Source organism: Gemmatimonadetes bacterium SCN 70-22 (assembly GCA_001724275.1).
Classification (GTDB): domain Bacteria; phylum Gemmatimonadota; class Gemmatimonadetes; order Gemmatimonadales; family Gemmatimonadaceae; genus SCN-70-22.
Genome location: MEDZ01000027.1, coordinates 1 through 56474, shown reverse-complemented (window position 1 = coordinate 56474; position 56474 = coordinate 1). Strand labels below are relative to the sequence as shown.

Genomic DNA, 56474 nt, shown 5'->3' with positions numbered 1-56474 from the left:
TCACATATGCGGCGGTCGGGGATGCAGGTATCGCAATCGTCGATAACGCCAGTCGCCAACTCTACGGCTACACCACCGGCGGGAGGCTGCGCTGGCGTGTACCATTCGGCGGCGGTATCGAGGGACGGGTGCGGCAGCCGAATGCGCTCTCGTGGTTTGGTGACACGCTCATTGTCGCTGAAGTCGACGGGAACGAGGGCATCTGGAGTATCGATGAGCGAGGCATTGCGCGGAAGGTTGCCCGCCTGGAGATCGAGACGCCGGTTACGAGCGTTCAGAGGGTCTCGGATGGCTATGTGGTTGCCACTACCGAGGCGGATTCGATGTTCGAGGTGGATTCTGCACTGGTTGTGCGGTACTTCGATCTGCAAGGACAGGAGCAACGGAGGGGGTGTCGAGCAGACCCGCGGTATGGCGCAAGCGTGAGGGCGCGCGGAATGACCGCGATCTTCCGCTCATTTGCGGCGGTCGTGAGCGCGGACGAAGTCTTCTGCAAGCAACCGTTGTCGGGGGAAGTGATCGTCATGGCGCCCTCACTGGAAGAGCGACGGCGTGTGCCCCTACCTGGGTGGCGGATGAGAGAAGACGCGCGCATGTCGATGGATCTGTTAAGCATCAATCACTTTCGCGCCAAGACTGTTGAGTGGACCGGGCTGTGGCGGTCGGGGTCGACCCTGACGCTCGCAGGAGCGACGTATGATGCAGCGTTGGGTCGCGATCGCTTTGCGGTGTTAAGGTGTCGAGACGATGGACGAGCGGTATGTGCGACGGCCGCCGGCGAGGAGCGTGTTCTCGGAGTGCTCGGAGATTCTGTCGTCACGGTCGTCGCCAGACAGGCGCTCGGCGCGCCTATCGTGCTTCGGGTGTCCACCATTGTCGACGGCGTCTTGTGAAGTCTGGGGGCGTGTGGCTCATAGCCCTGTTGTTCGGCGCTTGCGGAGGGCACGAGCGCTCACCCGGGAAGCACCTCACCGTTGGGCAGCAGTGGAGCGTGGGCGGCGACTGCGCTGCGGCGCGGCATGGCGACGGGATGACGCCCCCAGCAGAGCTCTTCACGGTGGTCTCCGCCGCGGACTGCTACTACTGCCGGGACCATCTTGCCGCGTTCGACGTGCATGGCGAGGTCGCAGACGAACTGCGGCATCGGGTCGGCCTGTACGCGCCGAGAGGGAGAGCAGTGGAGGCCTTGGCGGCACTGATGCGCCAGACACAGCGGCCTGTCTGCATGGATACCTCGGGCGCGCTACTGCAGGAGGCGGTCTCAGGCGGCACACCGGTAACAGTGCTCGTCGTGAAGGGCACCATCACCGGCGTGTGGCGAGGAGGGCTTCACCAATCCAGTGTGCGCAAACGTTTCTGGCAGCAAGTCGAATCCTTGACGACAACGCCATTCTGAGATGAAGGCATCTCGCCGTGCGAAGGCGTCAGCATGGTGGCAACTGGCCGTTGGCGTGGCGGCCACGGTGGGCTGCCAGCGCGAGACGACGCACGTGGAGCCACGGGGAGCGGAACCGTGGCGGGCCGTGGCAGTTCTCGCGACCGACGACAATGCGTCGTTCGTGCTCGAAGGCATCGAGGAAGGATACGCCGGCGTGCGGTGGGCCGACGGAGCGTTCGCGTTCCTCGACTATCGCGCCAAACGTATCGTCGTGCTCGACACGACGGGTCGGGAAGTCAGGACGATCGCACGCGGAGGGGGAGCGCCGGGGGAACTACAGTTCCCGCAGATGCTGGTCCGGAGCCGTCAGGGCATTGGGGTCGTCGATGGCCAGAAACGGGCGCTGGTGACCTTCGACACTACGGGGCGTGCGCTCGGAGACCTTCCGCTCGACACCCTGCTCGGCGTCCCCCCGAGCCTGCTGACTGGACTGCGCCAGCTGACGAGCGGCGAGTGGGTCTACTCGGTCATCGAGCACTCCCCTGGACACCGAGCGGAAGCCCTGTACATCCGGCGTGGACGTGAGGCACAGCTCCTCGCGCGCACGCCGGTCGCAACGACACGCCCGATCATGATGCCCTGCCGCGTGGAGTTGCCTCCAGAGCCCCCGGTATTCTGGCCGACTATCCGATGGAACGCGAGCGGGACGAGGGTGGCCTTCGTCACCGGGGCGGATTATCACGTGGTGTCATGGGATGCGGAGGGTGGTGATAGTGTGGTCTACTCACTCCCGCTGGCGCGACTGCAGGCGTCGGATTCCGCTGCGCTTCAATTGCCGATCGGCTACAGTGTGCGCACCCCGATGGCCGAGTGCACGCTATCGGCGCGAGATGCGCTACGGCAGCGCGGCATGGCGCCCGAACGACCACTCGTCGCCGCGGTGGCGGTCTCCCCTTCCGGCCAAGTCTGGACACGACTCTCTGTCGGGTCATCCGGTGCAATCACGGGGTATCGCCACGCAGGGGATCGCACGGACTCGCTGCCGACTCGTGGCTTTCCCGCGATCTTCGAATCCGACTCGAGATACTTGTCGGTCGAGCGTGACCGAGAGGGGGGAGCACGCTTGGTACTCTGGCAGAGGCAGGGCGCGAGTGATGGTGTGCCGCGATAAGTGCCACAGGGGATCGGGGACGGGTGGTCATGCGTTGCCGGCGGGACGCGGCCGCCTGTGGCAGAAGCGCGAACGGACTACCAGCCGCTGTCCACACGCAGCACCCAGGGGACGAAAGTGACGGAGGCGTTGGCGAGGGGCTCAGGGCGAAGGGGCGCATCGTGAGGCATCGAATAGGCGCCGCTCCAACACCACGCGCGTCTCCTGATGCGGATCCAACCAGGCGATGAATAGGGTGTCGCCGCGAAACGCGAAGCGACGCCGCGGGAAGGACGGGCCCTCGATTGGCACGTCCGCGCAGGCCGTGCCGCCGCGGGGGCGCGCGCTCGAGATGTATGCCTGGCTTCCCCACGCTCCTGCCTCGAGCTCGAGGTCTTCGAAGACCACGCGAAGCGAGCCCGCTTCGCCGAATGCGAGCACGGCCGGTGACGATGCGCCAATGCGTGAAAGCGCGGGACCAGCAGCGTCCAACCGCGCGATGGTCGCTGCAACGTCCCTGGGCGCTCCGTCCCGCAGACGTATAACGAAGGTCACTGAGTCGCGCACGCGCAGATTCCGACTGAGCAGGACGGCGACGTCTGCAACGTCCGAGATCACCGCGAGACCCGAGTCACCCGCAGCGATAAGTCCGCGACCAAAGAGATTCGCAGCTCGCGGTGCGGTCCTGAAGCGTTCGGCGAACAGGGCTGGCGATGGGCTGTCGGGGCCGAGGGCAGCAGTGGACACTACGATGCCGCTATCGCGCGCCGCATGAGTCACGACATGACCTCCACGCCACGGCGCCAGCGACGAGGCTCGTGGGACCGAGCGGGAGACGGAAAGCTGCGAGAGGCGCGGAAGTGAGTACGCCGCAATATCGCCCAGTGGATAGAAGAGTACGGACGCGAGTGTGTCGTCCGTCACCGCGACGCCGATCGGGCGCTCGTGGTCGACGCTGTCGGGCAGTAGCAGCGGTATGGCACGAGTGGTATCCGAAGTCAATAGCACGAGGTAGTCAGGATCGCGGACGACCAGCACCGCCGATCCCGCTGGGAGGGACGCGATGGCGGCGAGCTGGCTTCGTGGACCGGCTACCGAGACGAAATGCGCACGGCAATCGAGGCGCGTGAGCAGCCCGCCAGAGATCTCACCAGCCGGCGAGGTACAGGGTGCCGTGTAGTCATTGCCGCATGCGGCCAGCGCGCCAAGGAGCGGCAGGAGGCCGAGGCGCAGGGGTGAACCTGTCATGGTCGTGGCGTCGGAGTCGGCCTCATGATGTCGAGTGGCGAGTCGATGGCAATCTGCGACGGTGAGAGGGGATCGCAATGGACGAGCAGGTCATCACACCACGAGTGCGAGGCGGCTGGTATGCCGATGAGAGCCTGTAGCGCGGCTGAGCGTAGGCGCAAGTCGAAGTGGGTACTGGTCGGTGCACTGGCGCTGCTCACGGCGTGTGCCCCTGGCGAGGACGCCATCGGAGAGGCGCGGCGTCCAACTCTCCGCGGGGCGACGCTCACGGTGATCGACAGCCTGGACCTTCAGGAAACCGACAGCGTCTTCGCCTCCAAAGTGAACGCGATCGTCCTGCAAAAGCGCGGGCAACTCCTCGTGGCGGATGCTGGAGTCGGGCGTGTCCTCGAGTACAGCCGCGATGGCCGGCTCCTACGCACGTTCGGGAGACGAGGGAAGGGACCAGGCGAATTCTCGTCGCCCAGCTGGATGGTGGTGCTCGGTGACAGTCTGTTGCTGGTGAAGAATGGACCGGCGTTTCGGATTGAAGCGTTCGACCTGCGAAGCGGCGCGTGGTTATGGGGGCGGCGATTCGATGCGAAGACGACGACGGGGCTGGCCGCGGTCGGTGACACGGTGGTCATGGGATTGCTGGACGCGGGCAGGGGCAGCTCCTTTGTCTCCTTCAGCGACTCCGGGTCCGCCCTGCAGCCCCATGGTCGATTGCCGAGCGATGCACACGGCGACCCGCTCCTGACCGATGCGTTCCGGCTCACGCAGCTCGCGGCGCGTGGCGACACGATCGCGCAGGCGTACGAGGTCTCGAACTGGCTATTCGTCCTCACGATGGATGGCTCCCTCGTCGATAGCGTGCACATCCCCGTTGCACGTCGAAAAGGCGCACCGGTCAAGCTCCTGCCGCTCTTGCGAGCCAATCAGGAACTCGGCATTAAGGCAGTGAATCACGTGTCGCAACCCCAGGTGCTCCAGTGGATCGGTGAGGGGATTATCGGACTCGTGACTGTCGACCCGGATCGCACGGGCGCGCGGTTCCGAGGACCGGCGTTCCTCTCCGTGATCGACTTGCGCAATAGGCGGGCGTGTGTCGATGCGCCACTACCTGTGCCTGAGGACCCACCGCCAGCGACAGCGTGGAGTGGCGACACGCTGCTGATGCTATATCAAGACGTCAGCCGTGACGGGAGGCCGGTCGCACGCGTAAAGCGCGCAAGAGTCGATCTGGCCACATGCGAGTGGTCGGGAGAGCCGTGACCGTCTTCCGGAAGTGATATCGTGTCGGGCGTCATCAATAGGCGGCGATCACTCCTGGTCGTCGCACCGGCGAGCGGTGGGTGTTCCGAAAAACGACAGCACGCGCAGCTACGTCACAAATGTGACGCTCGGCGGGTGCTTGCTCTTCAACTATTTCTGAGAGGAGCGGCATCATGAGACGTCCCCTACTACTCGTGGCGCTGGCATTCGGCGGGAGCGCGCTGTGGGGACCAGTCGGGGCATCGGAGCTCGAGGCGCAGGCGCCGGCGCCGGCCACAGAGTGTCTGGCGGCCGAACAGGCGGCGCGCGCCCGCGGCGTCCAAGGTGTCCCGCATGGCCCAGCCGATCACGCGCCGCGAGGCGAGAGCGAGCACCACGGCGAGAGAGAGTCAGCCCTCGTCGGTCGGCACGTATGTGATGTCACTGACCCAGACCTGATGCACGCCGACGCCCTTCACGTCGAACCGCCGCTCCAGAAGGTGTGGGGCCGTGGGATGCGCGTGTGTCGAGTCGGTCGTGCGGACGCTGCGCGGCCGCCGCGCCGCAAGTCCGTCTTCGCGCATCACCCGGGCGACGCGCTTCGTGCTCACCCGCATGCCCTTGAGCACCCGACACATGAGTCGCAGCGAATACTCGCCCAGGTGGCGAGCGATCAGGGCGTCAATCACCGCGACTCCTTCGCGAAGTACACCGCGACTTTGTTTGCGAACTCCCGCTCCTGCTTCAGGGTCGCGACCTCCCGCCGCAGCCGCCGCAGCTCTTGCTCGGGCGTCTCGATCAGTCGCGCCGCCCGCGTCTCGTCCGACGCGGTGAACCGCTGGGCCCAGCCCCGGAGCAGATTGTCTCCGAGATCCAGCTCGCGCGCCACGTCGGCCAAGGTCCCGCCCTCCGCGCGCCGCTCATGCAGCCGGCGGACGGCTTCCTGCTTGAACTCGTCCGTGGAGCTCCGCCGCTCAAGCGGCGTGGCGCTGCCCGGCTTCCGGCGCTTGCTCATGGACTGCCTCCCCCCCAAGGTAAGGGTCGATCGGCGTCCATCAAATCGGGTCAACTCCATGGCGCAGTCCGGTGCGACCGCTTGGCAGGCCGCAGTGACGCCGGCCAACGAGGTCGCGAGCACATCCCCACTCGATTCGGCCCGGCAGCGGCGGCTCCGCGCTAGTCGATGGGTGCAACTGTGGGAAGTCGGGGGGACGGAGGCCGACACGACGTTCTACGCCATAGTGGCGCTGATCGCGACGCAGAAGCATGTCGTCGTGGCGGATGCGGGGCGGCGTCGAATCGTCGGCCTCGATCCAGAGACTGGACGTGAGCGCTGGCGAACAGGGCGACCGGGGCGTGGGCCGGGTGAAATCGGCGCGGTAGTCCAGCTGTCCCCTCTGCGCACCGGTGGGTTCGTGATGATCGACGGCGGGAACCGGCGCATTCGGCGATACACCGAGTCCGGTGAGATGACGCACGAAGTCGCCTTCCCGCTCGGTTCGTCTCCGCTTGGCGTGTGCGCTCGTGATTCGACTGTACTCATCACGTCGTTGTCGGCCGGCCGTGAGCTCGTGGAAGTCGATTGGGCGGGGCGCATCGTACGCAGTTGGACGCTGCCATGGGCAGATGCAGCGCGTATCCCCCTCTTGCTTCGCCAGACGATGCTCTTTCACAATGGGGAGAGCGAGACGTGCCTGCAGACGATGAGCTTCGGACCGCACCTGGCTCTCTGGGGCCCGTCAGGGGTGAAGATCGCATCGTGGATAGCCAACGTCCCACTCGCGGGCGTCGAGACCCGTCGTGGTGGCGCTCAACGACTCGCTCGCGGGGCGAGATTGACGACCAAGAGCGCTGCCGCGTTCGGGACCGACTTCGCGGTGCTGTTTCGATCAGGTGATGGGGGAGATGCGCGCATCCTGGACGTCTACGACGGAACGACAGGGGCGTACCGATACTCCCTGGAGCCACCTCGTCGCGCTGACTTCGTGGCAGCGGCACCGGGCGGTTTCGTTCTCGCAGGAGAGGCTGCCGATGGCAGTCCCTTTGTCGCCCGGTTTCAGGCAAGGACACGAAGTGCTGGGGAGAAGGGAAGCGTGGACTAGGCATGCAGCAGGGCGAGCGCACGGACTTCTGCCACACACGGCCGAAGCGATGCGCGCCAGCCCAGGCGAAGCCTAACGAGCCGGCGGCAGGCGAAGGGGCGACGACGCCGTGACGCAATACACGGCCATTCCGAGGCTCCCCGGCACGCGGCGATGACGCGTCCTGCCGCCCGCGCTCGCCGATGGCCACTGCCGCTCGTTGCGGGAAGTCGTCCGCTGACCCCACCCTCGCATGCATGCTATCTTGGTCACTTCGTCGGTCGGTGCTCCGGCCACAGACGTGGCGTCAAGTCCAGCTCTCGAGCATGCCTCCCTCGTGACCCCCGCCGTCCGCCTCCTCCTCGTCGCCACCATCGGCGCCTACCTGCTGCAGCTTTCCGTCCCCGGGCTCACCGAGGCGCTGGTCTTCGCGCCTCGCCTGGTGCTGCTTCGCCCGTGGACCATCGTGACCTACATGTTCCTCCACGGCGGGCTCGGGCACCTGCTCTTCAACATGCTGGCGCTCTACTTCTTCGGACCGCGCGTGGAGGCGCTGCTGGGGACGCGGTCGTTCGTCACCCTGTACTTCGCCAGCGGTGTCACGGGGGCCCTCCTCTCGATGTTCTTCTCCGGCACCCCGATCCTCGGCGCCTCGGCGGCGGTGTTCGGGGTGATGCTCGCCTTCGCCTGGTTCTGGCCCGACGAGCGGATCTTCATCTGGGGGGTGCTCCCCGTCCCGGCGCGCGTCCTGGTGATCGGGACGACGGTGCTGGCGCTCTTCGGCGGCTTCAGCGGGAGCCGCGATGGCGTCGCGCACTTCGCACACCTGGGGGGATATGTGGGGGCGTTCGCCTACCTCAAGCTGCGCACGCGCGGAGGCACGGGCCCCCATCGGCAGCACGGAGACGCGCGACGTGCGCACCGTGCCGGGGCTGGGCAGCATCGACCTGTCGACCGTGCACCCGGTGAACCGCGAGGCGGTGACGCGGCTCGTGGACAAGGTGGCGGCGGAGGGGGTCGCGGCGCTGACCGAGCGCGAGCGCGCGTTCCTGGGGAACTTTGTTTCGGTAGGGCCGTCGGGGGCGAACGCGTAGGAGAGCGACGCGCGCCAGGTCACCCGGGGCGACGCCACCGAAGCCCCGGAAAGCGTGCGAAGTCGGCGTCGTCCGAGATCCACTCGCATCCGTGCTCGATGGCAAGGGCCGCGTGCCAGGCGTCGGCGACCAGGTTGCCGATGGCCGAAGATTTCTCGAGCAGCCCGACAAAGATGTCCCAGTGGCGCGGGCCGGGGGCCACGATCACGATGTTCGGTGTGGCGCGAAGTGCATCGACCCACGCGCGGGCGACGGGGGCGGGAGTCGGGGGGACGAAGACGCGCGGATGGGTGAGCACGCGAAGCACGCCGCTCAGCACCAGCTCACTGACGCCGAACGGTTCGGGGGCGCGGCGCAGTTGCTCGACGTAAGCCTTGAGCACCTCGTGCCGAGGGGCGTCCTCGCGCATGGCGGAGACGAGCACGTTGACATCGAGCAGGACCATTCTCAGCCACCACCCATCACGTCTTCCAACGCGCTCGAGTCGCTGAGGTCCACACCGGGCCGGAGTCCCTCGCCGCTGTACGTGGGGAGGGGTTCGGAGACGCGAGACGACCGCACGGGGTGCCGCAGTTCCGCACGCAGGCAGTCCTCCAGCAGCTGGGTGAGCGTGCGCCCCGTCTGCTGCGCGCGGCGCTTGGCGGCGCGCATGAGTTCATCGGGAAGTCGGACCGTCGTGCGTTGCATATGTCACCAGCATACGTCCGTGACATATGTATGTCAACTTCGGAATTGACGACTCGGCTCACAGTTGTTCGCGGCCGGGAAACGGGGTACAACGCTCGCGGGGGCGCCCCATCTCTCGGGGCGCCCCCGCTTCTCCCGCCTCACCGAGTCTGATCCGCTACGGCAACCGGTACCGCTGCAAGTATTGCAGATCGTCCTCGTCGGTCCGCACCCCATACACCACCCCGTTCCCCAACCCCGCCGGCCGCACCTTCTGCGGCAGCACGACCCGCATCGCCACCTTCCCGCTGGCGTCGATGACGTCGAAGTCGGCCGATTCGTCGCTGGCGTCGCGGGTGCGGTTCACCCACACCAGCCCGTTCGGCGCGACGAAGACCGCGTTCTCCAGGAACGGGGGCATGAACTCGGGCCAGTTGCCGGGGTCGGGAATGTTGGCCGGCGGCGGGCCGGTGCGCACCGATCGCTGGCCGTTGTTCACGGTCACCATCACGCTCGTCTGCGACTTGCGCGACTCGCGCCACTGCTCCTTGTGCTTCTCGGTGACCTTGACCTTGTCGTAGGCGATGGTGGCCGAGTGGCTCTTGCCGCTTGGTGCATACCATTCGACGCGGTACTCGGGCGAGCGGAGGACGGCGACGCGCCCGTCGGGGGTCACGGCCCACTCGTCGCGCGGGGTGAAGGGGTTGGCGACGCCGAAGCGCATCTGCACGTTGCCACCGCCGCCGCTGGTCTGGAGGTTCCCCTTGGCCACGCGCACCCAGGCCAGCGAGTCGGTCTTCTTCGTGACGCGGTCGTAGCGAATCACGGGGACCGAGTCGGCCGACTTGGGCGGGCCGCCATCGGTCGGCGGCGTGAAGGGCTGTCCGGTCCAGTACAGGCGTCCTCGCGCATCGGCGTAGCGCGGGGGCGAGGTCGCGATGCGCACCATTCCGCCCCCCGGCCCCTGGGTGGCCGGCTGCTCGATGGTGATGAACGGCCCCGGCTTGCCGTTAGGCAGCACGACCAGCAGGCGCGAGTTGAGCATGTCGTACACCCCCGACGAGTCGCCGGGGAGGGGGACGATGCGCATGGGGAAGGCATACTCCCCGGGCCCCGACCCCTCGCGCCCCACCTTGACGCCGCTCCCGGTCTTGAAGTCGACGACCTGCACGATCTTGTCGCGCGAGTCGATGGCCACCACGCGCCCATCCTTCAGTTCGCGCACCCCGGTCACCTGCGTGAACGGCTCCGCGAACTCGGCGTCGGGCTTCGACAGGGTGCGCGTCGCCTGCGCCCCCGCCATCACGGGAAGGGCAGCGCCCGCTGCGAGCGCCACCATCAACGAACCTCGGGCCACCATGTGCGTTCTCCGTGCGGTCTGCGGGTCTGGGATCAGGCGCGGGGCACCATCGCCCCGCGCGACCGGGCGCTCGGCGGACGCGCCCGGTCGGAGAGGACGTCCGGTTAGTCGCCCGGCCGGCGCGAAAGGTTTACGACGCGTGTCGGACGGCAAGTCCCGGGCGTTCTCCCGCCCCGCCGACCGCCGACCGCCGGCTCGGCCGACGCCGGCGCCGCGCCCGCTATCCCCCGAGCCGAGTCCTGAGCGCGAGGATCTCCCGGGGGGCGCGCGGATACTCCGGCTTGAGCCGGGTGAGGGTGTCGTTGATGACGCGGGTGACGAGGTAGTTGCGCGCGGTCCGGTTGTCGGACGGGACGACGTACCACGGCGCCCACTTGGTGCTGCACTTCCGGAGGGCGTCGCGATAGGCGCGCGTGTAGTCGCCCCACAGCGCCCGGTCGTCCAGGTCTCCGGCGCGGAACTTCCAGTTCTTCGTGGGATCGGTGAGGCGCTCCAGGAACTGCTCGCGCTGCTCGTCGCGCGAGATGTGGAGGAAGAACTTCAGGATCACGACACCGTTCTCGCTCAGCATCTGCTCGAAGTCGTTGATCTGCCGGTAACGCCTGCTCCAGACGCGGCGCGGGACGAGCTCCTTGACCCGCACCACCAGGACGTCCTCGTAGTGCGAGCGGTTGAAGATCCCGATCATCCCCCTGGGCGGAACGACCTGGTGCACGCGCCACAGGAAGTCGTGCGCCAGCTCCAGGTCGGTGGGAGCCTTGAAGCCGGCGATCTGGCATCCCTGCGGGTTGCAGGCGCCGAAGACGGTGCGGATGGTCCCGTCCTTCCCCGAGGCGTCGCGCCCCTGGAGGACGACGAGGAGGGCGTGCCGCTTGTCGGCATAGAAGGCGGCCTGCAGCTCGGTGAGGCGCGCCAACTCGTGGTCGAGGAGCGCCTTGAGCTCATCGCCGTTGGGGAGCGCCCTGGGGCGCTTGGCCCCCTTGTCGGTGAGGGGGAGGGCTCGGCGCGGATCGACGGGGGTTAGAATCATATATTCGTTATGCCGGATTTCAGGGAAGCTCCCCGCCGCGGTCGGGTATTTCCGCACAGGGGCGGGAGGCGGCTCCCGAGATATTGCGCGCCGGCGCGCATTCCCGCGAACTCCTGGCACTTCAACATCCGATGGACTGGTTTTCCAAGGCCTTCATCAAGGCGAGCCTCACCTGGTTCGGCATCGGCGTCACCCTGGGCGCCGTGATGTCGTCGTGGCCGAACGCGGCGATGTACCGCACGGCGCACTTCCACATGAACCTCCTGGGGTTCGTGTCGATGATGATCTTCGGCGTGGCCTACCACGTGATCCCGCGCTTCACGGGGAACCCGCTGCACAGCCGCCGGCTGGCGGTGGTGCACTGGTGGGTGGCGAATGTGGGGCTGGCGATCCTCGCCACCGGCTTCGTCCTCCTCCCCACGATCGGGGCCCGCGCCTACCCGGTGCAGGGCGTGGGGGGGGCGATCTCGGCGTTAGGCGCCTACCTCTTCATCTACAACATGTGGCGCACGCTGGACGGGCCGCAGGTGCTCAGGCGCGCCCGCCAGGCGCAAGAGAAGCTGGCGGTCGTCGACCGGGACTAGCCTCGCGATGTACTACACGCTGGTCACGTTGCACGTCCTCTCGGCCATGGTCTGGATCGGGGGGATCATCTTCTTCGCCCTGGTCGGGGCTCCGGCGCTGCGGCGCGTGGAGCCCCCCGAGTTGCGCGCCCGCCTGTTCGAGATCGTCGGGATGCGCTTCCGCTACGTGGGGTGGGGGGCGGTCGTCGTCCTGCTCGTTACCGGGACGTGGATCATGCAGCTGCGGGGGTGGCTGGCGTGGGGGCTCCTGTCCACCCCCGACTTCTGGCGCGGGGCGACGGGGACGGCGCTGGGGTGGAAGCTGGGGCTGGTGACGGTCATGCTCGTGCTCAACCTGTGGCACGACCTCGCCCTCTCCCCGCAGAAGGCGCGGGAGCTGGCGCAGCGCCCCGACGGGGCGGCGGTGCGGCGCCGGCTGGTGTTGCTGGCGCGGCTGGGGGCGGTGGCCGCCATCGGGGTGGTGATCGCCGCCGTGCGGCTGGCCCGCGCCTAACGGGACCGCCCCCGATCGGGTATCGTTCGGCATGCACACCCTCGTCCGCCGCTACATCAAGACCGGGATCGCCTTCCTGGTGGTGGGGCTCGCCCTCGGCCTCGTGGCCGTCTGGCAGCGCGAGCTGGGGGGGCGTTATCCGTCGCAATACCTCATCTCGGCGCACACCCACGCCATCCTGGTGGGCTTCGTGATGATGATGATCCAGGGGGTGGCGCTCTGGCTCTTTCCGCGCCCGGACAAGGACGACACGCGCTACGACCCGCGGCTGGCGCAGGTGGCCTACTGGCTGATGGCGGCCGGGACGGCGTTGCGGGTGGCGGGAGAGTGCTGGCGCGCGTGGAACGGCGAGCCCTGGCTCCGCGCCCTGGTCTTTGCCGCGTCGCTGCTGCAGGTGCTGGGGATCGGCGTCTTCTTCCACACCATGTGGTCGCGGGTGCGCGCGGTGGGGAGCGCGGCGCGCGAGGCGAAGGGGGAGCGCTTCTAGCCGCTCGCCCGGAGCCCGGCGCGGCGGAGCCGGTCGGCGATCGCGTCCCACTCCCCCCCCTCGGGGATGGCCTCCACCCAGGCCCCGGTGCACTCCGCCTCGTCGAGGGCGTGCAGCGCGGCATACAGGGCGCGGGCATAGCCGGCGGCGTCGCGCGGCACCACGATGATGCAGCTGGCGGTGGCCCCCTCGGCGTCGAAGGCGATGAGCCCCACGCGCTCCCCGGCGCGGGTGGCGGCGGCGATGCGCGCCCACACCGCGGCGCGATCGCCAGGTGCAAAGCGGTGCAGCCGCGCCAGCGGGGCGTAGTGCCGCTCGACCATCCCGGGCGACGGGCGCGGCGCCTCGCCGGCCAGCGCGGCGCCGGGGAGCGCGACCGGCCCCGCCACGCGCTCCAGCGCCTGGCGCGACACCCCCCCCAGCCGCAACAGCACGGGGCGCGGGCCGGTGAGGTCCACCACCGTCGACTCGATCCCGACCGTGGTGGGCCCCCCGTCGAGGATGACGTCGACCGCTGCGCCCAGTTGGGCCACGACGTGCGCCGCCGTGGTGGGCGAGACGCGGGTGAAGGCGTTGGCGCTGGGGGCGGCGATGGGGACCCCCGCGCGCTCGATGAGGGCGCGCGCCACCGGGTGCGCCGGGACGCGCACGCCGACGGTGTCGAGTCCGGCGCTCACCGCATCGGGGATCTCGCTGGCGCGCGGGAGGACGAGGGTGAGCGGCCCGGGCCAGAAGGCGGCGGCCAGGGTGCGCGCCAGCGCCGGGACCTCGCGCGCGACGCGCCCCACCTGCGACACGTCGGCCACGTGGACGATGAGCGGGTTGAACGCGGGGCGCCCCTTGGCGGCATAGATCCCCTTCACCGCCCGCTCGCTGAGGGCGTTGGCCCCCAGGCCGTAGACCGTCTCGGTGGGGAAGGCGACGAGCCCGCCGGCGCGAATGACCGCGGCCGCCTCGTCGATGGCGGTCGCGAACGACGCCCCGTCGGCGGGGTCGGCGCGGAGGACGCGGGGGCGGGGAGGGGGCGGTCCGGACACGAACGATTGGGTGGGGGGGGGCGTATGGACGGTGTCAATGTAAGGAGCGGCGCGGGCGGCGAGCGCCTCCCCCCTTTTCCATCCCCACGTGCGCGGACTACCGTTCACCAGTCAGGATCCGCGGTCCGGCGCACCCCCGGTAGCACGTCTCGTCGTCCCCATCATGTCTGCGTCGTACGAACCCGTCCGGCCCAAGGAGCGCCTCTACCAGGAGATCGTCGACCACGTGCAGGCGCAGATCCTGTCGGCGGCGCTCAAGCCGGGCGACAGGATTCCCGCCGAGCGCGAACTGGCGCAGCACTTCGGGATGAGCCGCGCCGCGGTGCGCGAGGCGATCAAGTCGCTGGCGGAGAAGGGGCTGGTGGAGGTGCACGTGGGGCGGGGGACGTTCGTGGCGGCGCTGACCACCGACCACGTGGTGGAGTCGATGTCGCTCCTGCTGCGCGACGTGCGCAACACCCCCGAGCACCTGCAGGAAGCGCGCGAGATCCTCGAGGTCCCGATCGCGCGCCTGGCGGCGCTGCACCGGACGGGCGAGCACCTGGAGCGCCTGCGCGCGCTGATGCAGGTGATGGAGGCGCAGCGCCACATGTCGCGCGCCTTCATCGACGCCGACAGCGATTTCCATCACGAGCTGGCGCGGGCCACCGGCAATCCGGTGTTGGAGGTGGTGAGCCGCACCCTGCTCAGCATGCTCCGCTCGGAGCGCATCTTCATGGTGGGGTTCCGCGACGAGATCCCGGGGGCAATGGGCTCGCACGCGGCCATCATGGCGGCGGTGGAGCGCGGCGATGGCGACGGGGCGGCGGCGGCCATGGCGGGGCACCTCTCGCACGTCTCGAAGGTGCTGCGGTCGCTGCGGGGGCCGGCGCCGGTGACCGACGCGGCATCGCGTTAGGCAGCCGGCGGCGCCCCGGCGCCCACCCGGCCGGGGCGCCGCCCCGCACGGGCGCCCCCGCGCGAGGCTACGGCTTCTGCGCCTGCGCCATCGCGAATGCCAGGACGTCCGCGGTCTCGGCGATCAGCTTGTCGGTGGGACGGTAGCCGTGCGACCCCTGCGTCTCCACCCGGATCAGCACCGGGCGGTCGCACCCCTGCGCGCGTTGCAGCTCGGCGATGAACTTGAACGAGTGCGACGGGACGACCCGGTCGTCGTGGTCGGCGGTGGTGACGAGGGTGGCCGGGTAGCACGTCCCCGCCTTGATGTTGTGCAGCGGCGAGTACTTCAGCAGGTACGGAAAGGCGCCGGCGTCGTCGGCCGACCCGTACTCGGTGGCCCACGCCTGTCCGCCGGTGAACTTGTGGTAGCGCAGCATGTCGAGCACCCCCACCGCCGGGAGGGCGACGGCGAACAGGTCGGGGCGCTGCGTCATCGCCGCCCCCACCAGCAATCCCCCGTTGGACCCCCCTTCGATGACGAGGTGGCGCGGCGACGTGTACCGCTCGCGGACCAGGTGCTCGGCGACGGCGATGAAGTCGTCGAAAACGTTCTGCTTCTTCTCCTTCATCCCCGCCTGGTGCCACGCCTCGCCATACTCCGCGCCGCCGCGCAGCGACGCCGAGACGTAGACGCCCCCCAGGTCCATCCACGCCACGTTGGAGGGAGAGAAGGTGGGGGCGAGGGTCACGGCGAAGCCGCCGTAGGCGTAGAGGAGGGTGGGGTTGGTGCCGTCGAGGGCGATCCCCTTCCTGTGCGTGACGAAGAAGGGGACGCGCGTCCCGTCCCTGGAGGTGGCGAAGCGCTGCGTCGTCTGGTAGCGCGAGGGGTCGAAGCGGAGCGCCGGCGGGTCGAACGGCGTGCTGCGACGGGTGGCGACGTCGTAACGGAAGACGGTCGTGGGGTAGAGGGGGGAGGTGAAGGCGTAGTGGAAGGTGGCCCAGTCGCGTGAGGCACTGACCCCGGCCACCGTCCCGATCCCGGGGAGGGCGACCTTCCCCGCCGGCTTGCCGTCGAGCGTGTAGAGGGCCAGCTCTCCCTTGACGTCGACCAGGCGCGTGACGACGAGGTGCGTCTTGGTCAGCTGCACGTCGTCGATGGGGTGGGCCCCCTCGGCGATGACGGTGCGCCACCTGGCGCGCTCGGGGTTCGTGATGGAAACGGCGACGACCTTGCGCCTGGGGGCGCCCAGGTCGGTACGGAGGTAGGCGGTGGCGCCGTCGTTCCCGATCACGCTGTACTCGCCGTCGTCGGTATCGACGATGGCGGTGGCGCGCGCCGAGACGTCGGGCGCGGCGGGGTCGCGGAGGTCCACCACGTAGAGCCGGTTCTTCGTGTCGGCCCCCTTGGCCATGTAGATCCACAGGTAGCGCCCGTCCTCGCTCACCACGCCGGAGATGAACCAGGCGGGGAGGTCGGGGCGCTCGTAGACGAGGACGTCCTGCTCCTGCGGCGTCCCGATCCTATGGTAGTAGAGCTTCTGGTGCTCCAGGGCGGCGCTGAGCTTGTCGGCGTCGCTGCGCGCCGGGTAGCGCGAGTAGAAGAACCCCTTCCCGTCGCGCGTCCACGAGAGGGCGGAGAAGCGGACCCAGTGCAGCGTCTCCCCCAGGTCCTTCCCCGTGCGCACCTGGCGGATCCGCACATCCTGCCAGTCTGCTCCCCCCTCGCTGAGGGCGTAGGCGACGTGTCGTCCGTCGGGCGACGGCTCGAACTGCGAGAGGGCGATGGAGCCGTCGGGGGAGAGGGTATTGGGGTCGATGACGACCTTGGCGGGGGTGCGTGGCGACGAGCGGGCGAGGACGACGAACTGCTTCTGGAGCCCCGTGTTGCGACGGTAGAAGAGGACACCGTTGCGGAGTCGGGTGGGGAGGGTGATGCGCGGGTAGTTCCAGAGCGCGGTGAGGCGCTCCCTGAAGGCGTCGCGCTGGGGGAGCGAGGCGAGGTACTCCTCGGTCACGCGGTTCTGCGCGGCGATCCACTCGGCGGTCTCGGGGGCGTTGAGCGCTTCGAGCCAGCGGTACGGGTCGGCGACGCGTACGCCGTGCAGTGTCTCGGCGACGTCGGTGCGGCGGGTGGCGGGATATGCGATGGATTGTCCGGCGAGGGACATCGGCCAGGCGAGGAGGGGGAGGGCGCGGACGAGCAGGCGCAGGGGGAGCATGGGGCGCGACGTTCGACGGGGGAGGTGCATCAGCGCGGGCTCCTTGGGGTCCGTGGAGCGTCGAAGCTAGCCGCGCGCGGAAAGGCGCGGAAAGGGGATACCGCACACACGAGGGGGGAGTTCCCCGCCTTTGGCGCCGAGGTGCAATGCGCGAGACTTCTTGTCGCACAAACACTTACACCTTTCCCGACGCCATGCGAATCGCTCCCGCCGTCTACCACGCCGCGCCCGACTTTCTCACCCATCTCGCCACGGTGCAGAAGGACGCGGAGCTGTGGCACGCGGTGTACCGGACGGCACGCGTCCCCGAGGGATACGTCGAGCGCGCCCGAGCCATTCCGGGGAGGTGGAGCTTCCTCGCTCTTTCCGAGGACTGGTGCGGCGACAGCGTGAACACCCTCCCGCTCCTGGCTCGTTTGGTGGAGCAGGTACCGGGGTGGGAGCTGCGCGTCCTGGGGCGTGACGCCAATCCCGAGCTGATGGACAGCCACCTGACCGGGACGTCGCGATCCATCCCGGTCGTGATGGTCCTGGACGAGGAACTGGAGGAGATCGGGTGGTGGGGGCCGCGCCCGGGGCCGTTGCAGGAATGGTACCTGGCGCACGGCAAGGGGATGGACAAGGCGGAGCGCTACAAGCACGTGCGCACGTGGTACGCGCGTGACAGGGGGCAGACCTTCCTGGACGAGCTGCTGCGGATTGCCGAAGGGGCCACGGCGGAGCCCGGCGTGGCGTGAGGCGGCGCGCCGACGGCGAGGCGTCCGGACGGGCGAACAGGGGCTTGGCGGGGTGCCTCGTTGGGGGGAGACGAAGGGGCCGACGGGGAGTGCCAGGGGCGAGGCTGCGGGATTCGCGGACGGCGGGTGGACTCGGCAAGCGGGGGGACGTGCACTAGTTTTGTCGGTCGCCGCGCGCGCGTCGGCGCCGCGCGATCACCGCATATCGTTCTGAGGACGTCATGGCCGCTGGGCGCAAGGAAGCCAACTTCTCGCAGGGCTGGGGGATTGCCACGCTGATCACCGCGATGGCGGTGGGGGCGTTCGTGCTGGCGGGGGTGATCAAGCAGCGCACGTACATGCACCCGACCGACCCGATGGCGCCGAGCACGGCGCGCAAGGAGGTGCACGCCCCGGCAGGCGAGCACGCGGCCCCGGCGGCTGAGCCGGGAGCGGCGAAGCACTGAGCGGACGCCCTGGGTGTCGCCCTCCCGCGTGAGGGCGGCGGCTGTACGCGGCCGCTCGACACAGAGAGGGTGTTCAGGCGCCGCCTGACCGTGATGCTCCCGCCGCTTCGTTCGTGTCTTCCGCCATGGTCGCCGGCCCCGTGACGACCGCTGCGGCGCCGCGATCGACGCGGCGCGAGGTCACGGCCTCCACGCGCCGCATGGTGCGGCTCCTGGTGACCTCGGCGTGGTCGCTCCTCTGGCTCTTCATCATGGCGGCGATCGCCGTCCTCCTGTTCGTGCACCGGGGCGACGCCGAGGGGAGCGCGCGGCTGGCGAACGCCGAGATCGAGGCGCAGCTGCAACGCGGGGAGCGAGTGGAGCACCGGGTGGCGGTGATGCAGCGGCACTGGTGGGACTTCTACCGGGTGACGCACGGGGTGCTGGCGGCCACCGACCGGCGCCTGCTCTTCGTCGGGGTCCCGCCGGCGGCGCTCCTTCCCCGCGGCTTCGAGCCGCAGGAGTTCCTGGTGCGGAGCATCCCGTATGACCGCCCGGTGACGGTGCGCCTCGGGCCCGCCGACTTCGGGACGCGTCCGGCGTTGCGGCTGGCGGTGGGGGACGGGCGCGAGCGCTTCGCCTTCCTCCCCCTGGACCGCGCGCGCATGGACAGCGTGGTGGCGGTGCTGGAGCGGCGGCAGGCGGCGCTGCGGGCCGCGGCCGAGGCGGAGCGACGCGCCACCGAGGCCGCCATCGCGGCGTCGCGCCGTGCCATCCATCACCTCGTGCAGCGCGGCGAGTCGCTGGACCTCATCGCCCGTCGCTACGGCATCAGCGTGGACTCCATCATCAAGTGGAACGGCCTGACCTCCACCCGCATCACCGCCGGACGCCGCCTGCTGGTGAAGCCGGAGGCGCGCTGATGCGCGAGCACCGCCTCACCGTCGCGCGCACGGCGCGCGTGCAGGTCCTGGGCGATCCCGAGCAGGCGCGCGAGGTGTGGATCGTGATCCACGGCTTCGGGCAGCTGGCGTCGGAGTTCCTTGCCCCGTTCAAGGCCATCGCCACCCCGGAGCGCGCCATCGTCGCCCCCGAGGCGCTCAACCGCTTCTACAAGGAGAAGGCGGGGGCCACGCGGAGCGCCGATCGCCCCGTGGGGGCCACCTGGATGACCCGCGACTATCGCGACGCGGAGATCGCGGATTACGTGTCGTACCTCGACACCGTGGCGGCGCGCTTCGCGGGCGGGCGCGCGCTCACCGCGCTGGGGTTCTCGCAGGGGGTGGCGACGCTGATGCGGTGGGTGGCGCTGGGAGGGTCGCCGATGGCGCGGGTGATCGCCTGGGCGGGGGAGATTCCGGGCGACGTGGACCTCGCGGCGCACCGCGCGCGCTTCCCGGCGGCGGGGGTCGACCTGGTGCTGGGGACGAGCGACGAGTACCGCGCGTGGATCGACGCCGAGGCGATGCATGGGCGACTCGTTGCGGCCGGGCTCCCCTATCGCGTGCACGCCTTCGAGGGGGGGCACCGGCTGGACCGGGCGACGCTGGTGGCGCTGGCGGGGGGAGCGGGGAGCGGCGGCGCCTGATCTTCAGGCGCCCCGCAGGTCGGGCGCCTAACGCCGGTCGCGGGTGCGGCACCTGCGGGGGGTGGCATGCCGGGCCCCGGCGGGGGGTGCACGCCACGCCGGGCCCCGATCCGCGGCGTTCACTTGCCCCGTCCGCGCCACCGCTCGATGTCGCGCCGTTCCTTCTTGCTGGGGCGCCCCTGGTCGCGGAAGGCGCTGGGGCCGATGGCCCGCATCTGGTCGGCCAGCGCCTCGCGCGCCTTGCTCGAGGCCTCGGTTTCCTGGTAGAGCGTGGCGGCGACGGTCGCCGAGCCACGCTGCTCGGCGGTGGCGGTCACGCGGACGACGTGCTCGAACGGGGGGCGCCGGACGCGGATCGTGTCGCCCGCCTGCACGAGCCTGGCGCGCTTGGCGCGCTCGCCGTTCACCTCGATGCGCCCGGTGTCGATGGCCTCGGCGGCCAGGGCGCGGGTCTTGAAGAAGCGTGCGGCCCACAGCCACTTGTCGAGCCGGACCTTGCCGGCGCCTGCGCCGTCCGTCATCGTGATCGCTTCCGATAGTTAGGGGTGCCGAGTGCCGGCGTGTTGGGTCGGGGAATCGCCCGGTCGTCGCGCCTCCCGGCCGCCGGGGCCGCGGTCATCCCGGCTGCGGCCGTCAGAGCTCCCGGTCGAGGACGCGGCGGAGCGTGGCCTCGTCGATGTTGGCGCCGCTGATGATGATTCCCACCGTCTGCCCCGCCAGCTGCGGCGCGAGCCTGGCCAGCCCGGCGTAGCCGCCGGCTCCGGCCCCCTCGACGAGGGTGTGCGTGGTGCGCAGCAGGGTGCGGAGCGCCTCGGCGATCTCGGTGTCGGTGACGGTGACGAAGCCGGCCAGCCCCGCCTGGAGCGTGGGGAAGGTGAGGTCGTAGGCGCCGCGGGTGGCGAGGCCGTCGGCGAAGGTGTCGGCGCGGTCGGTGGTGAGGCGCTGGCCGGCGTGCCAGGAGTCGTGGCACGCCGAGGCGCCGGCGGCCTGCACCGCGTAGACGCGGGTGCCGGGGGAGAGGGAGCGCGCGATGGTGAGCGCCCCCACCGCCTGCGACCCGCCCCCCACCACGACCACCATGGCGTCCAGCTGCACGGGGGCCTCGAAGGTCTCGAGGGAGAGCGTGGCGGCGCCGGCCAGGACCGCGCGGTCGTTGGTGGAGTGGGCCAGGGTGGCGCCTTCGCGCTCCATGAGGCGCTGGGCCACCTGCACCGACTCGTCGTAGTCGCGCCCCTCCTCGATGACGCGCGCGCCTAACGCGCGCATCCCGGCGTTCTTGTCGGGGTTGTTGCCGACGGGGACGCAGATGGTCGCCTTGACGCCGAAGGCGCGGGCGGCGTAGGCGATCCCGAGGCCGTGGTTGCCGCGGGTTGCCGCCACCACCCCGCGCCGGCGCTGTGCCTCGTCCAGCGCCGTCATGAACGAGAGCCCGTTGCGCACCTTGAACGACCCGGTGGGGTTGAAGTTCTCGTGCTTGACGTGGACGGTGATCCCGTGCCCGGTCGCCTCGTCGAGGAGGGGGTGGTTGTACAACGGCGACGGCGCCATGTAGGGGGCGATGCGCGCGCGCGCGGCGCGGACGTCGTCGATCGTGATCGGCCAGGGGGAGCTCATGCGAGGCGGTGTGCGGTGTGCGGCGTTCGGCGTGCGGCGTGCGGCGTGCGAAGGGGTGTCGGTACCCCGGTGTACCCTCCCCGCGAAAGCTAGCGGATGGCCCCTCGGCCATGAAACATCGCCGCGCTGGTCGGCGTACCACACGGGCAAGTGATGCGTGCGCGGCACAAGTCCAATTCCAACAGTGGTACGAGGTTCGTATGAGCTCGGCGCGTGCGGTGGTGAAGGCGACGAAGGCGACGAAGGCGACGAAGGCGACGAAGGCGACGAAGGCGACGAAGGCGATGAAGGCGATGAAGTCGATGAATGCGATGACGGCCGCGGCGATGGCGGCGATGACCATGCTGACGGCGGCCGCCGATGCGCAGGTCTTCCAGGTGGGGCGCGAGCGTGCGGCGGGTGCCGCCGGCCCGCGCCGCTCCCCCGTGTACGCCGGGGCGTCGTTCACCTATGCCGTGCCGCAGGGCGACTTCCGCGACAACGTGAAGCAGGGCTTCGGGGTGGACGGCAACGTGCACTACAAGCTCGACCGGCAGGGGATCTTCTCCCTGGGGGGCGAGCTGGGCTTCCTGGGGTATGGGCGCGAGACCAAGCGCGTCCCACTGAGCTCCACCATCGGGCGCGTGAACGTCGACATGACGACGTCGAACAACATCTTCTGGATGGGGGTCGGGCCGCAGCTCACTGTACCCTCGGGCCCGATCCGCCCGTACGTGAACGCGACCGCGGGGTTCTCCGTCTTCTGGACCGAGTCGAGCGTGGAGGGGTCGTGGGACAACGAGCCGTTCGCCAAGTCGACCAACTACGATGACGCTACCTTCGCCTGGACGGGGGGAGGGGGATTCCTGATCCCGATCGGGGCGTCGCGGCAGGGGGCGCTCGACATCGGGGTGCGCTATCACGGCAACGGGAACGTGCGCTACCTGCGGCGAGGGGACATCATCGACCTCCCCGGGGGAGAGATCCAGCTGCGGGTGAACGAGGGGGAGACGCCGCTCCTGTCGTGGCGCGTCGGCTTCCGCTGGGGGTTGTTCTAGCCGCGGCGGGGGGGCGCCGGACACTTCGCGCGACCATGGTTGAGGCCCCCCGGTGCGCGCCGTAGCATTGTGGCCATGCGCAAGCGCGGCGGCCGGCCGGTCATCCGCATCAATGGCGGCCTCGCGGCCGTGCTCTCCCTCGCCGTCGGCTTCGCCATCGGCGCGGTGGCCGCCGCCTCGTCTCCCGGCGTCGCGTCGGTGCTCCTGGCGGTGAGCGAGCCGGTGGGGACGATGTGGGTGAACGCGATCCGCATGACCGTCGTCCCGCTGGTGGTGGCGCTCCTGGTGACGGGGATCGCCTCGATGCGCGACCTGCGGGCGGTGGGGCGGCTGGGGGGGAGCGCGCTGGCCCTCTTCATCGCCCTCCTGGCCGGGGTGGCGCTGTTCACCGCCCTGGCCGCCCCTCCGCTGTACGACCGTCTGGTGGTCGATCCCGCCTCGGCGGCGGCCCTGCGCGAGCGTGCAGCTGGCGGGGCGGGGATGGTGCCGCCGCTCCCCGGCTTCGCGGCGTGGCTCACGTCGCTCGTCCCGGTGAACCCGGTGGCCGCGGCGGCGGAGGGGGCGATGCTCCCCCTCATCGTCTTCACCGTCGCCTTCGCCCTGGCCATCTCGCGCCTCCCCGACGCCACGCGCGACGTGGTGCTGGGGGTCTTTCGCGCCGTCGCCGACGCCATGCTGGTCCTGGTGCGGGCGGTGCTCTGGCTCTCCGCGTTAGGCATCCTGGCCCTGGCCATCACCCTCGGCGCCAGGCTCGGCGTCTCCGGGGCGGGGGCCATCGGCTTCTACCTCGTCACCCACGCCGCCCTCCTGGTGGCCGCCACCGCCCTCCTCTACCCGGTGGCCGTGCTCGTCGGCGGCGTGCCGCCGGGGCGCTTCGCCCGCGCGGCGCTCCCCGCGCAGGTGGTGGCGATGGGGACGCGCTCGTCGCTGGCGGCGCTCCCCGCCATGCTCGACGCCGCCGAACAGCGCTTGCAGCTGCGGAGGGAGGTCTCGGGCTTCGCGTTGCCCCTGGCGGTGTCGACCTTCCGGCTCAACCTGGCGGTGTCGTGGATCGTCGGCGGGCTCTTCATCGCCAGGCTGTATGGCGTCCCCTTCGGCCTCTCGTCGCTGGCCACCTTCGGCGTCGCCGCCGTCCTGATGTCGTTCTCGGTGCCGGGCATTCCCTCGGGGTCGCTGTTCATCATCGCCCCGCTCTTCCCCACCGTGGGGCTCCCGGTGGAGGGGGTGGGGATCCTGATCGCCCTCGACGCCGTCCCCGACATCTTCAAGACCACGCTCAACGTGACGGGGCACATGACGTCGGCGGCCGTGCTGGCCCGGCGCGCCCGGGGGGACGGCGGATGAGCCTCGAGTCGACGGGCGGGAGCGTGCTCCGCATCGCGGCGCTGGCTGGCGTGGCCGCCGCGGCCGTCGCCCTCCTCTGGCTCGCCCTCGTCGCCCCCAGGGTCCCTGGCGCCAACCGCACCTGGACCCCCGAACACCGGCGCCTGGCGCGGGCGGAGTTCCACGGCGGCTCGCTCGTCACCATCCACGACCTGCGCGACTTCGCGTACACCTCCGCGAACGACTTCGCCGAGCGATACCTGGAGCGGACGTACGACCTGGGCGAGATCGAGAGCGCCTGGTTCGTCCTCACGCCGTTCTTCTCGGCGTGGCGGGGGCCGGCGCACGCCTTCGTGTCGTTCGGGTTCAGCGACGGCGAGTACGTCGCCATCTCGGTGGAGGCGCGGCGCGAGGTCGGGGAGACGTACGGCTTCGTGGCCGGCGCGCTGCGACGGTTCGAGCTGGCCTACATCGTCGGCACCGAGCACGACCTCATCGGCAGGCGGGCGCTGTACGACGGCGACGATGTCCTGCTCTACCCCATCGGGGCGCCGCGCGAGCGCGTGCGGCAGATGTTCGTGGAGATGCTGCAGCGGGCCAACGCGCTGCAGGAGCACCCGGAGTTCTACCACACCCTCACCAGCAACTGCACCTCGAACCTGGTGGATCACGTGAACCGCATGATCCCCGGACGCATCCCGTCGAGCCTCAAGACCATCCTCCCGGGCTACACCGACGAGATCGCGCACTCGCTGGGGCTCATCGACGCGCGCGGATCGCTGGACGAGCTCCGCGCGCGCTTCCGCATCAACGACCGCGCACGCGCCGCGCGGCCGGGCGACGACTTCTCGGCGGCGATCCGCGCGGGGGCCGCTCGCCCCGCCCGCCGCGCTGACAAACCATCGGAAGCAACCGTTCCCTCACCGCAACAGGACCGCACGCCATGATCCACCCGCCGGCTTCGCTCGTTCGCGCGCGCACCGCCCTCCTCGCCCTCGCCGTCCTCGCCGCCCTGCCGGCACCGGCGCGGGCGCAGCATCCCTCGTCGCTGTTCGGCGAGCTGCGGTGGCGCCACATCGGGCCGTTCCGTGCCGGGCGCACGAAGGCGGCCACCGGGGTGCGGCAGCAGCCCAACACCTTCTACATCGGCGCGGTGAACGGCGGGGTGTGGAAGACGACCGACTTCGGGCGCACGTGGACCCCGATCTTCGACGGGCAGCCGAGCGGATCGGTCGGGGCCATCGCGGTGGCGCCGAGCGACCCGGACGTCATCTACGTGGGGAGCGGCGAGGGGCTCCAGCGCCCCGACCTCTCCACCGGCGACGGGGTCTACAAGACCACCGATGGCGGGAAGACGTGGGCGCGGCTGGGGTTGCGCGACGGCCAGCAGATCCCCCAGATCGTGGTCGACCCGGGGAATCCCGACCGCCTCTTCGTGGCCGTGCTGGGGCACCCCTACGGGCCTAACGAGGAGCGCGGGGTGTTTCGCTCGCTCGACGGGGGGAGGACGTTCCGCAAGGTGCTGGGGAAGGACGAGAACACCGGGGCCATCGACGTGGTGATGGCGCCCGACGACCCCAACACGCTGTATGCCGCGCTGTGGGAGTCGCGACAGGGGCCGTGGGAGAACGGGGTGTGGCAGGGAGAGGGGACTGGGCTCTTCAAGACCACCGACGGCGGGGAGAGCTGGACCCCCATCATGAAGGGGCTCCCCACCCCCGCCGAGGGGCTGGGGCGCATCGGGATCGCGATCGCGCCGAGCCGGCCGAGCCGCCTCTTCATCACCATCGACGCGGGGGAGCGCAGCGGGATCTACCGCTCCGACGACGCGGGGGCCTCGTGGGCCAGGACGTCGAGCGACGAGCGGGTGCACAACCGCGGCTCGGACTTCGCCGAGGTCAAGGTGGACCCGAAGAACCCCGACGTGGTGTACAGCGGGAGCATCGTGACCTGGAAGTCGACCGACGCCGGGGTGACGTGGAAGATGATTCGCGGTGCACCTGGCGGTGACGACTACCACCGCATCTGGATCAACCCGGACAACCCGGACATCATCCTCATCGCCGCCGACCAGGGGGCCATCATCACCGTCAACGGCGGCGCGAGCTGGAGCTCGTGGTACAACCAGCCCACGGCGCAGTTCTACCACGTCACCACCGACAACTCGTGGCCCTACCGGGTGTGCGGCGGGCAGCAGGAGTCGGGGTCGGCGTGCGTGCTGAGCCGCGGGAACGACGGGCAGATCACGTATCGCGAGTGGCGCCCGGTGGGGGTGGAGGAGTACGGCTACGTGGCGCCCGACCCGCTCGACCCGAACATCATGTACGGCGGGAAGGTCTCGAAGTTCGACTACCGCACCGGGCAGACGCAGAACGTGGCCCCCAGGCCGTTCCGCGACGCCAACTACCGGATGCTGCGCACCGCGCCGATCCTCTTCGCCCCCACCAACCCGCGCAAGCTCTACTTCGGGGCCAACACCATCTGGCAGACGACCGACGGGGGGAACCACTGGACCGAGATCTCCCCCGACCTCACGCGCAAGGACTCGATCGTCCCGCCCAACGTGGGGAAGTATGCGAATGAGCCGAGCGCACGGGCGCGCCACCCGGGGGTGGTGTACACCATCGCCCCGAGCTACCGCCGCGAGAACGTGATCTGGGCGGGGTCGGACGATGGGCTCATCCACGTCACCATGAACGGAGGGCGCAGCTGGCGCAACGTCACGCCGCCGGAGCTCGTCCCGTGGGCCAAGGTCTCCCTCATGGACGCGGGGCACTTCGACACGCTCACCGCCTACGCGGCGATCAATACCCTCCGCCTGGACGACCTGCGCCCGCACATCTTCCGCACGCACGACGGCGGGAAGAGCTGGACGCGGATCGTGACGGGGATCGACAGCGGGGCGACGATCAACGTGGTGCGCGAGGACCCGAAGCGGCGGGGGCTCCTCTTTGCCGGGAGCGAGACCAAGGTCTGGGTCTCGTTCGACGACGGCGACCACTGGGTGTCGCTGCAGGTGAACATGCCGGCGACGTCGATCCGCGACCTCGTCATCAAGGACGACGACCTGGTGGTGGCAACGCACGGGCGCGGCTTCTGGATCCTGGACGACATCTCGCCGCTGCGCGAGATGGCGTCGAACCCGACGGCGAAGGCGGCGCACCTCTTCAGGCCGGCGCTGGCGACGCGGGTGCGCTACTCGATGTACACCGACACGCCGCTTCCCCCTGACGAGCCGCGCGCCGAGAACCCCCCGGACGGGGCGGTGCTGCACTACTGGCTCGGGGGGACGGCCGGCACGCTCACGCTCGAGATCCTCGACTCGGCGGGGACGGTGGTGCGGCGGTATGAGAAGGGGGTCAATCCCGATCCCGACCCGCGCGCCGAGGGGCACTGGCCCGACTGGTGGATCCGCCCGTCGCCGGTGTTGAGCCCCGAGCCCGGGCTGCATCGCTTCGTCTGGGACATCCGGCACCCGCGCCCGAGGGCGCTCGCCTTCTCGTACCCCATCTCGGCGATCCCCGGGCAGACCGTCCCGGAGCCGCTGGGGCCGTTCGTGCTCCCCGGGCGCTACACCGTGCGGCTGACGGTGGACGGGGCGGTGCTGACGCAGCCGCTCACCGTGCGGATGGACCCGCGGGTGCGGACGCCGGCGGCGGGGATCCGGGCGCAGCACGCGCTGGCCGTGCGGTTGCACGTGGGGGTGGACCGGGCGGCGGGGGGGCTGGACCGGGTGCGCCAGCTGCAAGGCGCGCCGGCCGGCCTGGACGCGGCGCTGCGCCGCCTGAGCGGGCGGCTCACGCAGCTCCTGGACATGGTGGATGGCGCCGACTACGCCCCCACCACGCAGGTGCGCGCGGCGGCCGACGCGACGCTCCGGGAGCTGGAGGGGGCGCTGGCGCGGGTGCGGTAGCGGGCGCGCGTGCGGTAGCGGGCGCGGGTGCGGTAGCGGGCGCTGGTGCGGCAGCGGGGGCGGGTGGCGTCTGGCGGACGCCTGGGGGGAACGTCGATATCGCCCGCGGGCGCGCGGCGCCGATGCCTGGTGCCTAACGCCGGCTCCACGGGGGGCGCGCCCGCACCACCTTGCGGTACACCGGGCACGACTCGACGTGCGCCCCCGCGAGGTAGCCGGTGCTGAGCAGGAACTCGTTCACGATCTCGCCCCCGGTGAAGGTGAACGTCTGCTTGAAGAGCTTCTGCCACCCGGCGCGGTCCAGCGGGTGGTGGGCGTCGAGCCAGGCGGCAAACGACCCGTGCGACGCCTGCAACCGCTGCACGCGCCTCGCGTTCTCGATCGCCGCCTTCACCTTGAGCCGATTGCGGATGATCCCGGCATCGGCCAGGAGGCGCGCCTCGTCACGGGCGGTGTAGCGCGCGACGCGCGCGATCTCGAAGCCGTGATAGGCGCGCGTGAAGTGCTCGCGCTTCCTGAGGATGGTGAGCCACGAGAGTCCCGCCTGGTTGATCTCGAGGATCAACCGCTCGAAGAGGCGGTCGTCGTCGGCAATGGGGAAGCCGTACTCGGTGTCGTGATACGGCCCATGATACTCGTGGCCGCGGGCGACTTCGCAGTAGGTCGTCATCCCCGGATTCTAGCGCCGTCGCCACCATTGACAACGCGGGCACCCGGGTGCGGGCGGAGCCGGCGCCCCCGGGGCGTGTGCCGAGCGCCGCGCGACGTTGCACGGCGCTCCGCACCTCGCGCCATCCTACGACTCCAGCTGGTAGATCTCGCGGCGCCCGCTGGCGATGAGGTCGTGGTACCCCGCCATCGCCGCCTGGAACTCCGGCAGCTCCATCGACTTCCGCGTCTGCTGCGTGTACTCCTCGAGGCTCGCCACCTCGAACTCCGCCACCACCGTCCAGTACCGCTCGGCGCTGACGTCGGTCATGACGCGCATGCGCGCAAACCCGAGTTTGTCCGTCAGCCGCGCCAGCGCCTTGAACTTCTCCACCATCGGGCGCGCCTTGCCGGGCTGGCAGTACATGATGTCGCGGATCAGGAACATGAGCTCCTCCGTCGTACGAGGGGAGAGGATGCTGCGGGGAGCCTGTGAATCTCTGGCGACCGTGGCCAGCGTCAAGCGACGTCATGCGGTGGGCGCGGCCGGTGCGAGAGGTGCGGGAGGTGCGGGAGGTGCGCGCCTCGGCGAGCTGCCCCCCCTCACTCCCAGTCGCGCGTGCGCCGCCGCGACTTCTTCTCCGATGCGCGCCGCTTGGTATCGAGGCGCTGCTCCCTGGCGGCCCGCGTCGGACGGGTCGCCTTGCGCTTGCGCGGGACGATGAGCGCCCGCCTGACGAGCTCGGCCAATCGCCCCTCCGCCAGCTCGCGGTTCTGCCGCTGGCTCCGCGTGTCGCTGGCCACCACGCGCACGCGCCCCTCGGCGTCGAGCCTCCCCGCCAGCTTGTCCAGCACCCGGGCCCGCTCGGCGTCGTCGAGCGCCCGTGACGTCCCCGGGCTCCACAGGACCTCCACCCGCGTGGAGGAGGTGTTGACGTGCTGCCCGCCGGCCCCCCCGGCGCGGGAGGTGCGGGCCGACAGCTCTGCGCGCGGGATCACGTGCCGCGCGTCGACGACCAGGTCGTCGTCAGCCGGCGGCCGGGGCACGATGCACCCGCACGGCGGCAACGCGCCGTTTGTCCATGGCGATGACCTCCAGCTCCCCACCGGGATACGGGACGCGATCGCCCAGCTGTGGCACCCGTCCCAGCCGCCCGAACACGTACCCCCCGAGCGTCGTCCACTCCCCCTCGGGGACGGGGAGGCGATGGTCCGATCGCACGTCGACGAGCGACATCGACCCCGACAGCTCGAGGATGCCGTCGACCTCGACCACGTCGCGCGTCGCCAGGTCGTACTCGTCGGCGATGTCGCCGATGACCTCCTCGACGAGGTCTTCCAGCGTGACGAGCCCCGCCGTCCCGCCGAACTCGTCGAGCACGATGGCCATCTGCGCCCGCGTGCGGCGCAGGTCGTCGAGCACGCGCTCGGCGGAGCGTGAAGCGGGAACGAAGAACGGCTCGCGCAGGATGGCGCGCAGCGAGAATGGCGTCTCGCCCTCACGCAGCCAGAAGTCCTTGGCGACGAAGACGCCGACGATGTCGTCGGGCGACTCGTCGTAGACCGGGTAGCGCGAGTAGCGCTCGCGGCGCAGCACTTCGTTGACGGCCGCCTCGTCGTCGTCGACGTGGAGGGCGACGATCTCGGTGCGCGGGCGCATGACGTCGTGCACGCGCTTGGCGGAGAAGTCGAAGATCCCGGCCAGCATCGCCGAGTCGGTCTCGTTGAGCGTCCCGGCGCCGCGCGCCTGCATCACCAGGAGGCGCAACTCCTCGGGGGAGTGGGCGTGGTGCGCCTCGGACATCGGGCGGATTCCCACCAGGCGCAGGAGCCAGGAGGCCGTCCCGTTCAGCACCCAGATGAACGGCGACATCGCCCGCGAGAAGGCCATCAGCGGGAGGGCCACGAGCCCGCTGACCTTTTCGGGCATGACGAGGGCCACCGACTTGGGGGCGAGCTCGCCGAGGACGATGTGGAGGAAGGTGATGATGACGAACGCGGTGATGGTCCCGGCGGCGGAATGGGCCATCCCCACGGGGACCGCGATCCCGAACTGGGCCAGTGCGCGGTCCACGACCACGGCGAGCGCCGGTTCGCCGATCCACCCCAACGCGAGCGAGGCGAGGGTGATGCCGAGCTGCGTCCCCGAGATGTAGCGATCGAGGTCGGCGATGGCCGCCTGGGCGCGGCGGGCGCCGCGATCGCCGCGGTCCGCCATCTCGGCCAGCTTGCTGCGCCTGGCCCCCACCAGGGCGAACTCCGCCATCACGAAGAAGCCGTTGAGGAGGACGAGGACGATGACCGCCGAGAGGCGGCCGCCGAGGGAGGAGAGGGAGAGGGGTTCCACGCGATGAATCGGGGAGTGGACGGGCGCCGGGGTGCGGGCCCGGGACGGGCCCGCCGGCGCGTGCCGCCTAACGCTGCTGGCAGGCCCCGGCGGCAACGCGCGAGCGCACCACCGCGGGCGACGGGAGGGAATCGCGCGCCGGCGCGCGGAAGACCGCGAGGTACTCGTCGTCGCCGGTCTCCATGCTCCGGACGAAGCCATAGCCCACCACCCCGAGCTCGCAGCGGAGGAGCCACGGCGGAGTCCCGTGCTGGTCGGTGGGGAACGACGTATCGAGGATCGCGACCCTGGCCCCCGGCTTGAGCGAGCGCGCCAGGTTCCAGAGGAGGGCGTAGGGGTCGGTGACCTCGTGGTACATGTGAATCATGATGGCGGCGTCGAGCGAGTCGGGGGGGAGGCGCGGGTCGTGTGGATCGCCCCGCACCACCGTCACGTTCGTGAGGCCGGCCTCTCGCACGCGCTTCGCCAGGAGGTCGAGGTATTCGGGGACGATGTCCTGTCCGTACACGTGCCCGGTCGCCCCCACCCGCTGCGACATGCGGAGCACGTAATATCCGTCGCCCGCGCCCACGTCGGCCACGCGCATGCCCGGGGCGAGCCCCAGGGCGTCCATGACGGTCTCCGCCTCGTGGGCGGCGTCGCGGGCGATCTCGTCGGTCCAGCGGGGGGCAACGATCTGGGAGAAGCGGCGCGACGGGGCGGGGAACGAGTCGGCCGAGAGTCCCCGAGCGTAGGCGGTCCATGGCGAGTCGGCCGGTTGGCGCTGCGCGGGCGGCTCGCCCTCCCCGCCCTTCGCTCCCCCCTCGGCGACCCCCTTCCCGGCACCGCACCCGGCCAGCGCCATCCCCCCCAGGACGAGCGCGAGCGCAAGCGAGGGGGTGGACACGGAGGCGATCGATCGGGAGAGGCGGGGGAGCAAGGGGCGAATTGGGCGCTGGCGGGGGCGAGGCGGGGGCTCGACAGGGTTCGCCGACAGGGTTCGCCGACGGGGTCCCCGACGGGGTCGCCGACAGGGTACGCCGACAGGGGCGGCGGCCCCGGACCCCAGTCAAGCCTAACCGAAGCGCGGCGTTTCGCTATTCCCCCAAGGCCAAGCCGGGAAACGCGTTCCGTGGCGAGTCGTCAAGGGAGTGGCACTTTGCCAGTGTGCAGGCGGTCCAACCCCCGTTGCAGGATGCAATGCCCCCAGAACCCGTCCCGGCGTGAACGCACTCGCTCCCGACGCATCCCGTTCCTTCATTGAGCCGCGGCGCCTGCTGCGGTCCATCTATGTGGGACGTCTGGTGCTGTCGACGGCGATCTACCTCGCGGCGGTCTTCGCCTGGCGCGATGCGGAGCGCAGCTCGACGCTGGTCGCCTCGCTCCTGATGACGGGGGCGATGGTCTTCACGGCCGGGGCAGCGCTGTACAGCGAGAACCGGGGGAGGCGCTTGGGGGCGGTCTTCCTGTCGCTGCAGTCGCTGTTCGACCTGGTCCTGGTGACGGCCATCGTCCACGTGACGGGGGGAGGGGCGTCGCAGTTCGCGGCGCTGTTCATCCTGGTGATCGCGACCTCGGCGGTGCTGCTGACGCCGAGCGGGGCGTTCGTCGCGGCGGCGCTGGCGTGCCTCCTCTACTTCGGCGACATCATCCTCCTGTCGGACGCCCCGCTGGACCTGGGGGTGTGGCTGCAGCTGGTCGTCTTCGCGGTGGTGGCGCTGTCGTCGTGGTACATCGCGGCCAGGCTGCGCGAGGCGCGGGCGGGGACGGAGGAGCTGGCGGCGGAGCTGGTGAAGGTTCGCCTCGAGGCGAGCGACATCCTGCGCAACATCCGCAGCGGGATCATCACCATCGATGCGCAGGGCACGCTGCTGTACGCCAATCCCAGCGCCAGCGCGCTGCTCGGGATCGCGCTCGACGAGCAGGTGGGGCGCCCGATCGTCGGGCGCATCGCGCCGGTGTCGCCGTCGCTGGCGCGGGCGATGGAGCGGGCGGCGGCCACCGGGGTGCGGACGGCGCGGGCCGAGGGGGAGGTGCAGCTGGCGGGGCGCACCTTTCCCATCGGGCTCAACACGACGGTCACCGTGCCGAGCGGTGGCGAGGGGAACGGGGGGGGAGGGGGGACGGCGACGGTCATCTTCCAGGACATTTCCGACCAGAAGCGGCTCGACACGCTGCACATGCGCGCCGAGCGGCTGGAGGCGGTGGCCGAGCTGAGCGCGTCGTTGGCGCACGAGATCAAGAACCCGCTGGCGTCGATCCGATCGGCGGTGGAGCAGCTGGGGCGCTCGCCGCGGGCCACCGACGACGAGCGGTCGCTCTCGTCGCTGATCGTGCGCGAGTCGGACCGCCTGTCGCGGCTGCTGAGCGAGTTCCTGGATTTCGCGCGGGTGCGGGTGACGCGCATCGGGCCGGTGGACCTGGCCGCGGTGGCGCGCGACGCGGCGTCGCTGGTGGCGGCGCACCCGGACCGCCCGGAGGGGGTGCAGGTGCAATGCGAGGTGGGGAGCGGGAGCGTGGTGGTGGAGGGGGACGAGGACCTGCTGCATCGGGCCGTCTTCAACCTGGCGCTGAACGCGGTGCAGGCGTCGACGCGCGCGGGGACGGTGCGCGTGGAGCTGGCGCCGCTCACCTCCGACGATGCGCCGGCGGGGGTCTCGTTCGACGAGGGGGGGGTGGCGCTGCGCGTCTCCGACGAGGGGGAGGGGATCCCCGCGGAGGTCCGCGACCGCCTGTTCGATCCGTTCTTCACGACCAAGCCCGGCGGGAGCGGGCTGGGGTTGAGCGTGGTGCACCGGGCCATCGAGTCGCACCGCGGGTTCGTCTTCGTCGACAGCGACTCGCGCGGGACGCGCGTGACTGTCCTCCTTCCCACGTCCCAGGCCGAAGCGGGAGTGACATCGTGACCGAACGCGCCTCCAGTGGTCCCAGCGTCCTCGTCATCGACGACGAGCCGGGGATCCTCGAATCGCTGCGCATCCTCCTCAAGAACGAGGGGTTCACCCCGCACGTCGCGTTAGGCGGGCGGCAGGGGCTGGAGCAGATCGCGACGCTGGCCCCCGACGTCGTGCTGAGCGACATCCGCATGCCGGCGGTGGGAGGGCTGGAGATCCTCGGCGCCGCGCGCCAGAAGGACCCCGACCTTCCGGTGATCCTGATGACGGCGCAGGCCACCCTGCAGTCGGCGATGCAGGCGGTGAACGAGGGGGCGTTCTACTACATCCAGAAGCCGTTCCGCAACGACGAGCTGCTGGCGATCCTGCGGCGGGCCACCGAGCACCGCACGCTGCGCGTCGAGAACAAGGTGCTGAAGCAGGAGATCAAGCGCCGGGACAAGACGGGGGGAGCGCGCCCGGTGGGGAAGAGCCGGGCGTGGACGGAGGTGTTGCGCCTGGCGGAGACCGTCGCGCCGACCGACTCGACGGTCCTCATCCAGGGCGAGTCGGGGACGGGGAAGGAGGTCATCGCGCGCTACATCCACGACCTGTCGCAGCGCGCCGACGGCGCCTTCCTGTCGATCAACTGCGGCGCCCTCCCCGAGAGCCTGCTGGAGAGCGAGCTGTTCGGCCACGTGAAGGGGTCGTTCACCGGCGCGGTGCGCGACAAGACGGGGCTCTTCGCCTCGGCCGAGAAGGGGACCTTCTTCCTCGACGAGATCGGCGAGACGACGCCGGCCACGCAGGTCAAGCTCCTGCGCGTGCTGCAGCAGCGGCAGATCATCCCGGTGGGGGCCACCGAGCCGGTGGCGATCAACACGCGCCTGCTGGCGGCGACGAACCGTGACCTGGAGGACGAGATCCGGCGCGGGACCTTCCGTCGCGACCTGTACTATCGCCTGAACGTCATCGCGATCCACCTCCCGCCGCTGCGCGAGCGCCGCGACGACATCCCGCTCCTGGTGGAGACCTTCCTGCAGCGCGCGGCGCGGCAGCGCGAGCAGGGGGCCAAGCAGCTGAGCGAGGCGGCGCTGGAGCTGGTGATGCGCTACAACTGGCCGGGGAACGTGCGCGAGCTGGAGAACGCCCTCGAGCGGGCGTGGATCCTCTCCGACGGGGCCACCATCGAGGCCTCGGCGCTCCCCGAGAAGCTGACCACGCACACGCCGGAGCGCCTGGTGGACGAGCGGGCGACGCCGAACCCGCCGCTCGACGTGATCGAGCGGGCGTACATCCTGTGGGTCCTGCAGTCGGAGGGGGGGAACAAGACGCGGGCCGCCGAGTCGTTAGGCATCGACCCCTCCACGCTGCACCGCAAGCTGCAGCGCTTCGGGGCCGAGAATTGAGCGGGGGCGAGGTGATCCGGGAGGCGGGGCCGCGCACCGCCGACGGGAGCGAGGCGCGGTCGCTCCCGCTGGCGCGCTTGGCGCCGTGGCTGCTGGCGCTGGCCGCCTTCGGCGCCGCGGTCTCGGCCATCGGGGCGTGGCCCGTCGGCGTCTTCCAGGACGACGGGATCTACGTCGTCCTGGCCAAGTCGCTGGCGACCGGCGAGGGGTACCGCTACCTCAACCTCCCGGGGGCGCCGGCGGCGACGCACTATCCGCCGCTGTACCCGGCGTTCCTGGCGCTCCTGTGGAAGCTGGACCCGGCGTTTCCGCAGAACGTGACACTCTTCAAGTTCGCCAACGCGATGTTCCTGGGCGGGGCGGCGGCGCTGTTCCACGCCTTCGCCCGCCAGCGGTTGCAGCTGGGGCCCCTGGCGGCGGCGCTGTCGGTGGGGGCGTTCACCGCCTGTGCGCCGGTGGTCCTCCTGACGGTGATGGTGCTCTCGGAGCCGATGTTCCTCTGCGGGCTCGGGGCGACACTCATCGCCTGCGACCGGGCGGCGGCGAGCGGCCGCCCGCGCGACGCCGCCCTGGCCGGGGGGGCCGCCGCCCTCCTCTCGATGGTGCGGACGTTAGGCATCCTCGTCGTCCCGGCCACCGTGCTGGTGATGGCCTGGCGCCGCCAGTGGCGCGCGGCGTTCGCCCTGGGGGGGGTGGCGGTGGCGCTGTCGATCCCCTGGCAACTGTGGGTCGGGGCGCACGCGCTCGAGGTCCCCCACGTCTTCCTGGGGAAGTACGGGTCGTACGCGGGGTGGCTGGCCGACGCCGTGCGCACCGATGGCCTCGTCTTCCTGCGCGACGTGGCGTGGGCCAACCTCAAGAGCCTGGTGGCGCAGGGGTGGGCGTCCACCGCCACCGACACGCTCAACGTGTACGTGCGCAATGCGACCTCCATCGCGCTCGCCTTCTTCTTCGGCCTGGGGCTGGGGGCGATGTGGCGCCGCGCGCCGGCCGTGGCGCTCTTCCTCCTGTTGTACCTGGCGGTCGTGGTGATCTGGCCCTTCGCCCCGGCGCGCTTCACGTGGGGGGTGTGGCCGCTGATCGGCCTGGTGTTCGCCCTGGCGGCGGTGACGGTGTGGCGCTTCACGCCCCGCCTCGCGGACGGCCCGGCGCAGCACCTCGCGCGCCGCGCCGCCCTGGCCGCGCTGGGCGCGCTCGCCGTGGGGTATGGCGGCTACAACTACCTGGGGGTGGCGCGCGACTGGTGGGGGGTGGTGGAGGGATCGGTGGCCAATCGCGCCCGTCCGCTCGCCGAGTGGGTCGTGGCCAACACCGACAGCTCGGCCGTGATCGCCACCGACGACGACGTCCTGATCCACCTCTATACCGGGCGCCGCGCGATCCCCAACGGCGCCTTCACCCCGCAGGAACACATCGTCCCGCAGGCACCGGCGTTCGCGGTGCAGTCGCTGCGCACGATCCTCTCCACCTACCGCGTGGACTATGTGCTGGCGTCGACGCAGTACGGGACGTACGCGGTGAAGGGGCTGGTGGAGGCCGACCCGCCCGAGCTGCGCATCGTGCGCGCGCTGGCCACGGGGGGGGTCTTCGCCCCGGTGGGGCGGGGCGGGGCGAGCGGTGTGGAGGGCGGGCAATGAGCAACCGCGAGCGCCTCCTCGTCTTCGCCGTCGCCGCCCTCGTCCTCCTCGTCGCCATCCTGACCGTCACCCCGTGGCCCGTCGGCGCCTTCCAGGACGACGCCATCTATACGGTGCTCGCCAAGGCGCTCGCCTCGGGCGACGGATTCCGGCTCACCAATCTCCCGGGCTCCCCGTACAACACGCACTATCCGCCGGGCTACCCGCTCGTCCTCGCGGCGCTCTGGAAGCTCTGGCCGTCGTTCCCGGACAACATCGTCCTCTTCAAGTTCGCCAACGCCTTCTTCCTGGCGGCGGCGGCGGTCGGGACGTACGGCTTCTGCCGCACGCGATGGGGGGTGCGTCCGTGGCAGGCCGCCCTCGTCGCACTGGCGGGGACCATCTCCGTGGTGGTCCTCCTCATCACCGGGGTCGTCCTCTCGGAGCCGCTCTTCCTGGCGCTTCTCTTCCCCACGTTGATTGCCTGCGAACGCGCGGCCGACACCGGCGAGGTGCGCCCGGCGATCGTCGCCGGCCTCCTGATCGGGGTCCTCGCCATGGTGCGGACGCTGGGGGCCTTCGCCGTCCCCGCGGCCGCCCTCGTCCTGGTGGCGCGCGGGCACTGGCGGGCGACGTTCGCGTTAGGCATCGCGGCGGCGCTCTTCCTCGTGCCGTGGCAACTCTGGGTCTCGGCGCACCAGGGGGAGATCGCGCATCCGCTGGTGGGGAAGTACGGCTCCTACGGCGCGTGGCTGGCCGAGGGGTATCGCGAGGGCGGCTGGGCGTTCGCCCGCGCCGTCGTCGTGCGCAACGCGCAGGACGTCGACCGCACCATCGGCTACATGATCCTCCCGGTCACCCACGCGCTCCTGCGCGGCGTCACCTTCGCCGCGCTGCTCGTCTTTCTCGTGGCGGGAACGAAACGGTTCGCGCGCAATGCCCCGGTCACGCTGGGCTTCCTCGCCGCCTACATCCTGGTGGTGATGCTCTGGCCCTTCGAACCCACCCGCTTCCTCCTCGCCGTCTGGCCGCTGTGGTTCCCGCTGGCCGCCTTTGGCGCGCTGGCGTGCTGGCGGCTGGCGCTCCCGCGCGCCCTGCGATGGCCGTGGCGCGTGGCCGTCGCCGCCTGCGCCCTCGCGATGACCGGCGGCTACCTTTGGTACAACGGCATCGGATACGCCAACTCGTGGTGGACGGCGGTGCAGCGCGACGCCGGCCAGCGCGCGCGCCCCATCGTGGAGTGGGTCGCGCGCCACACCTCGCCCGACGACGTGCTGGCCACCGAGGACGACCTCATCGTGTACCTGTACACCGGGCGCAAGGCGCTCCCCACGTCCACCTTCACCGCCGCCGAGCGCCTGCGCCCCCTCACCGACGTGGAAGATGCCATCGTCGTGCGCCAGATCTTCGATGCGTACGACCCCGACTACTTCATCACCGGCGGGGCGACGGGGCTCCGCACCGCGCGCGCCCTGGCCGAACGCACCCCGCCCGAACTCCGTCCCGTCGGGCGCACCCCTCACGTCACGATCTTCAAGAGACTGGCCCGATGACGCTCCCTCGGCATCCGACTCCCTCGTTCACCGGTACCGTCGATGGCGGCACGCCGTACATGCGCGGCCGCACGCCCATCGCGCGCGAAGAGGTGAGGCTGTCGGTCCTCATTCCCGTCTACAACGAGCGCCATACCATCCGCATCATCCTGGACCAGGTGCACGCCGTCCCCGTCCGGAAGGAGGTGATCTGCGTCAACGACTGCTCCACCGACGGGACGCGCGAGCTCCTCGACGCGCTGCACGCCGACGGGTTGATCGACACCCTCATCCACGAGCCGGTGAACCGGGGGAAGGGGGCGGCCATCCGCCGGGCGCTGGCGGCGAGCACCGGGAACATCGTGATCGTGCAGGACGCCGACCTGGAATACGACCCCGCCGACTGGCCGCTCCTCCTCGATCCCATCATCGACGGCAAGGCCGACGCGGTCTTCGGCTCGCGCTTCCTCGGCGGCTCGCACCGCGTCCTCTACTTCTGGCACTCGGTGGGGAACTTCGTCCTGACCACCGTCAGCAACATGTTCACGAACCTCAACCTCACCGACATGGAGACGTGCTACAAGGCGGTGCGGGGCGAGGTGGCGCGGAGCCTCGTGCTCACCACGAACCGGTTCGGCTTCGAGCCCGAGATCACGGCGCGCCTGGCCCAGGCCCGGGCGCGCATCTACGAAGTGCCGATCACCTACGCGGGGCGCACGTACGCGGAGGGGAAGAAGATCAGCTGGCGCGACGGCGTGGCGGCGTTCTGGCACATTGTGCGCTTCAACCTCGTCCGGCCGGTGACGCAACGCACGCCCGAGGGCGGGCGGTAGGCCGTTGCCCGCCAGCGTGTTACGTCCTGCCGCGGCGCCGCGTCTTGGGGGTGTCTTGCCGGACGGCCTGTTCCTGGAGCCGCCACGGTCGGGCAGGAAGGTGGAAGCAGGGCGCCACACCGATGCTGGGCGTGTGGCAGACTGCAAGACAGCGTGCAAATCACTTCTCCGCTCGCGGTCTGCTCGCAGTCCAGGAAATCATCCAACTCATTGTCGCGTACTAACTTTCGACAGAGTGACAGCGGCTGGTCCACCGATTGCCTTACCTGGTGTCCGAGAGCAGTTCGATCCAACCGACGCACCCACCACTCCCCAGTTCGACAACCCGGAGACAGACACAATGCTGAACAAGACGCGCAAGGGCTTCACCCTGATCGAGCTCCTCATCGTGGTCGTGATCATCGGTATCCTCGCGGCGATCGCGATCCCGAAGTTCGCGAACACCAAGGAGAAGGCGTACCTCGCGTCGATGAAGTCGGACCTCCGCAACATGGCCACCACCGAGGAGTCCTACTTCGCCGACAACCAGGCCTACATCCCCGGGACCGCGTCGAACTTGGCCGGTGTCGTTTCCCCCGCCGGCGGTATCTATGGCTTCGTTCCGTCGTCAGGCGTGACGATCACGGCGACTGCCAGCGGCGGCACCGGGTGGAGCGCGACTGCGGGCCACAACGCCACGTCCAAGACCTGCGCCATCTTCATCGGCGTCACGGCGGTTCCGCCGGCCACGGTCGAAGGCGAGCCGAAGTGCAACTAAACGGCTGATCGCTCGCAGCCACATCCTCCCGGCTGCGACACGCGGGGGCGGCGCCATCCGGCGCCGCCCCCGCGTGCGTTTCCCCCTCCCCCGAGCGCCGTCTCCCCGCACCCGTTCGGTACGACGCGGAACCGATCGATGACGCCTTCGCGCGCGGCGTGCCTAACGTCGCTGGCATGTCGAGATCGTCTCGCTCCGCCGGCGGCCGCCACCCGCGTCGCCCCCCCAGCCCGGGCTTCACCCTCGTCGAGGTGGTCGTGGCGGTCGCCCTCCTCGCCGTCGCCGCACTCGGCGTCGCCTCCACGGCCACCTTCGTCGCGCGGCTCGCCGCCTCCGCCCGCGCCCTCGCCGCCGCCACGCGCGCCACCGCCAGCGTCGTCGACTCGCTGCGCAGCGCCCCCTGTTCCTCCCTCGCGGCCGGATCGGCCGCCACCGCCGCCGGCACGGTGCGGTGGACCACCACCGTGGCCGGCGCCACGCGGCAGCTGCATGCCGTCCTCACCCCCAATTCGGGACGCGTGCACGCCCCCCTCGTCGAGGAGGCCATCATTCCATGCAGCTGAAGCGGCAGGGCCTCGCGCTCGTCGAGCTCCTCGCGGCCATCGTCCTCACCTCGCTCCTGGCGGGGGCGCTCTTCCGCCTGGTCGATCGCTCCCAGCGCTTCGCGCGCGGGGCCGCAGAGCTCGCCGACCAGCGCGCCCAGCTCGCCGTCGCCGCCTTCGCCGTCGAGACCGAGCTGCAAGCGGTGGCCCCCGCCGACGGTGACCTCCTGTCGGCGACCGATTCCGCCGTGGCCTACCTGGGGCGCGTGGGGAGCGCCGTCGCCTGCAACGTGGGCGCCGGGACGCTCGACCTGGCGCCGGCCACCATCGCCTCGGGCGCCGCCATCACCTGGTGGAACAGCTCCCCCCAACCCTCCGACTCGCTCCTCGTCCTCGACGAGGGGGGTCGGCGCGACGCGGGCGACGATCGCTGGTGGCACGCGGCCGTGAGCGCCGTGCACGCGCTCCCCGACGCCTGCCTGCACACCCCCTTCCTCGACTCCATCGCCGACGCCGGGAAGAGCGGGTGGCGCCTCACCCTGTCGCTCCCCCTCCCCCCAACCGTTGCGGCGGGAGCGCCGGTCCTCGTCGTGCGCCCGCAACGCTTCGCCCTCTATCGCTCGCTGGGTGAATGGATGCTCGGGTGGAGCGAGTGGAACGCGGCCAGCGGCGCGTGGCAGGGGATCCAGCCGGTCGCCGGGCCGCTCCTCCCCCACGCATCACCGCCGGGGGCAAGTGGCTTCTCGCTCGCCTGGCGCGACTCGGGGGGCGCCGTCATCGCCCCCGTCCCCGGCGCCCCCGTGCGCGGCGTCGCGCTCACCCTGCGCGGGGCCACGCGCCGCGTCGTGCGCATGGATGGCGTGACCGCCGGGCACCACCGCGACTCGCTGGCGCGGCACATCGCCCTGAGGAACGCGCCATGATCTGCCCGGCGCATGTTGCAGCTGGGAGCGCGGCGGCGCGCCGCCCGGGCATGGTCTTCCCGGGTCGCCGTCGCACCGCGGGCACGCGTCACCGTGGCCTCGCGCCTGCGCCCCCGGGAGGCGTCGCGCTCCTCTCGGCGCTCGTCGCCATCATCCTCCTCGCCGTCCTCGCGGCGGGGGCCATGCACCTCGGGCGGGGCGACTTCCAGCGTTCGCGCGACGAGCGCGTCGCGCGCCAGGCCGGGAACGCGGCCGACGCCGGCGCCTACGACCTCCTGCGCCGCTGGCCCCTCGTCCCGCACGAGGCCCTCCCCGTGGGGGCGGTGCTGGGCCCCGACACCATGCAGCTGGCGGGCGGGACCGCCGTCGCGCGGGCCGTCCGCGCCTCGCGCACCACCTGGTGGGTCACCAGCGCCGGCCGCGCCGGCGACTCCCTGGCCCGCACCCTGGCGCGGCGCTCCGTGGCGGTGGCCCTGCGCCTCGCCATCCCCGACATCCCGGCCAACGCCGCCCTCGTGGTGCGCGACAGCGTCGCCGTCGCCGGGAGCGCGCGGGTGATGGGGAGCGACACCCTGCCCTCGGCGCTGGCGGCGCACTGCCCGAGTGCGGCCCCGGCTCCGGCCGCCGCCATCGCCATGCCCGACACCACCCGGCTGTGCGACGGGACGTGCGGGGGGGGGAGCGTGAGCGGGCGCATCACGGGAGCCCCCCCGCTCCTCACCGACTCGTCGGCCGCGCTCCCCGCACGCTTTCGCGCGTTTGGCCCCGAGCACTGGGCCACGCTCACGCGGCACGCCGCCATCGTCCTCCCCCCCGGGAGCGTGGTGACGCCGGCCCCCGCCGTGTCGGGCGGGCGCTGCGACCGGCTGCGCGCCGACAACTGGGGCGATCCCTCGGGGAGTGGGGCGTGCGCGACCTACGCGCCGCTCATCTGGGCCACCGGCGACCTGCGGCTGCAAGGCGGGGCGGGGCAGGGCGTGCTCCTCGTCGACGGCGACCTGGTGCTGGAGGCCGGGGCGCGCTTCTCGGGGGTCGTCATCGCCCTCGACGACGTCGTGAGCACGGGCGCCGGGGGGACGCTCCTTGGCGCCGTCCTGGCGGCCGACGCGCGGGTTGCAGCTGGCGACTACTCGCGCCTCGACGGCAGCACCCTCGTCCAGCGCTCGTCGTGCGCGGCCGCCCTCGCCCTCGAGTGGTCGGCGCGCCTCGTCCCGGTCACCCAGCGCGCGTGGCACCCGCTGCGCTGACCGCGGGACGGCCGAACTCCCGCTCCTCCGGGACCGCCTGTCACCGCCCGCTGGTGATCTGACGCACTACGGAGGAAAAACGCAACAGCAAGCGCATTCTGCTGTTACCCCGCGCCATGGGCGGTCGTGTCATTGGCAGAATCGACCGATCCCTCGGTCAAAGTGTCCCGCAGGTCGGCGCGCGCGCCGCGCGTGCCCAGTCGTTCCTCCTCCGCACCCTCACATCGTTATGGCGCTCTTCGGTCGCAAGAAGACGACGATCGGCCTCGACATCGGCTCGGGGCTCATCAAGGTCGCGGTCATCGACCACGGCCGCGGCGAGCCGGAGCTTGCCAAGGTCGTCATCATGCCGCTCCTCGCCGACGCCATCGTCGAAGGCGAGATCATGGATCCGGGCATCGTCACCGATGCGATCCGCAGCGCCGTCGAAGAGGCCGGCCTCAAGACGAGGGACGTCGTCACCGCCGTGGGCGGGCGCGACGTCATCATCAAGAAGATCCAGATCGAGCGCGTCAAGGAGCAGCAGGCGCGCGAACTCATGCGATGGGAGGCCGAGCAGCACGTCCCCTTCGACATGGAGTCGGTGGAGCTCGACTTCCAGATCCTGGATCCCGACGCCGAAGGGATGGAGATGAGCGTCCTCCTCGTGGCCGCCAAGCGCGACCTCATCGAGAGCAAGCTGCGCCTCCTGGCCGACGCCGGGCTGGACACCGCCATCGTCGACGTCGACGCCTTCGCCCTGCACAACGCCTTCGAGGTCAACCACCCGGACGCGATGCGCGGGCTGGTGGGGCTGATCAACATCGGCCACGAGGTGACCAACATCAACATCCTCGACGACGGCGTCCCGATCCTGACGCGCGACATCACCGTCGGGACCCGCCGCTTCCGCGAGGACCTGCAGCGCGAGCGCGGCCTTGGCGCCGACGAGGCGGAGTCGCTCCTGCAGGGCTACGACCGCTCGGCGCACCTCGACGCGGTCATCGCCAGCCGCGGCGAGGAGATCGCCATGGGGGTCGAGCGCGCCGCCGCCTTCCTGGCGTCGTCGTCGCGCTCGGGCGGGCAGCTGCGCGCCGTCTACCTCTGCGGCGGCGGCGCTCGCGTCCCGGGGCTCGCCGACGCGTTAGGCAACCGGCTCCGCATCCGCGTGGAGCAGGCCAACCCGCTCGCCAACCTGCGCGTGCGCGAAGGCGCGCTGGACCACCTGGTCACCGACGAAGTCGCCCCGCTCCTCATGCTCCCCATCGGCCTTGCCCTCCGCAAGGCGGCCTGAGCGCTCCCGAGCAGATCCCCCACGATGATCGAAATCAATCTCCTCCCAGGCGCCGACAAGAAGTCCAAGGGGCGCGGCGCGGGCCTCTCGCTCAAGTCGGTCGCCTCCCAGGCGTCCGCGCGCGTGCGCGACCCGTACATGCTTTCCGCCATCGCGAGCGTCCTGGTCGCGGCGGCGGTGATCGGCGGCATGCACCTCACCCAGGGCTCGGCCCTCGGCGAGCTCGCGGCGCGCGAAGAGGTCGCGGTCAGCGACTCGGCGCGCTTCGCGGTCGTCCTCGCCGAGCGGCGCAAGTTCGAGGCGAAGCGCGACTCCGTGGCCCGCCAACTCGCGATCATCAAGTCGATCGACAACGACCGCTTCGTCTGGCCGCACATCCTCGACGAGGTGTCGCGCGCCCTTCCGCCCTACACCTGGCTCAAGTCCATCGCCCAGACCGCCGCCCCGGTCCCGCCGCCGTCGCCCGCCGCCAAGGCGGGGAACGACAAGGCGGCCAAGGATTCCACGGCCGGGAGCAGGGACCCGCAGCCCAGTGAGGAGCCGCTGCGCTTCCGCGTGGTCGGCCACACCGTCGACATCCAGGCGCTCACCCGCTTCATGAAGCTCCTGGAGACCTCGCCCTTCGTCCAGAACGTGCAGCTCGCGCGCTCGGACGTGGTCATGGTCGATGGCAAGGAGGTCACCGAGTTCCAGCTCGACGCCGAATACGAGCGCCCCGCCAAGGAGGTGCTGACTTTGGCTCCCGTTTCCCTGTCGGTGAGGTAGTCATGGCCTTTCCCCCGAAGTCACAGCGCGAACAGGCCATGCTCCTGGTGAGCATCGTGGCCTTCGCCCTTGCGGGTCTCTACTGGAACTACGTCTACACGCCGAAGGGAGAGGAGATCGCCGTCCTCGCCCAGCGGGTGGACACGCTGGAGTCGCGCAACCAGCGCGCGCGGACCGAGCTCGCCAAGGGGAACGTCGAGGAGCTCAAGGCCGACGCCGAGCGCAGCGCGCGCGACCTCGAGGTCATGCGCCAGCTGGTCCCCACCGGCAACGAGGTCCCGGCGCTGCTGGAGCAGGTGTCGACGGCGGCCCGCCGCGCGGGGCTCGACATCGCCACGGTCGAGCCCGAGCCGGTGGTGGAGGGTGACCAGTTCGACACCTATCGCTACAAGCTCGCGGTGAACGGCGGCTACCACGCGGTGGCGCAGTTCCTCACGAACGTCGGGTCGCTGACCCGCATCATCGCCCCCGTCAACCTGACCCTGGTGACGGCGACCAACCCGAACGTCCTGTCGAAGCGCCGCCCGGACGACACCGCGGCCCTCGACACGAAGTTCGAGATCCAGACCTACGTGGCCCGGACGTCGGCCGCTGACAAGGGAGGGAAGTCATGACCCGCGCGCTCCTCGCGATGGGCTTGTTGCTGGCAGCCGCCCCCGCGGCGGCGCAGTCGGCGCCCAACATCATGAAGCCGAAGCAGGCGGCGGCCCGCGCGGTCGCCGCCACCAACCGGGCCGTCGAGGCCAACAGCACGCTCCCGGCCGACGCGCCCGCCCAGCAGGCGCGCGCGCCGCGCCCCCAGGCGTCCACGCGCGCCCAGGCGGCCACGCGCGCCACGGCCACCGACAGCGCCTCGGGCTCGGCGGCGGTCTCCAACGCCTCGTCGGCCAGGGCGCGCGGCGTCTCGCTCGAGCGCGAGACGTTCGACTACGCGCGCAGCGGGCGGCGCGACCCGTTCGTGTCGCTGATGACCACCGGCGAGCTGCGCCCGCTCATCTCCGACTTGCGCCTGTCGGGCGTGACCTACGGGACCAACGGCCGGGGCTCGGTGGCGGTGCTGCGTGACCTCAACACGAAGGACCAGTACCGGGTGAAGGTCGGCCAGTCGTTGGGCCGGATGCGCGTGGCGGCCATCACGCCGCGCGCGGTGGTGTTCACGATCGAAGAGTTCGGCTACAGCCGGCAGGAAACGCTGCCGCTCCTGGATTCCAACAAAGAGAGGAAGCAATGAGGCGAGTCTGGACGCTGGCCGCACTGCCGGCCGTCGCGCTGATCGTCGGCGCGTCGACCGCGCGCGCCGCGCACATCGGGTCTCCGGTCGCGCTCGCGCCGACCAACGCCGCGAGCGCGGTGACGGCGCTCGCGCTCGTCCCCGGACAGGGGCAGGCCGAAGTCGTCATCGCGGTCTCGGGACAGGTGGCGGTCCAGGACTTCACCGTCCCCTCGCCGCACCGCATCGTCATCGACCTCGCCGGCGCCCGTCTCGGCGCGCTGGGCGACGCCTATGACCGCGTCCGTCGCGGTGGCATCACCAACATCCGCACCTCGCAGTACCGCGCCGACGTCGTGCGCATCGTGCTCGATGTCGACGGGCCGCGCGCCTACAAGGTGACGCGCGGCGAGGGCGAGATCCGCGTCGCCATCAAGGGAGACGCCTCGTTCGCCGCCTGGCACTCGTCGGGCGCCATGCTCGCCGAGGCGGTTGCCCCTCGCGAGGTGACCACCGAAGTCTCCAACGGGGCGGTCGCCGCCCCCGCGCCGCTCCCCGAGAAGCCGGCCGAGGATTCGGCGGCGACGGTCGACGCCGTCATCGCGCGCGCCACCGCCCCCGTCCGGCGCCTGGCCGCGGCCGACGAGCCGGCCGACGTGCGCGCCACCCCCGACGCCGTCGCCGCCCAGCAGCGCCAGCAGTCGCAGCAGCCGCGCATCACCGTGACCTGGTCCGAGGCCGACATCCGTGACGTGATCGCGGGCTTCGCCACCTTCTCCGGCCGCACCATCGTGGTCGGCAAGGACGTCGCCGGGCTCATCACCGCCGAGATCAAGGACCAGCCGTGGGACGTCGCCCTCAAGGCGATCCTCGACGCGCAGGGGCTGGCCGCCAGCCAGGAGGATTCGGGGATCATCACGGTCGACAGCTACAAGAACATCCTCGAGAAGCAGGCCAGCGAGCCGGTCACCACGCAGATGGTGAACATCAACTACGTGGCCGCCAGCTCGCTGGTGCCGACGGTGCAGGGGCTCCTCCACAAGGAGTGCCCGATCGGCGCCTCGGCGCCGCCGCCGTCGCAGGGCGGCGGGGCGCCGGCCGTGGCCCCGGGGTGCATCGTCCGCGGCTCGATCGCCGCCGACAGCGGGACCAACTCGCTCATCGTCACCGAAGTCACGTCGCGCCTCCCCGACCTCCTGCAGTACGTGAAGGGGCTCGACGTCCGCACGCCGCAGGTCGCCCTCAAGGCGAAGATCATCTCCGTCTCGCGCACCGAGATCGAGCAGCTGGGGCTCTCCTACGACCTGGGCTCGAACGGCACCTTCTTCAACACGCTCCTCCCCCGTATCCCCGAGGGGCAGAGCAGCCCGGGGACGTTCGACTCGCGCGTGGAGCTGGGCGGTGACGCCCTGGCCGGCGTCTCCAACGCCCAGCGCAAGTACAAGCAGGGCTCGGCGCTCAACCTCATCTTCTCCACCGCGTTAGGCAAGTACTCGCTCACGTCGTTCCTCGACGCGCTCCGCGAGACGCAGCTCTCCGACATCCAGGCCGAGCCGAGCATCGTCACGCTCGACAACCGCCAGGCGCGCATCCTCGTCGGCCAGGAAACCCCGGTCCGCGTCATCGACGCCGGAAGCGTGTCGCAGATCGGTGCCCCGGTCCGCGCCAACGTGCAGTTCCGCGAGACCGGTATCATCCTGACCGTCACCCCGCACATCACCAACAATCGCCAGATCCGCATGACGATGGAGGCCGAGCAGTCGGAGCTCCGCATCGTCGGCGGCGACCTGGGCTTCATCATCGACAAGCGCAACGCCAAGACGCAGCTCCTCGTGAACAACGGCGAGACGGCGGTCATCGGCGGCCTTACCCAGACGCAGGTCACCAAGAACCGCTCCGGGATCCCGATACTCTCCGAGCTCCCGCTGATCGGCCGCCTCTTCTCGCAGACCGACACCCGCGAGGAGAAGAAGGACCTGCTCATCCTCATCACGCCGCACATCATCGACGAGGGCGACGCAGTCCGCCCGCCCGATGGGAGCAGCAAGTAACTCACCCGGAGCCTAACCGATGAAGACCATGATTCGTCGCGTCGCCCCGGCGCTGCTCGCGGCCGCCCTGGCCGCGGGCTGCGGGAGCACGGAGATCGCGTCGACGTCCAGTGACAAGATCCTCCCCGAGCTCACCGTGGCCATCGCGAGCAAGGTGGGGAGCGAGGGCACCGACTCGGTGTCGCTGCGCGTCCCACTCCAGGTCGCGGTCAGTGCGAAGGACAACGCCGCCCTCCAATGGGTCGTGACCCGCGTCTTCGCGGACACGGTCCTCGTGGGGCGCGACTCGACCGCCTTCCCGAGCGCCTCCAGCTCGTACAGCCGGACGCTCACCATCGCCCTCGCCGGGGTTCGCCCCGGCCAGACCATCACCGTCCGCTCGTCGGTGGCCGACGGCGCCGGCAACTCCGCCTCCAGCGAGGCGCACGCCGTCGCCTTCGACCCCAACGTCCCGCGGCTCGCCATCGTGCAGCCGCAGCCGAATGTGATCGTCGGCGGGACCTACACGTTCGATGTCGGGATCGCCGACTCCACCGGCATCACCAAGGTGGGCTATCGCGCCACCACCCCCGGCTTCTCCAAGGCCGACTCGACGCTCTTCCCGGTTCCCTATCCCAAGGGCGACACGGTGAGCTACTCGTTCCAGGTGCCGAACGGCATCGCCGCCGGCGCCTCGATCACCATCACCCCGTTCGCCGAGAACCGTGACGGCCTGCGCGGCGGTGGAACGCCGATCGTCGTGCGTGTTGCGGCTGCCGGCCCGGACCTCCTCCCTCCGCTCGTCTACCAGACGGTGGCGGCGCGGCTCGAGGCGCCGGATTCCATCGACATCTCGGCGCGCGACAGCGACGGGCTGGTGCGCATCATCGGCTTCATCGCCAAGGATGCCAGCGGCACGGTGGTCTATCGCTCGGCCGACACGCTGGCCACACCGGCCCAGCAGGTCACGCGCCGCAAGGCGTGGCGTGCCCCGGTCGCCCTCCGTGGCCAGGCGCTCTTCGTCACTGCCTACGCCACCGACGTCGCCGGACGCACCGGCTACGCCGTCAGCACCGGGGCCAGCGTCCCCGTCAATAGCGACACCCTGGCCAAGCGTGACGCCACCGTGTACGCCTACGGCCTTACCTACGCCCTCCCCGAAGGGAGCCTCGGCGCCGACATCACCGTCGACACCGCGCGCACCCGTGTCTTCGTCTCCAACCTCACCAAGAACGAGGTCGAGGCGTTCAGCTACTCCACCACGCTGCAGCAGCTCCCGGCCATCGCCGTCGGCGCCCAGCCGTGGGGAATGATCATCGACAACTCCAACTCGCTCCTGCTGGTCGCCAACTCGGCGGGAACGAACGTCTCCATGGTCTCGCTCGTCGAGCAGCGGGAGACGGGACGCGTCAAGACGGCGAATGAGTACGTCTACGACGTCTCCTACTCCAAGGACGAAACGAGCGGCGGCTTCAAGTTCAAGGTGCCGCCCCCGATCGACTACTCCGACCGCCCGCAGTACATCGCCCAATCGGCGTCGGGAGCGCTGTACTACTCCACGCGCCCGACCAACACTGCCACCCCCGGGACGCTGCGCCGCATCGACAACTTCCTCGATACGCGTGCCGAACCGCGCCAGATCTGGCAGTACGGTGCCTTCCTCAAGAACCACTACGTCATCTTCAACGCCGACTTCGTCGACGTGATCGAGGGGGAGAACGGTGTCCCCGACAAGATCGTGATCTGCGAGCACACCCCTGGCCAGTCACCGAATACCGCCGTGTGCGTCAACGCCGGTACCGTCGAAGCCGCGGTGGCCGCCCTCACATCGAGTCCGATCAACGGCAACGTGGAGGCGGTGAAGGACCTGGCCGTCGCCTCGCTCGCCCTCCCCGACACGAACTTCGTGGCGGTGGGTGGTGACCGCCGGCGCGTCGCCTTCGGCGAGGGACACACCCCCGATCGTGCCGGTCGCGTCCTTATGGTCTACGACCCGAGCGGGACTCCCGCCAACGGCGCGCAGTACTCCGCGCCGATAGAAGTCGCCGACCTCACCAACAACGCGTCGGACAAGGTGTTCGGCATCGACATCAACGCGAACAGCGCGAACATCGGCGTGCACGGCGTGGAAACCTTCTTCGCCGACTCGTCGCTGCGCCTCCAGGGGAAGTTCGCCACCTTCCAGTCGGGGGCAGGGATCGCCTTCCACCCGAACAACATCGACGAGAACACGGCCGACAGCACCGCCCGCGTGGCCTTCGTGGCCTCCGGCGACAAGTCGATCCAGATCGTCGATACGTACAGCTACCGCCTGCGCGGACGCATCCCGATCCGCGAGAACCTCTATGGCCCTCTCCGCGCGGCGGTTCCGACTCCCGCGGAGCGCGCCTCCGATCCGTCGCTCGCCGTGAAGCTCTTCGGCTTGACCAAAGATGGGATCGTCGTCATAGATGTTCGTACAGGAGATATCGACAACGTGCCACGATGACGATGGGATAGGCGCCCTCCGGGTCGCCCCCCGTCCGAACGCGAGCTCGGCCTCCTCAGGCCGGGCTCGTGTCGTTTCCAGGGAGTTCCATGCTGCGTTTCACCACCGCGGGCGAGTCACACGGACCGGCGCTCGTCTCCATCCTCGAAGGACTGCCGGCCGGGCTCCCCCTCGCCGCTGAGCAGGTGAACGCCGAACTCGCCCGGCGCCAGCAGGGCTACGGGCGCGGGCGGCGCATGCAGATCGAGCGGGACGAGATCGAGTTCCTCTCCGGCGTCCGCGCCGGCGAGACGCTGGGCTCCCCGGTCGCCATGCTGGTGCGCAACCGCGACTGGAAGAGCTGGGGCGAGATCATGGACCCCGCCCCGCGCGCCACCGACGCGGCGGGGCCGCGCAAGCGTGTCGTCACCCGCCCCCGCCCCGGGCACGCCGACCTGGCGGGGCTCCTCAAGTACGACCGGCACGACGCCCGCGACATCCTCGAGCGCGCGTCGGCGCGCGAGACGACGGCGCGCGTCGCCGCCGGCGCCCTCTGCCGGCGCCTGCTCGACGAGTTCGGCGTGCGCATCGGGAGCCACGTCATCCACCTGGGGGGAGTCGACGCCGCCGTCCCCGACCTCCTGCCGGCCGACCTCGATGCCGTCGCCGACGCCTCGCCGCTCCGCACCCTCGACCCCGACGCCGAGCGGCGGATGATCGCCCTGGTCGACGAGGCCAAGCGCGCCGGCAACACGTTAGGCGGCATCGCCGAGGTCGTGGTCACCGGGCTCCCCGTGGGGCTGGGGGCGCACGTTTCGTGGGACCGCAAGCTCGACGGGCGCCTGGCCGCCGCCCTCATGTCCATCCCGGCGGTGAAGGGGGTGGAGGTGGGGATGGGCTTCGAGGCGGCGCGGCGCACCGGGGCCGAGGTGCACGACGAGATGGACGCCGCCGCCGGGCGCACGCGCGCCGGCAACGTCCGGCGCCGCAGCAATCGCGCCGGGGGGCTGGAAGGGGGGATCACCACCGGTGAGCCCCTGGTGCTGCGCGTGGCGATGAAGCCGATCGCCACCCTCATGCGCCCGTTGGGCACGGTCGACATCCCCACCGGCGAGGCGGCGGCGGCGGTGGCCGAGCGTTCGGACGTCACCGCCGTCCCGGCGATGGGGGTCATCGCCGAGGCGATGACCGCCTTCGTCCTGGCGCAGGCGTGGCTGGAGAAGTTCGGCGGCGACTCGCTGGGCGAGGTGCGGCGCAACGTGGACGGCTACCTGGCGCGGGTGGCCCAGCGGGTGGGGAGCGGACGGCTGGCCTCCCCCCCGGTGGACGCGGGCCAGTAGCAGGTGCCTCCCGCAGCGCGCGCGCACCTGCTCTTCGTGGGGCTCCCGGGGGCCGGCAAGTCGACCGTCGGGCGCCTGGTGGCCGCGCGGCTCGGCGTCCCGTTCGTCGACCTCGACGAGGAGATCGCGCGCGCCGCGGGGAAGTCGGTCCCCGATATCTTCGCCCTTGACGGGGAGGCGACATTCCGCCCAATCGTCCCGTGTCGTCGCGCCGGGGGGTGGGTGGATGACGCAGCCCGGGGTGGTGGCACTCGTCCGCCCGCCCGGGCGTATCATTCACCTTCGGGTCTCTCCCTCCCTCGCTCTCGCCAGGATGGGGGGGGGAGTGGCCCAACGCCCCCTTCTGTCTCACCCCGATCCGCTCGCCGCGCTGGAGGCCCTCTGGGAGGCGAGGGGCGACGCTTACGCCACCGCCGACGCGGTGCTCGATACCGAAACGCTTACGCTGCAAGAACTTGTGTCACAGTCCGCCGCGCTTGCCACGCTCTGGCGCCTCGGGGTAGGTTAGCGCATGGACCACCGCTTGGCGCACGCACTCTCCCAGCTTCGCGAACGATTCCCCTCGGACGCCGAGGTAGGGGAGGTCGTGGAGTATCTGTCGTCGGAAGGGTACAACCGGCGAGAAATCGGTGAGATCGTCTCCGCCTGGGTCTCCGAGATTCCCCCGGTGACCGACGCCCGGACGGGGGCAGGGGAGGGGTCGGTCCCGATTCGCGTCATGGGGCCGCACGAACGGGGGCGCTTCACCCCCGAGGCGTGGGGGTACCTTCTTTCGCTCTCCGCATCAGGGGCGCTCTCCGCGGGAGAGCTGGAGACGGTCATCGACCGCGCCCTCTCCCAGGTCGATGGGCGCATTGCCCTCGACGACATTCGTACGCTCATGGACGTGGGGGGCTCCGATGACAGTGGAACCGCCCCCGACCAGGTGACCATACACTGATACATGCCAGCCAAGAAGAAGCCGGCCGCTGACAAGGAAGCCTCGACGACGCGCCGGATCGCCGGTCGCGGCGCCTCGGCGCGTCCGGCCGCCAAGAAGAAGAGCGCGCGCCGCGGCGCCACGGGGGCGGCCTCCAAAGGGACCGCCGCCAAGGGGGCGGCCGCCAAGGGGACCGCCGCCAGGGGGTCGGCCGCCAAGCGCGTCCGGCGCGTTACGGCTGTGGAGACGGAGGGCGAGGAGCCATCCTCGGGCGGTACCTCCTCGCTCGTGATCGTCGAGTCGCCCGCCAAGGCCCGGACCATCGGGAAGTACCTCGGCCGCGGCTATCGCGTGAAGGCCACCGTCGGCCACGTGCGCGACCTTCCGGAAAAGAAGCTCGGCATCGACCTCGACAACCAGTTCGAGCCCGAGTACGTGACCATCGCCCGGCAGGAGAAGACGCTGGCCGAGCTCAAGGCGGCGGCCAGGGAGGCGCAAACCGTCTACGTCGCCACCGACCCCGATCGCGAGGGCGAGGCGATCGGGTGGCACGTGGCCGAGGCGCTCCGCGAGGGGAACGGGCGAAAGGGGATGCGCCCCTCCATCCGCCGCGTCCTCTTCCACGAGATCACCAAGGATGCGGTGCGCGCGGCGATGGAGCGCCCGCGCGACATCGACATGAAGCTGGTCGACGCGCAGCAGGCACGGCGCCTCCTCGACCGGCTCGTCGGCTACAAGGCGTCTCCGCTCCTGTGGAAGACGGTCAAGAAGGGGCTCTCGGCGGGGCGCGTGCAGACGGTCGCCCTCCGCCTCATCGTCGAGCGCGAGCGCGAGATCCGCGCCTTCAAGCCGCAGGAGTACTGGTCGGTCGCCGCCCAGCTGGAGAAGGGGGGGCATCGCTTCACCGCCAAGCTCCACGCCATCGACGAGAAGAAGGTCGAGATTCCCGACGCCGCCATGGCGACCGGGATCGTCGACGACGTCACGCGCGCCGCGGCGCGACTCGCCGACTCGCTGGGCAAGTCGCAGCGGGGGGCGTTAGGCGTCTTCCCCGTCACCGAGGTCAAGCGGCGCGAGCGGCGCAAGAACCCCGCCGCCCCGTTCACCACCTCCACGTTGCAGCAGGAGGCGGCCAAGAAGCTCGGCTTCGGCTCCAAGCGCACCATGCGCCTGGCGCAGGACCTCTACGAGGGGATCGAGCTCGGGAAGGACGAGGGGGCGGTGGGGCTCATCACCTACATGCGCACCGACAGCACCCGCGTGGCCGAGAGCGCGGCGCTGCAGGCGCGCGAGGTCGTCGAGCGCCAGTTCGGCAAGGCCTACCTCTCCGCGGCGCCGCAGCTGTACGGCACCAGCGGCGCGCGTGGCCAGGCGGCGCAGGCGGCCAACACGCAGGATGCGCACGAGAGCGTGCGTCCCACCGACCCCACGCGCCACCCGGACCAGGTCCGCAAGTACCTCAAGGACGACCAGTTCAAGCTGTACCAGCTCATCTGGCAGCGCTTCATGGCGTCGCAGATGGCACCGGCCGTCTTCGATACCACCACCATCGACTTCAAGCTCGGGGGCGAAGCGCCGGCCAAGGGTGAGGCGCGCGCCTTCCTGTTCCGCGCCACGGGGAGCGTGGTCAAGTTCCCCGGCTTCCTGGCGCTGTACCGCGAGGCGCGCGAGGAGGGAGACGGGAAGGCGCTCGAGGACGAGCAGGCGCTCCCGGCGGCCGAGGTCGGCGAGCGCATCCCGCTCAACGAGCTCACCCCCAACCAGCACTTCACCGAGCCGCCGCCCCGCTACTCCGAGGCGTCGCTGGTCAAGGAGCTGGAGCGCCTCGGCATCGGGCGCCCGTCCACCTACGCGTCGATCATCTCGGTCCTGGCCGAGCGGCGCTACGTCCTGCTCGAGCAGCGCCGCTTCACCCCCACCTCGTTAGGCGAGAGCGTGGAGAAGGTGATGGTGAAGCAGTTCCCCGACGTCTTCGACGTCGGCTTCACCTCCGACATGGAGGTGGAGCTGGACAAGATCGAGGACGGCTCGCTCGGCTGGCGCAAGGTGCTCACGGACTTCTGGCGCCCGTTCGAGAAGTCGCTCGACAACGTCGACGTCGCGGCGCTCATCGGCGAGGCGCACGACCTGTCGGCGCTGGCCGGCGAGAAGTGTCCCAAGTGCGGCGGGAAGCTCGTTCCCAAGGGGGGGTTCTTCGGACCGTTCGTCGCCTGCGTGAACCACCCCAAGACGTGCGACTACACCCGCCCGGTGTCGGGAGAGCGGCAGCCCGCCCAGCTGACGGAGTACCTCTGTCACGAGTGCGGCGCCCCGATGGTCGTCCGCCACGGGCGCACCGGCGACTTCCTGGGCTGCTCGCGCTTTCCCAAGTGCCGCGGGACGCGCTCCATGCCGACCGGGGTGCGCTGCCCCAAGGACGGCGGCGAGATCGCCCAGCGGCGCAGCAAGGCGCGCGGCAAGACGTTCTTCGGGTGCGAGAACTACCCCAACTGCGACTTCGTGGTGTGGGACAGGCCCGTCCCCGAGACGTGCCCGGAATGCGGCTACGTGGGGGCCGAGGCCAAGTCCAACAAGACGCGCGGCGAGTACCGGCGCTGCCTCAAGTGCCAGAATGAGTGGGATGTGGTGAAGGTCGAGGAGGAAGCCGGGGGGTAGGACGAGAGACGGGAGACGGGAGACGGGAGACGGGAGACGGGAGTGGCCCGCGCCTCGGCGCGGGCCCTTTTCGTCTCCGGCGCGGTTCTCGTCTTCTCGTCTTCTCGTCTTCTCGTCTTCTATCTTGTTTCCATGTCCCAACGAGTCGAACAGGTCGTCCACGTCGTCGGGGGCGGGCTGGCGGGGAGCGAGGCCACCTGGCAGCTCGCCCAGCGCGGCCACGACGTCGTGCTGCACGAGATGCGTCCCGTGCGCGGAACCGAGGCGCACAAGACCGACCGCCTGGCCGAGCTGGTCTGTTCCAACACCTTCAAGAGCACCGAGCTTTCCAACGCCCACGGCCTCCTCAAGGCCGAGATGCGGATGCTGGGGTCGCTCATCCTCACGGCGGCCGACGAGGCGCGGGTGGCGGCCGGCTCGGCGCTGGCGGTGGATCGCGACGTCTTCTCGTCGGGGGTGCACGAGCGCCTGGTGGCGCACCCGCGGGTGACGGTGGTGCGCGAGGAAGTCGCCGCGCTCCCGAGCCCGGGAATCGTCGCCACCGGTCCGCTCACCTCCGAGGCGCTGGCCGAGGCCATCGGCGCGCGCCTGGGGGTGGAGCGGCTCGCCTTCTACGACGCCATCGCGCCGATCGTCGAGCGCGACTCGATCGACCTGTCGGTCGCCTTCCGCGCCTCGCGCTACGACAAGGAAACGATGGCGGGGGCGGGGGAGGAGGGGGCCTACCTCAACTGCCCGTTCACCCGCGACGAGTACGAGGCCTTCATCGACGCGTTGGGCTCCGCCGACCAGTTCCATGGGCACGAGTTCGACGCGGTGCCGTACTTCGAGGGGTGCATGCCCGCCGAGGAGATGGTGAAGCGGGGGCGCGACACGCTGCGCTTCGGGCCGATGAAGCCGGTGGGGCTCGCCGACCCGCGCACCGGGCGCCGCCCGTGGGCGGTGTTGCAGCTGCGGCAGGAGGATCGCGCCGGGCAGATGTGGAACATGGTGGGGTTCCAGACGCGGCTGCGCATCCCGGAGCAGCAGCGGGTCTTTCGCATGGTCCCGGGGCTGGGCGAGGCGGAGTTCCTGCGCTTCGGCTCCATCCACCGCAACTCGTACCTGAACACGCCGGCCGCGCTCACGCCGCACCTGTCGCTGCGCGACGACCCGCAGGTCCTGTTCGCCGGGCAGCTGACGGGGGTGGAAGGGTACACCGAGAGCTCGGCCACGGGGCTGCTGGCCGGGATCAACCTGTCGCGCATGCTGCGCGGCGAGGCGCCGGTGGTCCCGCCCGCGGAGTCGATGCTGGGGGCGCTGTACCGCTACCTGCGCGAGGCCGACCCGCGCTACTTCCAGCCGATGAACGCCAACTTCGGCCTGGTGGACGAGCTGGCCGACGCGCCGCGCGACAAGCGGTTGCGGAAGGAGCGGCTGGCGGAGCGCGCGTTAGGCGCGCTGGCGGCGTGGCAGCGCGCGCACGGGGTGGGGCGGTGAAGGGGGAGGGAAGGCGAGGGGGGCGCGGGAGCGCCGGGGAGGCGGCGCGGGGGG

The 56474-nt window shown here is 70.8% G+C and carries 54 protein-coding genes and 1 pseudogene (1 of these 55 running past the window's edge); 37 read left to right on the top strand and 18 right to left on the bottom strand.

Going from position 1 to position 56474, the window contains the following annotated elements; genetic code table 11:
• The 3 genes in view from ABS52_13775 to ABS52_13765 are tightly spaced (at most 1 nt apart) and all read left to right on the top strand, a layout consistent with a single transcriptional unit that may run on beyond the window.
• Positions 1-893 carry the 3' portion of a hypothetical protein gene (locus ABS52_13775; GenBank protein ID ODT02486.1) on the top strand. The gene continues 133 nt to the left of window position 1, outside the view, so only the last 893 of its 1026 coding nucleotides appear in the window; its start codon lies beyond the left edge, outside the window; its stop codon occupies positions 891-893.
• Entirely contained in the window at positions 890-1396 is a 507-nt protein-coding gene (locus ABS52_13770) for a hypothetical protein (GenBank protein ID ODT02485.1), read from the top strand. The genes ABS52_13775 and ABS52_13770 overlap by 4 nt, the downstream gene beginning before the upstream one ends.
• 1 nt (position 1397) lies before the next feature.
• Entirely contained in the window at positions 1398-2549 is a 1152-nt protein-coding gene (locus ABS52_13765; GenBank protein ID ODT02484.1) for a hypothetical protein, read from the top strand.
• 141 nt (positions 2550-2690) lie between these two features.
• On the opposite strand, the gene ABS52_13760 is transcribed toward ABS52_13765, so the two are convergent.
• Positions 2691-2969 carry a hypothetical protein gene (locus ABS52_13760; GenBank protein ODT02483.1) on the bottom strand — a complete coding sequence of 93 codons (279 nt, stop codon included), beginning with the start codon at positions 2967-2969 and terminating at the stop codon, positions 2691-2693.
• A gap of 927 nt (positions 2970-3896) precedes the next feature.
• Here ABS52_13760 and ABS52_13755 point away from each other — a divergent pair.
• Positions 3897-5030, top strand: a complete 1134-nt coding sequence (locus tag ABS52_13755; protein ODT02482.1) for a hypothetical protein — start codon at positions 3897-3899, stop codon at positions 5028-5030.
• A gap of 188 nt (positions 5031-5218) precedes the next feature.
• Here ABS52_13755 and ABS52_13750 read toward each other — a convergent pair whose 3' ends face one another.
• The 4 genes from ABS52_13750 to ABS52_13735 form a co-directional block, all read right to left on the bottom strand.
• Entirely contained in the window at positions 5219-5407 is a 189-nt protein-coding gene (locus ABS52_13750) for a hypothetical protein (protein ODT02481.1), read from the bottom strand.
• Positions 5408-5419: 12 nt separating this feature from the next.
• Positions 5420-5698, bottom strand: a complete 279-nt coding sequence (locus tag ABS52_13745) for a hypothetical protein (GenBank protein ID ODT02480.1) — start codon at positions 5696-5698, stop codon at positions 5420-5422.
• Positions 5695-6024 carry a hypothetical protein gene (locus ABS52_13740; protein ODT02500.1) on the bottom strand — a complete coding sequence of 110 codons (330 nt, stop codon included), beginning with the start codon at positions 6022-6024 and terminating at the stop codon, positions 5695-5697. The genes ABS52_13745 and ABS52_13740 overlap by 4 nt, the downstream gene beginning before the upstream one ends.
• Positions 6025-7615: 1591 nt before the next feature.
• Positions 7616-7807 (bottom strand): hypothetical protein, encoded by a 192-nt coding sequence (locus ABS52_13735; protein ODT02479.1) that lies wholly within the window; start codon positions 7805-7807, stop codon positions 7616-7618.
• A 119-nt stretch (positions 7808-7926) separates the two neighbouring features.
• Here ABS52_13735 and ABS52_13730 point away from each other — a divergent pair, with 119 nt between their 5' ends.
• Positions 7927-8184 (top strand): hypothetical protein, encoded by a 258-nt coding sequence (locus tag ABS52_13730; protein ID ODT02478.1) that lies wholly within the window; start codon positions 7927-7929, stop codon positions 8182-8184.
• A gap of 19 nt (positions 8185-8203) precedes the next feature.
• Here ABS52_13730 and ABS52_13725 read toward each other — a convergent pair whose 3' ends face one another.
• The 4 genes from ABS52_13725 to ABS52_13710 form a co-directional block, all read right to left on the bottom strand.
• Positions 8204-8629: a hypothetical protein gene (locus ABS52_13725; protein ID ODT02477.1), complete on the bottom strand. Its 426-nt coding sequence runs from the start codon at positions 8627-8629 to the stop codon at positions 8204-8206.
• A 2-nt stretch (positions 8630-8631) separates the two neighbouring features.
• Entirely contained in the window at positions 8632-8871 is a 240-nt protein-coding gene (locus ABS52_13720) for a hypothetical protein (GenBank protein ODT02476.1), read from the bottom strand.
• 157 nt (positions 8872-9028) lie between these two features.
• Entirely contained in the window at positions 9029-10153 is a 1125-nt protein-coding gene (locus tag ABS52_13715) for a hypothetical protein (protein ID ODT02475.1), read from the bottom strand.
• A 277-nt stretch (positions 10154-10430) separates the two neighbouring features.
• On the bottom strand, positions 10431-11240 hold the full coding sequence (locus ABS52_13710; GenBank protein ODT02474.1) for a polyphosphate kinase: 810 nt from the start codon (positions 11238-11240) through the stop codon (positions 10431-10433).
• 131 nt (positions 11241-11371) lie between these two features.
• Between ABS52_13710 and ABS52_13705 the strand changes: the two genes are divergently transcribed.
• The 3 genes from ABS52_13705 to ABS52_13695 are packed head-to-tail and all read left to right on the top strand — an operon-like array spanning position 11372 to position 12804.
• The gene (locus ABS52_13705) at positions 11372-11824 is read left to right on the top strand and encodes a hypothetical protein (GenBank protein ODT02473.1); all 453 of its coding nucleotides are present in this window, start codon (positions 11372-11374) and stop codon (positions 11822-11824) included.
• Between the two features lie 7 nt (positions 11825-11831).
• Positions 11832-12317: a hypothetical protein gene (locus tag ABS52_13700; GenBank protein ODT02472.1), complete on the top strand. Its 486-nt coding sequence runs from the start codon at positions 11832-11834 to the stop codon at positions 12315-12317.
• Between the two features lie 31 nt (positions 12318-12348).
• Entirely contained in the window at positions 12349-12804 is a 456-nt protein-coding gene (locus tag ABS52_13695) for a hypothetical protein (GenBank protein ID ODT02471.1), read from the top strand.
• Here ABS52_13695 and ABS52_13690 read toward each other — a convergent pair.
• Positions 12801-13766 (bottom strand): threonylcarbamoyl-AMP synthase, encoded by a 966-nt coding sequence (locus tag ABS52_13690; GenBank protein ID ODT02499.1) that lies wholly within the window; start codon positions 13764-13766, stop codon positions 12801-12803. The two genes, ABS52_13695 and ABS52_13690, sit on opposite strands and share 4 nt — an antisense overlap.
• Positions 13767-14004: 238 nt before the next feature.
• Here ABS52_13690 and ABS52_13685 point away from each other — a divergent pair, with 238 nt between their 5' ends.
• Positions 14005-14739 (top strand): hypothetical protein, encoded by a 735-nt coding sequence (locus ABS52_13685; GenBank protein ODT02470.1) that lies wholly within the window; start codon positions 14005-14007, stop codon positions 14737-14739.
• A gap of 67 nt (positions 14740-14806) precedes the next feature.
• Here ABS52_13685 and ABS52_13680 read toward each other — a convergent pair whose 3' ends face one another.
• Complete coding sequence (locus tag ABS52_13680; GenBank protein ODT02498.1) at positions 14807-16939, bottom strand: hypothetical protein; 2133 nt, start codon at positions 16937-16939, stop codon at positions 14807-14809.
• Positions 16940-17133: 194 nt separating this feature from the next.
• On the opposite strand from ABS52_13680, the gene ABS52_13675 reads away from it, so the two are divergent.
• From ABS52_13675 to ABS52_13660, 4 genes are all read left to right on the top strand, one after another.
• Complete coding sequence (locus tag ABS52_13675) at positions 17134-17676, top strand: hypothetical protein (GenBank protein ODT02469.1); 543 nt, start codon at positions 17134-17136, stop codon at positions 17674-17676.
• Between the two features lie 221 nt (positions 17677-17897).
• Complete coding sequence (locus ABS52_13670; protein ODT02468.1) at positions 17898-18122, top strand: hypothetical protein; 225 nt, start codon at positions 17898-17900, stop codon at positions 18120-18122.
• A gap of 125 nt (positions 18123-18247) precedes the next feature.
• The gene (locus ABS52_13665) at positions 18248-19024 is read left to right on the top strand and encodes a hypothetical protein (GenBank protein ODT02467.1); all 777 of its coding nucleotides are present in this window, start codon (positions 18248-18250) and stop codon (positions 19022-19024) included.
• Positions 19024-19689: a hypothetical protein gene (locus ABS52_13660; protein ID ODT02466.1), complete on the top strand. Its 666-nt coding sequence runs from the start codon at positions 19024-19026 to the stop codon at positions 19687-19689. Before ABS52_13665 ends, ABS52_13660 begins: the two co-directional genes overlap by 1 nt.
• A 119-nt stretch (positions 19690-19808) precedes the next feature.
• Here ABS52_13660 and ABS52_13655 read toward each other — a convergent pair whose 3' ends face one another.
• The gene (locus ABS52_13655) at positions 19809-20210 is read right to left on the bottom strand and encodes a hypothetical protein (GenBank protein ID ODT02465.1); all 402 of its coding nucleotides are present in this window, start codon (positions 20208-20210) and stop codon (positions 19809-19811) included.
• A 112-nt stretch (positions 20211-20322) separates the two neighbouring features.
• A complete protein-coding gene (locus tag ABS52_13650) occupies positions 20323-21303 on the bottom strand; it encodes a serine/threonine dehydratase (protein ID ODT02464.1) in 981 nt (326 codons plus the stop codon).
• A gap of 200 nt (positions 21304-21503) precedes the next feature.
• Between ABS52_13650 and ABS52_13645 the strand changes: the two genes are divergently transcribed.
• The 4 genes from ABS52_13645 (at position 21504) to ABS52_13630 (ending at position 27576) form a co-directional block, all read left to right on the top strand.
• Positions 21504-22340 carry a hypothetical protein gene (locus ABS52_13645; GenBank protein ODT02463.1) on the top strand — a complete coding sequence of 279 codons (837 nt, stop codon included), beginning with the start codon at positions 21504-21506 and terminating at the stop codon, positions 22338-22340.
• Between the two features lie 108 nt (positions 22341-22448).
• Positions 22449-23684: a hypothetical protein gene (locus ABS52_13640; protein ODT02497.1), complete on the top strand. Its 1236-nt coding sequence runs from the start codon at positions 22449-22451 to the stop codon at positions 23682-23684.
• Complete coding sequence (locus ABS52_13635) at positions 23681-24610, top strand: hypothetical protein (protein ID ODT02462.1); 930 nt, start codon at positions 23681-23683, stop codon at positions 24608-24610. Before ABS52_13640 ends, ABS52_13635 begins: the two co-directional genes overlap by 4 nt.
• On the top strand, positions 24607-27576 hold the full coding sequence (locus ABS52_13630) for a glycoside hydrolase (GenBank protein ID ODT02461.1): 2970 nt from the start codon (positions 24607-24609) through the stop codon (positions 27574-27576). Before ABS52_13635 ends, ABS52_13630 begins: the two co-directional genes overlap by 4 nt.
• A 133-nt stretch (positions 27577-27709) precedes the next feature.
• On the opposite strand, the gene ABS52_13625 is transcribed toward ABS52_13630, so the two are convergent.
• The 5 genes from ABS52_13625 to ABS52_13605 all read right to left on the bottom strand — a co-directional run bounded on the left by ABS52_13625 (position 27710) and on the right by ABS52_13605 (position 31490).
• Positions 27710-28246 (bottom strand): DNA-3-methyladenine glycosylase, encoded by a 537-nt coding sequence (locus tag ABS52_13625; protein ODT02460.1) that lies wholly within the window; start codon positions 28244-28246, stop codon positions 27710-27712.
• Between the two features lie 126 nt (positions 28247-28372).
• Positions 28373-28672 (bottom strand): hypothetical protein, encoded by a 300-nt coding sequence (locus tag ABS52_13620; GenBank protein ODT02459.1) that lies wholly within the window; start codon positions 28670-28672, stop codon positions 28373-28375.
• Positions 28673-28827: 155 nt separating this feature from the next.
• Entirely contained in the window at positions 28828-29244 is a 417-nt protein-coding gene (locus ABS52_13615; protein ODT02496.1) for a hypothetical protein, read from the bottom strand.
• A gap of 7 nt (positions 29245-29251) precedes the next feature.
• On the bottom strand, positions 29252-30571 hold the full coding sequence (locus ABS52_13610; protein ID ODT02458.1) for a hypothetical protein: 1320 nt from the start codon (positions 30569-30571) through the stop codon (positions 29252-29254).
• Positions 30572-30638: 67 nt separating this feature from the next.
• Complete coding sequence (locus ABS52_13605) at positions 30639-31490, bottom strand: hypothetical protein (protein ODT02457.1); 852 nt, start codon at positions 31488-31490, stop codon at positions 30639-30641.
• Between the two features lie 283 nt (positions 31491-31773).
• Between ABS52_13605 and ABS52_13600 the strand changes: the two genes are divergently transcribed.
• The 20 genes and pseudogenes from ABS52_13600 to ABS52_13505 all read left to right on the top strand — a co-directional run bounded on the left by ABS52_13600 (position 31774) and on the right by ABS52_13505 (position 56420).
• Entirely contained in the window at positions 31774-33456 is a 1683-nt protein-coding gene (locus tag ABS52_13600) for a hypothetical protein (protein ID ODT02456.1), read from the top strand.
• Positions 33450-34832: a hypothetical protein gene (locus ABS52_13595; protein ODT02495.1), complete on the top strand. Its 1383-nt coding sequence runs from the start codon at positions 33450-33452 to the stop codon at positions 34830-34832. The genes ABS52_13600 and ABS52_13595 overlap by 7 nt, the downstream gene beginning before the upstream one ends.
• The gene (locus tag ABS52_13590) at positions 34829-36469 is read left to right on the top strand and encodes a hypothetical protein (protein ODT02455.1); all 1641 of its coding nucleotides are present in this window, start codon (positions 34829-34831) and stop codon (positions 36467-36469) included. Before ABS52_13595 ends, ABS52_13590 begins: the two co-directional genes overlap by 4 nt.
• Complete coding sequence (locus tag ABS52_13585) at positions 36466-38001, top strand: hypothetical protein (protein ODT02454.1); 1536 nt, start codon at positions 36466-36468, stop codon at positions 37999-38001. The genes ABS52_13590 and ABS52_13585 overlap by 4 nt, the downstream gene beginning before the upstream one ends.
• A gap of 92 nt (positions 38002-38093) precedes the next feature.
• Positions 38094-38813 carry a glycosyl transferase gene (locus tag ABS52_13580; GenBank protein ODT02494.1) on the top strand — a complete coding sequence of 240 codons (720 nt, stop codon included), beginning with the start codon at positions 38094-38096 and terminating at the stop codon, positions 38811-38813.
• A gap of 340 nt (positions 38814-39153) precedes the next feature.
• Positions 39154-39570 carry a hypothetical protein gene (locus ABS52_13575; protein ID ODT02453.1) on the top strand — a complete coding sequence of 139 codons (417 nt, stop codon included), beginning with the start codon at positions 39154-39156 and terminating at the stop codon, positions 39568-39570.
• 176 nt (positions 39571-39746) lie between these two features.
• A complete protein-coding gene (locus tag ABS52_13570; protein ODT02452.1) occupies positions 39747-40133 on the top strand; it encodes a hypothetical protein in 387 nt (128 codons plus the stop codon).
• Positions 40124-41035, top strand: coding sequence for a hypothetical protein (locus ABS52_13565; protein ID ODT02451.1), 912 nt, complete (start codon positions 40124-40126; stop codon positions 41033-41035). Before ABS52_13570 ends, ABS52_13565 begins: the two co-directional genes overlap by 10 nt.
• Positions 41032-42282 carry a hypothetical protein gene (locus ABS52_13560; GenBank protein ODT02450.1) on the top strand — a complete coding sequence of 417 codons (1251 nt, stop codon included), beginning with the start codon at positions 41032-41034 and terminating at the stop codon, positions 42280-42282. Before ABS52_13565 ends, ABS52_13560 begins: the two co-directional genes overlap by 4 nt.
• A gap of 229 nt (positions 42283-42511) precedes the next feature.
• Positions 42512-43555 (top strand): hypothetical protein, encoded by a 1044-nt coding sequence (locus ABS52_13555; protein ID ODT02449.1) that lies wholly within the window; start codon positions 42512-42514, stop codon positions 43553-43555.
• 24 nt (positions 43556-43579) lie between these two features.
• Complete coding sequence (locus ABS52_13550) at positions 43580-44320, top strand: hypothetical protein (GenBank protein ID ODT02448.1); 741 nt, start codon at positions 43580-43582, stop codon at positions 44318-44320.
• A 2-nt stretch (positions 44321-44322) separates the two neighbouring features.
• A complete protein-coding gene (locus ABS52_13545; protein ODT02447.1) occupies positions 44323-44934 on the top strand; it encodes a hypothetical protein in 612 nt (203 codons plus the stop codon).
• Positions 44931-45551, top strand: a complete 621-nt coding sequence (locus tag ABS52_13540) for a hypothetical protein (protein ODT02446.1) — start codon at positions 44931-44933, stop codon at positions 45549-45551. Before ABS52_13545 ends, ABS52_13540 begins: the two co-directional genes overlap by 4 nt.
• Complete coding sequence (locus ABS52_13535; protein ODT02445.1) at positions 45548-47581, top strand: hypothetical protein; 2034 nt, start codon at positions 45548-45550, stop codon at positions 47579-47581. Before ABS52_13540 ends, ABS52_13535 begins: the two co-directional genes overlap by 4 nt.
• A 19-nt stretch (positions 47582-47600) precedes the next feature.
• A complete protein-coding gene (locus ABS52_13530; protein ID ODT02444.1) occupies positions 47601-50048 on the top strand; it encodes a hypothetical protein in 2448 nt (815 codons plus the stop codon).
• Positions 50049-50137: 89 nt separating this feature from the next.
• Positions 50138-51367: a chorismate synthase gene (locus tag ABS52_13525; protein ODT02443.1), complete on the top strand. Its 1230-nt coding sequence runs from the start codon at positions 50138-50140 to the stop codon at positions 51365-51367.
• Positions 51368-51593: 226 nt separating this feature from the next.
• Positions 51594-51875 carry a hypothetical protein gene (locus ABS52_13520; protein ODT02442.1) on the top strand — a complete coding sequence of 94 codons (282 nt, stop codon included), beginning with the start codon at positions 51594-51596 and terminating at the stop codon, positions 51873-51875.
• Positions 51876-51878: 3 nt separating this feature from the next.
• Positions 51879-52307, top strand: coding sequence for a hypothetical protein (locus ABS52_13515; GenBank protein ODT02441.1), 429 nt, complete (start codon positions 51879-51881; stop codon positions 52305-52307).
• A gap of 147 nt (positions 52308-52454) precedes the next feature.
• A pseudogene (locus ABS52_13510) lies at positions 52455-54941 on the top strand (DNA topoisomerase I).
• A gap of 132 nt (positions 54942-55073) precedes the next feature.
• A complete protein-coding gene (locus ABS52_13505; protein ODT02440.1) occupies positions 55074-56420 on the top strand; it encodes a methylenetetrahydrofolate--tRNA-(uracil(54)-C(5))-methyltransferase (FADH(2)-oxidizing) TrmFO in 1347 nt (448 codons plus the stop codon).
• Positions 56421-56474 lie beyond the last annotated feature (54 nt).

What these genes read in the sequence shown, in the direction of transcription:
- ABS52_13765 (ODT02484.1), top strand. Translation starts at nt 1,398, where the DNA reads ATGAAGGCATCTCGCCGTGCGAAGGCGTCAGCATGGTGGCAACTGGCC.
- ABS52_13755 (ODT02482.1), top strand. Translation starts at nt 3,897, where the DNA reads ATGCCGATGAGAGCCTGTAGCGCGGCTGAGCGTAGGCGCAAGTCGAAG.
- ABS52_13740 (ODT02500.1), bottom strand. Translation starts at nt 6,024, where the DNA reads ATGAGCAAGCGCCGGAAGCCGGGCAGCGCCACGCCGCTTGAGCGGCGG.
- ABS52_13735 (ODT02479.1), bottom strand. Translation starts at nt 7,807, where the DNA reads ATGAAGATCCGCTCGTCGGGCCAGAACCAGGCGAAGGCGAGCATCACC.
- ABS52_13730 (ODT02478.1), top strand. Translation starts at nt 7,927, where the DNA reads ATGTGGGGGCGTTCGCCTACCTCAAGCTGCGCACGCGCGGAGGCACGG.
- ABS52_13725 (ODT02477.1), bottom strand. Translation starts at nt 8,629, where the DNA reads ATGGTCCTGCTCGATGTCAACGTGCTCGTCTCCGCCATGCGCGAGGAC.
- ABS52_13720 (ODT02476.1), bottom strand. Translation starts at nt 8,871, where the DNA reads ATGCAACGCACGACGGTCCGACTTCCCGATGAACTCATGCGCGCCGCC.
- ABS52_13715 (ODT02475.1), bottom strand. Translation starts at nt 10,153, where the DNA reads ATGGCGGGGGCGCAGGCGACGCGCACCCTGTCGAAGCCCGACGCCGAG.
- ABS52_13710 (ODT02474.1), bottom strand. Translation starts at nt 11,240, where the DNA reads ATGATTCTAACCCCCGTCGATCCGCGCCGAGCCCTCCCCCTCACCGAC.
- ABS52_13705 (ODT02473.1), top strand. Translation starts at nt 11,372, where the DNA reads ATGGACTGGTTTTCCAAGGCCTTCATCAAGGCGAGCCTCACCTGGTTC.
- ABS52_13700 (ODT02472.1), top strand. Translation starts at nt 11,832, where the DNA reads ATGTACTACACGCTGGTCACGTTGCACGTCCTCTCGGCCATGGTCTGG.
- ABS52_13695 (ODT02471.1), top strand. Translation starts at nt 12,349, where the DNA reads ATGCACACCCTCGTCCGCCGCTACATCAAGACCGGGATCGCCTTCCTG.
- ABS52_13685 (ODT02470.1), top strand. Translation starts at nt 14,005, where the DNA reads ATGTCTGCGTCGTACGAACCCGTCCGGCCCAAGGAGCGCCTCTACCAG.
- ABS52_13680 (ODT02498.1), bottom strand. Translation starts at nt 16,939, where the DNA reads ATGCTCCCCCTGCGCCTGCTCGTCCGCGCCCTCCCCCTCCTCGCCTGG.
- ABS52_13675 (ODT02469.1), top strand. Translation starts at nt 17,134, where the DNA reads ATGCGAATCGCTCCCGCCGTCTACCACGCCGCGCCCGACTTTCTCACC.
- ABS52_13670 (ODT02468.1), top strand. Translation starts at nt 17,898, where the DNA reads ATGGCCGCTGGGCGCAAGGAAGCCAACTTCTCGCAGGGCTGGGGGATT.
- ABS52_13665 (ODT02467.1), top strand. Translation starts at nt 18,248, where the DNA reads ATGGTCGCCGGCCCCGTGACGACCGCTGCGGCGCCGCGATCGACGCGG.
- ABS52_13660 (ODT02466.1), top strand. Translation starts at nt 19,024, where the DNA reads ATGCGCGAGCACCGCCTCACCGTCGCGCGCACGGCGCGCGTGCAGGTC.
- ABS52_13655 (ODT02465.1), bottom strand. Translation starts at nt 20,210, where the DNA reads ATGACGGACGGCGCAGGCGCCGGCAAGGTCCGGCTCGACAAGTGGCTG.
- ABS52_13650 (ODT02464.1), bottom strand. Translation starts at nt 21,303, where the DNA reads ATGAGCTCCCCCTGGCCGATCACGATCGACGACGTCCGCGCCGCGCGC.
- ABS52_13645 (ODT02463.1), top strand. Translation starts at nt 21,504, where the DNA reads ATGAGCTCGGCGCGTGCGGTGGTGAAGGCGACGAAGGCGACGAAGGCG.
- ABS52_13635 (ODT02462.1), top strand. Translation starts at nt 23,681, where the DNA reads ATGAGCCTCGAGTCGACGGGCGGGAGCGTGCTCCGCATCGCGGCGCTG.
- ABS52_13630 (ODT02461.1), top strand. Translation starts at nt 24,607, where the DNA reads ATGATCCACCCGCCGGCTTCGCTCGTTCGCGCGCGCACCGCCCTCCTC.
- ABS52_13625 (ODT02460.1), bottom strand. Translation starts at nt 28,246, where the DNA reads ATGACGACCTACTGCGAAGTCGCCCGCGGCCACGAGTATCATGGGCCG.
- ABS52_13620 (ODT02459.1), bottom strand. Translation starts at nt 28,672, where the DNA reads ATGTTCCTGATCCGCGACATCATGTACTGCCAGCCCGGCAAGGCGCGC.
- ABS52_13585 (ODT02454.1), top strand. Translation starts at nt 36,466, where the DNA reads ATGAGCAACCGCGAGCGCCTCCTCGTCTTCGCCGTCGCCGCCCTCGTC.
- ABS52_13575 (ODT02453.1), top strand. Translation starts at nt 39,154, where the DNA reads ATGCTGAACAAGACGCGCAAGGGCTTCACCCTGATCGAGCTCCTCATC.
- ABS52_13570 (ODT02452.1), top strand. Translation starts at nt 39,747, where the DNA reads ATGTCGAGATCGTCTCGCTCCGCCGGCGGCCGCCACCCGCGTCGCCCC.
- ABS52_13565 (ODT02451.1), top strand. Translation starts at nt 40,124, where the DNA reads ATGCAGCTGAAGCGGCAGGGCCTCGCGCTCGTCGAGCTCCTCGCGGCC.
- ABS52_13560 (ODT02450.1), top strand. Translation starts at nt 41,032, where the DNA reads ATGATCTGCCCGGCGCATGTTGCAGCTGGGAGCGCGGCGGCGCGCCGC.
- ABS52_13555 (ODT02449.1), top strand. Translation starts at nt 42,512, where the DNA reads ATGGCGCTCTTCGGTCGCAAGAAGACGACGATCGGCCTCGACATCGGC.
- ABS52_13550 (ODT02448.1), top strand. Translation starts at nt 43,580, where the DNA reads ATGATCGAAATCAATCTCCTCCCAGGCGCCGACAAGAAGTCCAAGGGG.
- ABS52_13545 (ODT02447.1), top strand. Translation starts at nt 44,323, where the DNA reads ATGGCCTTTCCCCCGAAGTCACAGCGCGAACAGGCCATGCTCCTGGTG.
- ABS52_13540 (ODT02446.1), top strand. Translation starts at nt 44,931, where the DNA reads ATGACCCGCGCGCTCCTCGCGATGGGCTTGTTGCTGGCAGCCGCCCCC.
- ABS52_13535 (ODT02445.1), top strand. Translation starts at nt 45,548, where the DNA reads ATGAGGCGAGTCTGGACGCTGGCCGCACTGCCGGCCGTCGCGCTGATC.
- ABS52_13530 (ODT02444.1), top strand. Translation starts at nt 47,601, where the DNA reads ATGAAGACCATGATTCGTCGCGTCGCCCCGGCGCTGCTCGCGGCCGCC.
- ABS52_13525 (ODT02443.1), top strand. Translation starts at nt 50,138, where the DNA reads ATGCTGCGTTTCACCACCGCGGGCGAGTCACACGGACCGGCGCTCGTC.
- ABS52_13520 (ODT02442.1), top strand. Translation starts at nt 51,594, where the DNA reads ATGACGCAGCCCGGGGTGGTGGCACTCGTCCGCCCGCCCGGGCGTATC.
- ABS52_13515 (ODT02441.1), top strand. Translation starts at nt 51,879, where the DNA reads ATGGACCACCGCTTGGCGCACGCACTCTCCCAGCTTCGCGAACGATTC.
- ABS52_13505 (ODT02440.1), top strand. Translation starts at nt 55,074, where the DNA reads ATGTCCCAACGAGTCGAACAGGTCGTCCACGTCGTCGGGGGCGGGCTG.